The organism is Cupriavidus necator A5-1, from assembly GCF_000744095.1.
Classification (GTDB): domain Bacteria; phylum Pseudomonadota; class Gammaproteobacteria; order Burkholderiales; family Burkholderiaceae; genus Cupriavidus; species Cupriavidus necator_A.
Genome location: NZ_JQLI01000008.1, coordinates 54,821 through 110,959, shown reverse-complemented (window position 1 = coordinate 110,959; position 56,139 = coordinate 54,821). Strand labels below are relative to the sequence as shown.

The following is a 56,139-nucleotide window of genomic DNA, read 5'->3' as shown; positions in this document are numbered from 1 at the left end:
CGGCTGCGCAAGGTCAGTTCGGCCCCGAGCATCGTCTGCTTCAGTTCCCGATAGCTGGTTTGTCGGGTAAAGGACTGGCGCGGTGCTCGGCTTGTCCGGCCCGTTTCCAGCCCCTCCCCATAAGAACTGCTCGTGAGGTTTTCCCTCAAGCAGCTCACCCAGTGAGATTCATCGCAAGGGTTATGAGTCCTATCGGTGTGGCGACCACTTTCACGCGAACCCCTCCGCGCCCGACAGCGGGCGCGTCTTCCAGTCCCAGAACAGTCCCAGGACTCCGTAGAGGTACTCGTTACTCCATCGTCGCCACCCGATGCTCGTCTTCTGGCGTCGCTTGCGCCGCGTTAGCAGGGTTCGAACCTTCATTTCCAGATAGTCGCGCACCTCGCTGAAGGCGCGACTGGCGTTGCCGACCCGGAAGTAGTTGACCCATCCCGCCACCGCAGCGTTGAGTTTCGCGACCAGCTTCACGGCCGGGGTCGAGCCTCCATGCCGGATGATGTCGCGGATCCTCGCCTTGATGGCTTGGCGAGCCTTCTTCTTGGGGGTCATCAGGACGAAGTACCCGTTCCCCGCTCGTTTGCGCACGCGACGCAGGTCGAATCCCAGAAACCCAAAGGCGTCCTCCTTCAATGTATCCACCACAATGGTTTTCTCCGTGTTCAACTCGACGCCTAGCGGCACGAGTTGTTCCCGCAAACGCTGCAGGGCACGTTCAGCCCAGCCGCGTTTGGTGTGGTGGCCACTGACGGTGATGACAATGTCGTCAGCAAACCGGTGATAGTTCACTGCCTCGTAAGGGCCCTGTGCCGTCTTGCGTCGAATCTCATCGAACATCCAGTCAATCTCATTCAAGTAGATGTTCGCAGCGAGTGGGCTAAATGGGCCACCTTGCGGTACCCCAACTTTGCCCGCTGCTTTGATAACCTGCTTGACCAAGTGCATGACCTGAGGATCCTGAATGCGCTTCGCGATCTTGCCCAACAGGGTTGAATGTTGAATTGTGTCAAAGTAGCGCGACAAATCCACATCAACCACCGTCGACATGCGCCGCAGCACACTGCGTCTGACTTCCGCCAGCGCGCGGTGTGGGGACCGCTTCGGTCGGAACCCGTAGGAGTTCGGGCAGAAGTCCGCCTCGAATACCGCTTCGAGGATCAGTTTCAGCGCCCCCTGCACCACGCGGTCGCGGATGCAAGGAACCTGGAGAACGCGGACCTTGCCATTGCTCTTCGGGATCTCTACCCTGCGGTTCGGCTTGGGTTCATACCTGCCTGTTTTGAGGTCTGCCTGAATCTCCGCAAGGAATACAGTACGTCCCGATGCCTCGATGTCTTCAAAACTCAGATCATCGATTCCCGGCGCACCGCCGTTCCTCTTGGCGATACGGTAGGCCTCGTCGAGGGTTTCACTCTTCGCAATATGTACGAAGAGCCCCCAGAAGCGATGAGTCTTGTCAGACTTCGCCTTGCGATATATCCGCCTTCTCAGTTCCTGCAGACTGCCGGATGCCTTTGTCATTTCATCCCTGCCTCACCTTGTTGGGCGGAGTACTCACCGGTCCGGGCCCTTCCCTCCGGGCGCGTTTTGCTGCACGCCCATCGACAGTACTACGACCCGATCCGTCACCCTGGCACCTATGCCCGCATTTCCCACTCGCGGTTATAGCGGACATCTCCTCGACGGGATTTCTCCGCCGGGTGCCGAGGGCTTCTCCAGTTTCCACGTTATCCTTCACACCATGTCGCCGCTGATACCCCGCCGGTGAGAGTTGCCGCATCGGACTCGTTTCGGACAACTCTTGCTGCTTTCGCGCGTTATCGACCGTCTCAGCCACCGGGTTTTCGTGTGACGAGGCTACATCTGCGTTCACTGCACGTTGCAACCTGGTGCGTTGCATACACTCCTTTCTGAGCATACTGTCGGAGGGCTCCGTCATCTTGCTTTCGCGCCATGACGCCTCCCAAGCTACGAGGCTTGAGTCTTTTGCCTCGGTCGGACTTACACCGACTGGATAACGTGTCCTTATCTGGACACACGTCGGGTAAAGGACTGGCGCGGTGCTCGGCTTGTCCGGCCCGTTTCCAGCCCCTCCCCATAAGAACTGCTCGTGAGGTTTTCCCTCAAGCAGCTCACCCAGTGAGATTCATCGCAAGGGTTATGAGTCCTATCGGTGTGGCGACCACTTTCACGCGAACCCCTCCGCGCCCGACAGCGGGCGCGTCTTCCAGTCCCAGAACAGTCCCAGGACTCCGTAGAGGTACTCGTTACTCCATCGTCGCCACCCGATGCTCGTCTTCTGGCGTCGCTTGCGCCGCGTTAGCAGGGTTCGAACCTTCATTTCCAGATAGTCGCGCACCTCGCTGAAGGCGCGACTGGCGTTGCCGACCCGGAAGTAGTTGACCCATCCCGCCACCGCAGCGTTGAGTTTCGCGACCAGCTTCACGGCCGGGGTCGAGCCTCCATGCCGGATGATGTCGCGGATCCTCGCCTTGATGGCTTGGCGAGCCTTCTTCTTGGGGGTCATCAGGACGAAGTACCCGTTCCCCGCTCGTTTGCGCACGCGACGCAGGTCGAATCCCAGAAACCCAAAGGCGTCCTCCTTCAATGTATCCACCACAATGGTTTTCTCCGTGTTCAACTCGACGCCTAGCGGCACGAGTTGTTCCCGCAAACGCTGCAGGGCACGTTCAGCCCAGCCGCGTTTGGTGTGGTGGCCACTGACGGTGATGACAATGTCGTCAGCAAACCGGTGATAGTTCACTGCCTCGTAAGGGCCCTGTGCCGTCTTGCGTCGAATCTCATCGAACATCCAGTCAATCTCATTCAAGTAGATGTTCGCAGCGAGTGGGCTAAATGGGCCACCTTGCGGTACCCCAACTTTGCCCGCTGCTTTGATAACCTGCTTGACCAAGTGCATGACCTGAGGATCCTGAATGCGCTTCGCGATCTTGCCCAACAGGGTTGAATGTTGAATTGTGTCAAAGTAGCGCGACAAATCCACATCAACCACCGTCGACATGCGCCGCAGCACACTGCGTCTGACTTCCGCCAGCGCGCGGTGTGGGGACCGCTTCGGTCGGAACCCGTAGGAGTTCGGGCAGAAGTCCGCCTCGAATACCGCTTCGAGGATCAGTTTCAGCGCCCCCTGCACCACGCGGTCGCGGATGCAAGGAACCTGGAGAACGCGGACCTTGCCATTGCTCTTCGGGATCTCTACCCTGCGGTTCGGCTTGGGTTCATACCTGCCTGTTTTGAGGTCTGCCTGAATCTCCGCAAGGAATACAGTACGTCCCGATGCCTCGATGTCTTCAAAACTCAGATCATCGATTCCCGGCGCACCGCCGTTCCTCTTGGCGATACGGTAGGCCTCGTCGAGGGTTTCACTCTTCGCAATATGTACGAAGAGCCCCCAGAAGCGATGAGTCTTGTCAGACTTCGCCTTGCGATATATCCGCCTTCTCAGTTCCTGCAGACTGCCGGATGCCTTTGTCATTTCATCCCTGCCTCACCTTGTTGGGCGGAGTACTCACCGGTCCGGGCCCTTCCCTCCGGGCGCGTTTTGCTGCACGCCCATCGACAGTACTACGACCCGATCCGTCACCCTGGCACCTATGCCCGCATTTCCCACTCGCGGTTATAGCGGACATCTCCTCGACGGGATTTCTCCGCCGGGTGCCGAGGGCTTCTCCAGTTTCCACGTTATCCTTCACACCATGTCGCCGCTGATACCCCGCCGGTGAGAGTTGCCGCATCGGACTCGTTTCGGACAACTCTTGCTGCTTTCGCGCGTTATCGACCGTCTCAGCCACCGGGTTTTCGTGTGACGAGGCTACATCTGCGTTCACTGCACGTTGCAACCTGGTGCGTTGCATACACTCCTTTCTGAGCATACTGTCGGAGGGCTCCGTCATCTTGCTTTCGCGCCATGACGCCTCCCAAGCTACGAGGCTTGAGTCTTTTGCCTCGGTCGGACTTACACCGACTGGATAACGTGTCCTTATCTGGACACACCGATTTCCCAACGGCGCTGGTAGCACGCAATGATGTCGGCTGCCTTGAAGCGCCGACGGTCCGTCAACGAGGTCAACAGGATGCGATCTGAGTCCTTGTTCCGGATCGCGCGCGCGGTCCAGGTCTCTGGCAAGGCTGGATTCTTACGCCGCGCTTGAGGCGAGACCTTCATCTGGACGATGCCATCGTCCTCGCTGCCTGAGAGTCGCTCCCACTGCAGATTCTTCTTGGCCGGTATCAGGAAGTGGCGCTCGCTGCCGCCCATGCGCAAGCCCCACAGGATCTCTGCGGCCAGGAAGCCCTTGTCAAAGATCGTCAGCGAATCATCCGGGACCCGCTCAATGAGCGTCTTGGCATAGAGCATCTCATTGCACCCATAACGGCCAAAGGCGATATCGGCAACAAGATGGGTGGGCACGGCCGTGAGCGAGACACCGCGGACTTGTGGATAGCTGGCGACCTTGCCGCTGGCATAGCTCTGGGCGCCAAAGTGGAGGCGATTCTCAGGACTATCCGCGGTGCGGAAGGTGGTCCCATCCATGGCGTAAAGCGCCAAGCCCTTCCATTTGTAGTGCGCAGCATCCTGAGCCACCCACGCGCGTGCGGTCTGCTCGAACAGCCACAACAGAGGCTTGTCTCCAAGCCGCTCGCGGGCTTGGGCGATCCCGCTCTTGCTGACACAGGCGTTGGCATCGTTGGGCAGTGCCAGGTCCAGCGTCTCCAGCACATCGGGAATCGATTGGTGCCGATAGAGCGCCAGTGCAATGACCAGCCAGACCACCTGTTCTGCGGGCAGTCGACGCCGACGAATGGACGCGGTCCCCGAGGCTGCCAACGCCTGCTCAATCCAAGCTATCGGCAGATGCTCGCTGAGCCGGGCAAAACTGGCCGGTTCACTAAGCTCAAGGGTGGCGTGGACTTGTTCCGATAGCATCGAAACGGCAAGTTAACAGCTCGACACCTTGTTTACAACCCCTGCAATGAAAAATGCCGTTCAGACTTAACTGAACGGCATTACCGCGGATGCGGGCATTTCTGTTTGCGGCTCGCTGGCTTACTTGGCGGCGTTGGCCATGTAGTCCGAGGCGGCGATCACGTCGGCGTCCGGGCCGGCATAGCCGCCCTTGGGCGGCATCACGCCCTTGCCCTTGAGCGCAAAGTTGTGGACCGCGTCCATGCCTTCCTTCAGGCGCGGCGCCCAGGCGGCCTTGTCGCCGAACTTGGGCGCACCGGCCACGCCGGCGGCGTGGCACGCGGCGCAGACCTGGTCGTAGACCTTCTTGCCGACTTCCGCCGAAGCGGCGGCAGGTGCGGCGGCCGGGGCAGCAGCGGCCGCCGGAGCCACGGCGGCAGGCGCGGCCGGAGCAGCCGGAGCAGCCGGGGCCGGCGCAGCGGCGGCAGCCGGCGCGGCAGCTGCCTCGGGGGCGGGGGCCGCGGCCGTCGTCGGTGCGGCGGCGGCCGGGGCGGGCGGCTCGGGGAACTTGGCGCCGCCGGCGTCGGCCATGTAGACCACGGCGCGGGCCAGTTCGTAGTCGGTGTAGTCGTCCGGGGTGCTGCCGGCGCGCGGCGGCATCGCGCCCTTGCCGTTGAGCAGCGACTTCATCAGGCCGTCAAAGCCCTGGCCGATGCGCGCGCTCCAGTCCGCAGCGGTGCCGTACTTGGGCGCACCCGCCGCGCCAGTGGCGTGGCAAGCGGCGCAGATTTCCTTGTAGACCTGTTCACCGGTCTTGAACACGCGCGGCGCGTTCGGATCCTTGATTTCCAGCAGCGCGACCGGCTTGATGCGGTCGTTGATGGCTTCTGCAGTGGTGCCCGCACCGGCACTTTCGGTCGAGCCGTGTCCGACAAAGTTGACCAGCAGGATGATCACGATGATCGGCACCAGGAAAGCCGCGATCACAACTGCGATCAGCTGCTTCGGCGTCTTGATGGGAGACTCGTGTTCGGGGTGTTCGTTGTGGACGTCGCTCATACAGAACTCTCAGTTTTGCAGGAAACCTTCTGGCCGCTCACGCTCGGCTTGCTTTTTCTGGCCCGATCCCGGCCATTTGCATGACCACTATCTGGCCCCCATCCGGACCGCCCGTGCTGCCCTGCGGCCTTTGCCTGACTTGGGTCTGTTGCTATTTGCGTGCTTCGGACTGTCCCCCGGACCGGGCCCCGATTGTCACCGACAACAGGCCGCGCAACCTTGACCTTGATCGACTGGCCTCATGGATTGCGCAGCGGGCACGATTTGACGCAAATAGTTGGCGATTATAGCGCCAAAGCCCCCTTGCCAGTGCCCAAAAGCGGCGGTTGCGAGACGTTGCACGACGCCCCTGGCGGGACCGCATGGACGGCATCGGGCAAAAGCGGTATCCTATGCGACTTTCCTGCGGCGGCATTCGCCGACCGCAACCGCTGTACCCGCAAAACCGGTTGCAAAACCGTCCTGTGCGCCCGTAGCTCAATGGATAGAGTACTGCCCTCCGAAGGCAGGGGTTGCTGGTTCGATCCCAGCCGGGCGCGCCAAGATTTCCTTCCGATACATGATGTGATGGCGGCCCTGGCCATCGGGCGACCGCCCGTTCAGGCGGCGCTCCGGTCTACCCGGCGACACCCGTCTTCCATAGCGCTATCGCCGTGACGTTCAAGACCACAGTCCCCCAGAAGGTCACCTGGAATTCCGGCTTCCGGTTCTTGTGCCGAAGCAGGTGCTGGGCGGCAAGCGCGCCCGGCCAGCCGCCGCATAGCGCCAGCAGGTGCAGCTGGGCCTCAGGGATGCGCCACGCGTTGCGAGCCGCGCGAGCCTTGTCAATCGCGTAGGCAAGAAACGCGAAGATGCTGGCGAGGACGCTGACGATACCGGCCTGCCGCGGGAGATAACCCGTGAGGGCGCATCCGACGATGACCACCAGGGCTGCCAGGCCGAGCAGGGCTGGCAGCAAGCTTGCCTCTGCGTTTTGCCTGGGCGCGCCCGCGATGACAACGTCAAGCGCCTGCATCCGGCCATCCTTGCCGAGGGCCAGTTCGAAGCTGACGCGATCGCCTGGCTTGGGCGTCACGGCGCGAGTCTGCAGCGCCGTGATGTGGAAAAAAATATCTTTTGAGTCCGCGTGGACGTCGATAAAGCCAAAGCCCTTCTGGGCATGCCACGACTTGACCCGGCCCGCTTTTCTCATGTTCTTGACGTGTTCTGGTACGAGGCGTCAAGTGTAGGCGAAGACCCCGGTTGCGCGGCAAGTGCGCGCCGCGGGCAAGGCGAGCCCGCGGATGCCAGCAGGCGCTTGCTATGATGCCGCCATGACCGACGACCTCGTCATTCCCCACCACGAGTACCTGATCACGGCGATCCGCGCGCAAGGTGCGGGCGGCCAGAACATCAACAAGGTGTCCAATGCCGTCCACCTGCGCTACGACGTGCGTGCCTCCTCGCTGGCGCCCGACCACAAGGAGCGCCTGCTGGCGCTGAACGACCACCGCATCACGCGCGACGGCGTGGTGGTGATCAAGGCCCAGCAGTTCCGCAGCCTCGACCTGAACCGCGACGAGGCGGTGCGGCGGCTGCACGAGCTGGTGCGCAGCGTGGCCACGCCGCCGCGCGCGCGCCGGGCCACGCGGCCCACGCGGGCATCGCGCCAGCGCCGGCTGGAATCCAAGAGCCAGCGCAGCCAGGTCAAAGCGCTGCGCGGCCGGGTGCTCGACTAACACCCGCTTCGGTCCCCCTTCAGGTCCCGCTCCTGCATGCCGCAGGGGCGAGCTCGTTGCTTGCGCCGGGTTTCAGCGTGCAGACTGCAGCGCGGCAATTCGCTGCTCGATTGGCGGATGGGTCGAGAACAGCGCCAGCCAGGACTTGCCGCCGGCGATCCCCATTGCCTGCATGTTTTGCGGCAGGCCGTCCGGCTCTAGGCCGCCGAGGCGGCGCAGCGCCGATACCATCGGCGCGGGCGATCCCATCATGCCGGCCGCGCCGGCGTCGGCGCGGAATTCGCGGCGACGCGAGAACCAGGCCACGATGATGCTGGCCAGGATGCCGAACACGATTTCACAGACGATCACCGTGACCATGTAGCCGATCCCCGGCCCGCTCGATTCCTCGTCGTTCTTGCGCAGCATCGAGTCGACGAAGTAGCCGACCACGCGCGCCAGGAAGATCACGAAGGTATTGACCACGCCCTGGATCAGCGTGAGCGTGACCATGTCGCCATTGGCCACGTGCGCGACCTCGTGCGCCAGCACCGCTTCCACTTCATCGTGCGACATCGACTGCAGCAGGCCGGTGGACACCGCCACCAGCGAGCTGTTCTTAGTGGCGCCGGTGGCGAAGGCATTGGGTTCGCCCTCGTAGATGGCCAGTTCCGGCATGGGCAGGCCAGCGCGCTGGGCCAGCTTCTCGACGGTCTGCACCAGCCACAGCTCGGTGCTGGTGCTGGGGTGGGTGATGACCTGCGCGCCGGTGGACCATTTGGCGATGGTCTTGGACATCAGCAGCGAGATAAAGGCGCCGCCGAAACCCATCAGCGCCGCGAAGGCGAGCAGGGTGCCCAGGTTCAGGCCGTTGGCGGTCAGGAACCGGTTCACGCCCAGGACGCTGGCGGTGATGCTGAGGACGAGCATGACGGCGAGGTTGGTCGCCAGGAAAAGCAATACGCGTTTCATGAGTATGTGGTGGAACAGTAAGGCGGTAGGACGCGGACAAGCCGCACGCGCGCGCCGCACGCGGGGCGCGGCACACAGGAAGGGGCGAGCGCGGCCCGGGGGGCCGCGCGAGTGGATTCAGGCGCGCGGCGGACGCGGCAGCAGAGGGAGGTCGGGTTCGGGCAGCAAGGCGCCGGCATAGCGCGGCGGCCCGGCGCGGCCGGACCAGGCCGCAAGACGCAATGGAGGCGCCGGCAGCAGTTGCTCGGCGAGGTCGGCACCGGGCTGCAGCTGCGGCTCGGCGGTTTCGGAAGAGGGGGACGGCTGGCCCGTGGCGGCGGCGTCGGCAGGGTCCGTGCCGCTGTCATCGACGGCGGCTGGCGCAGTCAGCGCATCGCCGGGAGACGCCACCGCGTGCGCGACCGCGGCTGCCCAGCCCGGAAGGGGCAGGCAGACCAGCATCAGGACCAGCAGGAGGAGCCGGAGGGAGCGCACGCGAGGACGGCTTGTCTGTAAGTGTCCACGGAATTCTACAGGATGCGGGTTGGCGACGGCGCCCTGCATGCGGGCTAGCCCATCATGCGCAACCGGTTGCCTGCGGCACTTGGCCAATGGCCGCAGAGCGCGGCCGGCGTGGCCAATGCGCCACCGCTGCAAAGGGGGGCGGCCTGTCCTACACTATCGTCAACCCTGTAGCGGTTACAGGGATTTTGCACAAGGACTCCGGCATGCGCATCGGCGAACTCTCCCGTACCAGCGGCTGCGATGTCGAGACCATCCGCTACTACGAACGCGAAGGACTGCTCGACGTGCCCCGGCGCGAGCCCAACGGCTACCGCCGCTATGACGACGGCCACCTGGTCCAGCTCAACTTCGTGCGCCATTGCCGCTCGCTCGGCATGAGCCTGTCGGACGTGCGCCGGCTGCGCGAGTTCGAGCGCAACCCGTCGCAGGACTGTGACGACATCAACACGCTGCTGGACCGCCAGATCGCGCAAATTCACGCCCAGCGTGTGGCGCTGGAGGCGCTCGAAAGACAGCTGCGCGCGCTGCGCGAGACCTGCCACCGCCACCATCACCAGCCCGCCAGCGAATGCGGCATCCTGCAGAACCTGCAGCAGGCCGCCGCCGGCGCCGCGTGCGAATGCCATCCGGACGCGCACGACCACCAGGGCCATGCCGCCAACGGGTGAGGCAGGCGCGCGCGTCGCTGTGCTACGATGGCTGTACCCGTGACCGCACCACACCGGTGCACGAACCACGACGGCAGTGCACGTAGTAAGCAATGACTTACGGCGCTTGCTAACCCAGCAACAGACTCTGCCGTCGACCCAACCCCTGATGATTTCTCGCGTGACCGTGCCTGATCGCCTGATGCCGCTGAACGACGTGCCTGCCCGCTTGCCGCGGACGGGTCGTCCGCGCGCGGCCGGGATCGCCATGGCCACCGCCCTGCCTCAGCGCGCGCCGCGCGCGATGTCTCCCCGCCGGATCAGCGCACCGCCTGATTCCGCCCGGTTCCCAGCCTGATCGTCTCCCACCGCGGGGCCCGGGCCGAACCGGGCCCGAGCCAGCGTTTCCGTTGTTGCCGGCGCTCGCCCACGGGCCAGCGCCGGATCCGTTGATGTCTGCGCTGCTGCGCAAAGCCAAGACCTGACCGCGCCCCCCCGCCTGAACGCAGGCCGCCGGGCCGCGCCAACCCTGACTGCCGGAGGAACCTGCCATGACGGCCAACCAAGCCACCCCGACCAACCCGACCCTTTACCTGACCGAGCTCGACGTCACCCGCCTGGAGCGCATCGCCAGCCGCGCCGGCTCGGCGCAGCTCGAAGAATTGCTGGACGACCTGCTGGCACGCGCCACCATCGTCGCGCCGGACGAGATCCCGACCGACGTGGTCACCATGAACTCGCGCCTGGCGTGCACGCTGCCGGGCGAGCAGGCGCCGCGCAACTGGACGCTGGTGTATCCGGACGCCGCAGACTTCGATGCCGGCCGGCTCTCGGTGCTGTCGCCGGTGGGCCACGCGTTGCTGGGCGCGCGTGCCGGGCAGACCGTCAGCTACCGGCTGCCGGACGGCCGGGAGCAGCAGGTCACGATCGACGAAATCGCTTTCCAGCCCGAAGCGAGCGGCCAGTACACCCTCTGAGCCCGCGCCCCGTGCGTGCAGCCGGCGCCACGCGCCGGCCGTCGGCGGCGCATACCGTTGGCGGTCCGTGGACACCATTCATCCGCAAGCCCGTCGTTTCACGACTCGCAACGCACCATTCGTCGCAGCGGTATTTCTGCTTGCTGGGACTGTGACTAATCTTCAATCCGTGCTCGCATCACAACATAGATTGCAGAGCGGCCGGAGTGTTAGCCGGTCACATACCAAGAAAAGACGAAATCAGTTGAAGGAGTCCCAAAATGATCGCCAGACGTATCCTTGGCGGCGCGCTCGTGTTCGCGGCTGTCGCCGCGTCCGCTGCGGCGTTGGCTGCCCCCGCTGCCAGCAAGGTTGGCAAATTTGATGTGTATGCCGACGCGCTGCGCGCAGGCAAGTACGACGTGTACACGGACGGCGCCAAGCAAGGCAAGTTCGATACGTACACCGATGGCGCCCGTACCGGCCGCTTCGACTCGTTCTCGGAAGGCTCGCGCAGTGGTGGCAAGTTCGACACCTTTAGCGAAGGCACGCATACCTTCAGTGGCGAGATCTCGAAGCAAGGCAAGTTCGATACCTTCAGTGAAGGTACGCACACCTTCAGCGGCGATATCGCCGACCGCGCGCTGGACAACTCGCGCACCGGTGACGGTTCGCTGTACGGCTATCGCGTCTGATCTTCACGGGTCTTCTCCAGGACCCCGGGCGGCCACTGCGGTGGCCGCAAGTTTTCTCTCCCGCCTGCCCGGCCGACCTCCTCCTCCTTCTCTCTTCGCCTGGCAGGCGATTTTTCCTTCCTGACCGATCCCCGGCAACTGCCGTGCGCGCCTGAGCATCATGCCGATGGCGTTTGCGTGGCCTCGCTGCCATCCGCCGCCGACTTCGTTTGCTGCAAGCGTGGCAGGCTGCGCGCGATTGCCGCGTAGAGCAGCGGCACCGCCAGTGTCCCCAGCACCGTCGTACCCAGCATGCCACCGAGCACGCCGGTACCGACCGCCTGCTGCGCACCCGCGCCCGGGCCGGTGCTGATCGCCAGCGGCACTACGCCCAGCACGAACGCCAGCGAGGTCATCACCACCGGCCGCAGCCGCTGGCGCGCGGCGCGCGTGGCGGCTTCCACCGTGCCCATCGTCCCGCCGCGGCGCAGTTACTCGGCATATTCAACGATCAGGATCGCGTTCTTGGCGGCCAGCCCCATGATGACCACCACGCCCACCTTGAAGTAGACATCGTTGGGCATGCCGCGCAGGAAGATCGCGGCCGCTGCGCCCATCAGCCCGGTCGGCACGATGACGATCACCGCCAGCGGCAGCGTCCAGCTTTCATACAGCGCCACCAGGCACAGGAAGATAAACAGCAGCGACAGCGCAAACAGCCACGGCGCCTGCGTGCCGGTCTGTTGCTGCTCGAAGGCGCGGCCGGTCCAGCGCATGTCGTATTCCGGACCGAGTCCGCGCACCAGTTCCGTCAGCCGTTGCATCGCCGCACCGGTAGTGTGGCCGGGTGCGACCTCGGCATTGATGCGCACCGAGCTGAAGCCGTCGAAACGTTCCAGCGTGACTTCGCCACGGCCCCATTCGAGCGAGGCGAACGCCGCCAGCGACACCATCGCGCCCTGCGCGTTACGCACATGCACGCGCGCAAGCTGGTCCGGGTGCATGCGGAAAACGGTGCGTCGGCCTGAAGGATGACGCGCCGCACGCGGCCTTCGCGCGCGACCTCGTCGATATAGCGCGAGCCCAGCGTGGCCGACAGCGTGTGGTGGATGGTCTCGGCATCGACGCCGAAAGTCTCGGCCTTGCGGTAGTCGATCTTCAGGTCCAGCGCCGGTACCGGCTGGCCGGTGGTGGCGCGCACCTCGCCCAGCACCGGATCCTGTTTCGCATGCTCGATCAGCTTGTCGCGCGCGGCAAAGAGCGCCTCGCGTCCCACCGGCTGGCGCGCCACCAGGCGCATGTCGAGGCCGCCGATGCTGCCCAGCTCGGGCAGCGCCGAACTGTTGTAGGCATAGAGCTGCGCCGCGGCCGGGCCACGTTTCCAGTCCCGCCGACAGCCGCGCCAGCACCGCCTGCGCGTTGTCCTTGCGGCCGCGCGTCTTCCAGTCGGTCAGGCCGATAAACAGGCTGGCGCGCAGCTCGCCGCTGCCGCCGCTGGACCAGCCCAGCACCGCGAAGCTCGATCGCACCGGATAGCGCTCCTGCTGCAGCCATTGCTCCAATTCGGCCACCAGCCGGCGCGTATCGGCTTGCGTGCCGCCGGCCGGCAGTTCAACGTCGACCACGATCTCGCCGGTATCTTCCTCCGGGAGTAAACCGCTCGGCATCTTCCACAGCGCATAGCCGCAGGCGAGCGTCAGCGCCAGGTACACCGCCAGCCAGCGCAGCCGCTTGCGCTGCAGCGCCTGCACCCAGCCGGCATAGCGTGCGGTGAATGCGGCAAAGCGGGCATCGAACCAGGCCAGCGGCCCGCGCGCCGGCGCTGCGCTGTGGCGCAGCAGGCTGGCGCACATCGCTGGCGCGAGCGTCAGCGCAAAGAACAGCGAGAATGCGATCGACACCGCCAGCGTCACCGCGAAATGCCGGTAGATCACGCCCACCGCGCTGCCGAAGAACGCCCACGGCACGAACACCGCGCACAGCACCAGCGTCACCGCCACCAGCGCGCCGGAGACTTCGCGCATCGAGCGGGCCGCGGCCTGCATCGCGCCCACGCCGTCGGTGCGCATGATGCGTTCGGCGTTCTCGACCACGACGATGGCATCGTCCACAAGAATGCCGATCGCCAGCACCACGGCGAACAGCGTGATCACGTTGAGCGACAGTCCGAGCGCATACAGGCACGCGACCGTGCCCAGCAGCGACACCGGCACCACGATGCCGGGCATCAGCGTGGCGCGCAGGTTGCCCAGGAACAGGTACAGGATCAGGAACACCAGCACCGTGGCTTCCGCCAGCGTCAGCAGTACGCGCGAGATCGAGGCCTGCACGAAGGTGGCGCCGTCGTACGAGATCTCGTAGCGCACGTCGCCCGGGAAGCCGCGGCTGGCTTCATCCAGCGCGGCGCGCACGGTGCGCGAGGCCTGCAGCACGTTGGCACCGTCGGCCAGCTTCAGGCCGATCGACGCGGCGTTGCGGGTGTTCAGCGTAGAGCCGTAGCGATAGTCGCTGGCGGCCAGTTCGACCCGCGCCACGTCGCGCAGCAGCACGGCCGAGCCATCGGTGGCCGCGCGCACGACGATGCGCCCGAACGCCTGCGCATCGCTCATCGGCGCGGGCGGACGCACGATCGCCTGGAACGGCTGCCCCGGCACCGCGGGCGCCGCGCCGAGCTGGCCCGGCGTCACGTTGCCATTGCGCGCGCGGATCGCGGCTTCCACATCGGCCGTGGTCAGGTTGAAGGCGTGCAGCTTGTCCGGGTCGAACCAGATACGCAGCGCATACTCGGCGCCATAGGGTTCGGCCTTGCCGATGCCGGGCAGGCGGCGCAGCAGCGGCAGCACCGAGCCCGCAGCAAAGTCGCCCAACGCGGTTTCGTCGAGTTGCCCGCTGTCCGACACCAGCGACACGTACATGAAGGCGCTGCTGCTGGCCTGGTCGACATAGACGCCGCCGCGGCGTACTGCCTCGGGCAACAGCGGCTCGGCCTGCGCCACGCGGTTGCGCACGTTGACCTGTGCCAGCTGCGGATCGGTGCCCTGGCGAAAGCCCAGCGTCACGGTGGCGGTGCCACCCTCGCAGCTGGAATCGAGATAGAGCAGGCCGCATCTGCTGCTCCAGCACTGCGGTGACGCGGTCTTCCACGGTGCGCGCGGACGCGCCCGGGTAATCGGCGTAGATGATCACCGTGGGCGGCGCCACCGCCGGGTACTGGGCGATGGGAATGCGGTTCAGGGCCACCAGGCCCGCCACCACGGTCAGGATGGCCAGCACCCAGGCAAACGCCGGGCGCTACAGGAAGAATGACGCCATGTCATGTCAGCGCTGGCACGGGCGCACGGCAGGCACATGATTCGGCCGTGGCTCCGGTGCGGTTGGAACGGAACGGCTTTGGTGGAGACGCCGCAAGCTGCGGCAAGCGGCTGCAACAGGCGCCGCGGCAAGCTGCGCGGCGATGGCACTGGTGATGTTGGCAGCGCCGGGTGTCGCTTTGCCGATTTGGTCAGGGAGCGCGTGGCCCGTCGACCGGGGCCGGCGTGTGTCGCGGCGCGTGCATGGGCCTTGCGGGAAGCGCCCGGCGCTGCGGCACGAAAGATCGATAAGGATCGGTGCCGGCGTCTGGCCGTCGTACTGCGGCCTTGGCGGCGATTATAGACAGGGAACGGGGCCCGGACAACGCGAACGTCACATTGCCGGTACCGCTCCGGCGTCGGGGGTAGGGCCGGAGCTCAGAGATCGCGCGAGGCGAAGGTATCGCACTTGCGGATATCGCCCGACTCGATGCCGCGGCGCAGCCAGCGCACGCGCTGCTCGCTGGAGCCGTGGGTGAAGGCCTCGGGCACGACATAGCCTTGCGAACGGCGCTGCAGCCGGTCGTCGCCGATGGCGGCGGCGGCCTTCAGGCCTTCCTCGATATCGCCCGGTTCCAGCAACTGCTGGTTGGCGCGCTGCGCGGTGGCGGCCCACACGCCCGCCAGGCAGTCGGCCTGCAGCTCCATGCGTACCGACAGCTGGTTGGCCTGCGCCTCGCCCATGCGGCGGCGCGCGGCGTCGACCTTGTCCGAAACACCCAGCAGGTTCTGCACATGGTGGCCGATCTCGTGCGCGATCACATACGCCTGGGCAAAGTCGCCACTGGCGCCGAAGCGCTGGCGCAGCTCGTCATAGAACGCCAGGTCGATATAGACCTTCTGGTCGCCGGGGCAGTAGAACGGGCCCATTGCCGACTGGCCTGTGCCGCATGCGGTCGGCGTCGCGCCGGCAAACAGCACCAGTGTCGGCGGCGCGTAGCGGCGGTTCAGCTCGGTCTCGAAGATGTGTTGCCAGGTGCGCTCGGTATTGCCCAGCACCTTGCGCGTGAAGACCGTCATCTGGTCCGTCGCCGGCGGGCGGTTGACCTGCTGTTGCTGCGGCGCGCCGGACCCCTGCAGCACCGAAGCGCCCTGCATGATCAGCATCGGGTCGATGCCAAAGAAGTACGACGCGGCCAGTGCAACGATGACGGTGCCGATGCCGATCGTCTTCCCGCCGACACCGCCGAATCCGCCGCGGCGGTCTTCAACGTGTTGGCTTTCGGCTTCGTCATCTAAGCGCATGGGGGCTCCGGGAAAATAGGGGTTCTGGCAAGGGTGCAGGTGGCAACCAGTATAGCAATCGGGGGTAGCGGATGCCGCTGAGCGCGACCGTTGCGTTCCGGACAGTGGCGGGGACGGTCTTCGTTAGCGCACTTTCGCTTTATGCGCCGCCACGGCGGCAGCGCATAAAAAACACCACCTGCTCGCCCTGGAGTCGGGCAACGCAAGTGGTGTGCGGCAAAACAAAGAAACCGGGCTCGCGCCCGGTTCCGTCACTGCCTGAAGGTCCCGGGACGGGAACGCTATCGGTTTGCTCAGGCCACGGCGGCCTCGCGTGCGGTGGGTGTGGTGGCCACGGCGCTCGCGCCGACCTCCGCCACGCGCAGCAGGTTGGTGGTCCCGCCCTGACCGAACGGCATGCCCGCGGCAATGGTGATCTGGTCACCCGGTGCGGCATAGCCTTCCACCAGCGCCGCGCGCGTGGCGGCTTCAACCATTTCATCGACGCTCTGCACATCCGGGCTCACGGTGGAGTGGATGCCCCAGGCAATCGCCAGCCGGCGCGCGATCTCCAGGTTCGGCGTGATGCTGACGATCGGCGCGCACGGCCGCTCGCGCGCAGCACGCAGCGAGGTCGCGCCCGACGAGGTGTAGGTCACCGTCGCGGCCGCGCCAATGATCTGCGTGACCTCGCGCAGCGCCGCGCAGATCGCATCCTGGCGCGTGTTCAGCGGGGTCTCGTGCTGGGCGTCGAGCAGGTTGCGGTACAGCGGGTCGCGTTCCACCTCGGTGACGATGCGGTTCATCATCGACACCGCCGGCACCGGGTAGCGGCCGTTGGCGGACTCGGCCGACAGCATCACGGCATCGGCGCCTTCATAGATCGCGCTGGCCACGTCCGATGCTTCGGCGCGCGTCGGCACCGGCGAGTCGATCATCGATTCCAGCATCTGCGTGGCGATCACCACGGGTTTGCCGAGCTGGCGGCACACGCGCAGGATGCGCTTCTGCACACCGGGCACGCGCTCGGGCGGCAGTTCCACGCCGAGGTCGCCGCGCGCCACCATCACCGAATCCGAGACCCGCACGATCTCTTCGAGCTGCTGCAGCGCGGCCGGCTTCTCGATCTTGGAGAGGATGCCGGCACGGGTGCCGACGATCTCGCGCGCTTCGACGATATCGGACGGGCGCTGCACGAACGACAGGCCGATCCAGTCCGCGCCCAGCGACAGCGCGAAGTCCAGGTCCTTGCGGTCCTTCTCGGTCAGCGCGGGGATGGGGATCACGGCGTCGGGCACGTTCACGCCCTTGCGGTCGGACAGCGTGCCGTTGTTGACCACGCGCGTGGTGATGCTGCCGGTGGACACGGCCTCGACCGACAGGCGCACCTTGCCGTCGTCGATCAGCAGCGACTGGCCGGGTTGCGCGGCCTGGAACAACTCGGGATGCGGCAGGTAGACGCGCGTGCCGTCGCCCGGCGTGGGATCGCTGTCGAGCACGAACACATCGCCCGCGCGCACCGCGACCTTGCCGGCGGCGAAGGTGCCGATGCGCAGCTTGGGGCCCTGCAGGTCGGCCAGCACGCCAATGGGGCGGCCGGTCTCGGCCTCGACCTGGCGCACGGCGTCGTAGCGCGCGCGATGGTCTTCGTGCGTGCCGTGGCTGAAGTTGAGCCGGAACACGTCCGCGCCGGCCTCGAACAGTGCGCGGATCACCGCGATGTCGGTGCTGGCGGGGCCGAGCGTGGCAACGATCTTCGCTTTGCGCTGGCGTCTCATGATGTCTCCTCTTCCATTCTCGGGCGGCGCGCCACATGGCGCGCCAGATGATGCTGTTCGGGTGAACGACTGGTTCGGTACGGCTTTGCTGCGGTGCTGCGGACGGCTTACACGATCAGGATGGCGCGGAAGTCGTTCACGTTGGTACGGGTCGGTCCGGTAACGATCAGGTCGTCCAGGCCGGCAAAGAAGCCGTAGCCGTCGTTGTTGTCCAGGTGCGCGCGCGCCGACAGCCCGCGCGCGACGGCACGGGTCAGCGTGTCGGGCGACAGCAAGGCGCCGGCGTTGTCCTCGGAGCCGTCGATGCCATCGGTATCGCAGGCGATCGCATGCACGCCGGCCAGGCCGTCGAGCGCCACCGCCAGCGACAGCAGGAACTCGGCGTTGCGCCCGCCGCGGCCCTTGCCGCGCACCGTCACCGTGGTCTCGCCACCGGAGAGCAGCACGCACGGCTTGCTGAAGGGCTGGCCGCGCTGCGCGACCTGGCGCGCGATCGCAGCGTGGACTTCGGCCACCTCGCGTGCTTCGCCTTCGATGCAGTCAGACAGGATGTGGGCTTCATAGCCGAGTTCGCGCGCACGCGCGGCGGCGGCTTCGAGCGATTGCTGCGCGGTGGCCAGCGTCGCGTTGCGGTGGCCTTCGAAACGGGCGTCGCCGGGCTTGGGCGTTTCGCCCGCGCCGCTTTCCAGATGCGCGCGCACGTTGGCCGGCACGTCGATGCCGTACTTGGCGATGACGGCCAGCGCATCGGCGCAGGTGGTCGCGTCGGGCAGCGTCGGGCCGCTCGCGATCAGCGTGGGATCATCGCCGGGGATATCGGAAATCAAGAGCGTCTCGACGCGGGCCGGCGCGCAGTGCAGCGCCAGGCGGCCGCCCTTGAGCGCGGACAGGTGCTTGCGCACGCAGTTCATCTCGCCGATGCTCGCGCCACTCTTGAGCAGTGCCTTGTTGACCGCCTGCTTGTCGGCCAGCGAGAGGCCGGGTGCGGGTGCGGCCAGCAGCGCGGAGCCGCCGCCGGAAATCAGGCACAGCACCAGGTCATCAGCGGTCAGGCCCTGCACCAGTTCCACCATGCGCTGCGCAGCGCGCGCGCCGGCCTCATCGGGAACGGGGTGCGCGGCTTCCACGACTTCGATGCGCTTGCAGTCGGCACCATGGCCGTAGCGCGTCACCACCAGTCCGGACAGCTCGCCTTGCCAGTTCGCCTCGACCGCTTGCGCCATCGCGGCGGCGGCCTTGCCGGCGCCGATCACCACCGTGCGCCCCTTGGGCGGCACGGGCAGGTGCGGCGGCAGGCAATGGCTGGCGCTGACCGCGGCGACGGCGGTATCGAACAGGTCGCGCAGCAGCGCGCGGGGATTGAGCTGCCCGGGATGGGCTGCCGTGCGCTGGGGCGACAGCAGGGCGGCTTGGGGTTCGGTGACGAGCATGTGGGGTCCTGGTACTGACGGGGTACTGACAGCGAAAGCGTGTCGTCCCCGCGGGGCGGGGACGACGATGGTGCTGCTTACTTGGCGATCTGGTGGTTCGACATGATTTCGATCGCGCGGCACAGTGCCGAGTGGTCCTGCTTGCCCAGGCCGTTCGCGGAACAAGTATTGAACAGTTCCTGCGCGGTGGCGGTGTTGGGCAGCGCCACGCCCAGCGCCTTGGCGCCCTGCAGCGCCAGGTTCAGGTCCTTCTGGTGCAGTTCGATGCGAAAGCCCGGGTCGAAGGTGCGCTTGACCATGCGCTCGCCGTGCACTTCCAGGATGCGCGAGGCCGCGAAGCCACCCATTAGCGCCTGGCGCACCTTGGCCGGATCGGCGCCCGCCTTGGAGGCAAACAGCAGCGCTTCGGACACGGCCTGGATGTTCAGCGCGACGATAATCTGGTTGGCCACCTTGGTGGTCTGGCCGTCGCCGTTGCCGCCCACCAGGGTGACGTTCTTGCCCATCAGGTCGAACAGCGGCTTGACCTGGTCGAAGGCTTCCTGCGGGCCGCCGACCATGATGGTCAGCGAAGCGGCCTTGGCGCCCACTTCACCGCCCGACACCGGTGCGTCCAGGTACGAGGCGCCCAGCTTGTTGATGCGTGCGGCGAAGTCCTTGGTCGCGATCGGCGAGATCGAGCTCATGTCGACCACGATCTTGCTGTAGCTGGCTTCCTTGCCGGCGGTCTTCAGCGCGGCGGCAACGCCCTTGTCGGCAAACAGCACGGCTTCCACGTGCGGGGTGTCCGGCACCATGATGACGATGATGTCGGCACGCTTGGCGACTTCCTCGGCGCTAGTGCAGACGGTCACGCCTGCATCGACCAGCGCTTGCGGGGCCGGGTTGACGTCGTGGACGAACAGCGTGTGGCCGGCGGCGCGCAGGTGGCCCGCCATCGGTGCGCCCATGATGCCCAGGCCGATGAAGCCGACGTTGCGTTGGTTTGCCATGTGATGTCTCCTCAAGTTAGAAAAAGCGAAATCGAAGCCAGCGGTGTTGGGTGCTCCCAAGCCGCCCGAGCTGGCCTAAGCAAGGTGTTCCCCCTCTCCCCTCAGGGGGAGAGGGTTGGGGTGAGGGGTGGGCTAGCTAGGAGCCACATCAAGCGGGGCCTTCGGTTTTAACTCGCAGGCCTCAGCCTTTGACGCTCCTGCCCTCTCCCCCGCCCCTCTCCCGCAAGCGGGAGAGGGGAGCAAACAAGCAGCATTTGAAAGGCGACGGGCAGTTACTGCACGCCGTGCGCGGCGCGCCAGCCCAGCCCTTCTTCGGTGGTGGTCTTCGGCTTGTACTCGCACCCGATCCAGCCGGTGTACCCAATCTCGTCCAGGAACTTGAACAGGTACTGGTAGTTCAGCTCGCCCGTGCCCGGCTCGTTGCGGCCCGGGTTGTCGGCCAGCTGCACGTGCTTGATCTTCGGCAGGTTGGCCTTGATGGTGTTGGCGATTTCGCCTTCCATGCGCTGCATGTGATAGATGTCGTACTGCACGTACAGGTTGGGCGCGTTGACCTGGTTGATCAGGTCGACGGCCTGCTGCGTGCGCGACAGGAAGAAGCCGGGGATGTCGAAGGTATTGATCGGCTCGACCAGCAGGTCGATATGCTCCGCGGCCAGTGCGCTGGCGGCGAAGCGCAGGTTTTCCACCAGCGTTTCCTGCGCCTGTTCGCGCTTGACGTTCTGCGGCAGGATGCCGACCAGGCAGTTGAGCTGGCGCACGCCCAGCACCTTGGCGTACTTGATGGCCTCGCCCACGCCGTCCTGGAATTCGCCCACGCGATCCGGATGGCAGGCAATACCGCGCTCGCCCGCGTCCCACTTGCCCGCGGGCAGGTTGTGCAGCACCAGGTCCAGCTGGAAACGATTCAGGCGGTCAGCAATCTGGTCCGCATGGAATGCGTAAGGGAACAGGAATTCCACGCCGCGGAAGCCCGCGCGCGCGGCGGCTTCGAAGCGGTCGAGAAAGCCCACTTCGTTGAACAGCATGGTGAGGTTGGCCGCAAGTTTCGTCATTTGTCATCTCCTGTGACTTGGTTTTTGTTCGTCGTTCCCGCGCTGGCGGGAACCCAGTGACTTTGAAAGGCGCTGGATCCCCGCGTGCGCGGGGATGACGTGCTGGTCCTGCAGGGGGCGGGAAGCGTCTTACGCCGTTTCCACTTCTTCGGTCAGGATCGCCTCGTCGGCTTCCTCGATGTCTTCGATGGGTTCGAACTCGTTGATGTTGTCGATCTCGGTGCCCATCGCGATATTGGTCACGCGCTCCAGGATCACCTCGACCACCACCGGCACCGAGAACTCCGCCATCAGGTCGCGCGCCTCGGCAAAGGCCGGGGCGATGTCTTCCGGCTTGAACACGCGGATCGCCTTGCAGCCCAGGCCTTCGACCACCTTGACGTGGTCGACGCCGTAGCCGTTCAGTTCAGGCGAGTTGACGTTGTCGAAGGCCAGCTGCACGCAGTAGTCCATCTCGAAGTTGCGCTGCGCCTGGCGGATCAGGCCGAGGTAGGAGTTGTTCACCACCACGTGGATATACGGCACCTTGAATTGCGCGGCCACGGCCAGTTCTTCGATCATGAACTGGAAGTCGTAGTCGCCCGAGATCGCCACCACGTCCGAATCCGGCGAAGCGGTCTTCACGCCGATCGCGGCCGGGATGGTCCAGCCCAGCGGGCCGGCCTGGCCGCAGTTGATCCAGTGGCGCGGCTGGTTGACCGACAAGAACTGCGCAGCAGCGATCTGCGACAGGCCGATGGTGCTGACATAACGCACGTCGCGCGGGAAGTACTGGTTCATCTCGCGATACACGCGCTGCGGCTTGACCGGCACGTTATCGAAGTCGCTCTTGCGCTGCATGGTGCGGCGGCGCTTCTGCACATCGGCGACCCACGACTTGCGGCACGGCAGGCGGCCGGCCATCTTCATTTCGCGGGCGACTTCGACGAACAGTTCCAGCGCGGCCTTGGCGTCGGACACGATGCCCAGGTCCGGGCCGAACACGCGGCCGATCTGGGTGGGCTCAATATCGACATGCACGAACTTGCGGCCCTTGGTGTAGACGTCGACGCTGCCGGTGTGGCGGTTGGCCCAGCGGTTGCCGATGCCCATCACGAAGTCTGAAGCCAGCAGCGTGGCGTTGCCATAGCGGTGCGAGGTCTGCAGGCCGACCATGCCGGCTTGCAGCGGGTGGTCGTCGGCCAGCACGCCCCAGCCCATCAGCGTCGGCACCACCGGCACGTTGACCAGCTCGGCGAACTCGACCAGCAGCTCGGACGCGTCAGCGTTGATCACGCCGCCGCCGCACACGATCAGCGGGCGCTCGGCCGCGTTGAGCATGGCGATGGCCTTCTCGATCTGGGCGCGCGAGGCGGCCGGCTTGTACGGCTGCAGCGACTGGTAGGTGTCGGGATCGAATTCGATCTCGGCGACCTGCACGTCGAATGGCAGGTCGATCAGCACCGGGCCCGGACGGCCGGAGCGCATGATGTGGAACGCCTGCTGGAACACTTGGGGCACCAGCGCCGGCTCGCGCACGGTGACGGCCCACTTGGTCACGGGCTTGGCGATCGACTCGATGTCGACGGCCTGGAAGTCTTCCTTGTACAGGCGCGCACGCGGGGCCTGGCCGGTGATGCAAAGGATGGGGATCGAATCCGCCCAGGCCGAGTACAGACCGGTGATCATGTCGGTGCCGGCAGGGCCCGAGGTGCCGACGCAGACGCCGATATTGCCCGGCTCGGCACGGGTGTAGCCCTCGGCCATGTGCGAGGCGCCTTCGACGTGGCGGGCCAGCACGTGGTTGATGTTGCCCGACTTGCGCATCGCCGAGTAGAACGGGTTGATCGCCGCGCCGGGCACGCCGAACGCCGTGGTCACGCCTTCCTTCTCCAGAACCGCGATGGCCGCGTCGATTGCTCTCATCTTTGCCATGATCTTGTCTCCAATGGTGGTGGGATTCGCATTGGAGTCGATCCTATTCCCCCAACCGGGGTGGGATAAACAGAAGGACGATCAGTTGATTCGATACCCTGTGTATGGAATATGGCCATGGAAGCCTGATGGGATGGTCGCCAGTGCCACGCCGGCGTATGCAATTGGGTATGTGGTGTGATGAACCGGCCACGCAGCGCAATGGTGAGTACGCCCGGGCCCGCGCCACGTGGCGTCTATCCGGCACGTGCGCAAGCGGCGAAAATGGCAGCATTCCCTCGCCGCGCCCCGACCATGTATTCCAGGCTACCGCCGTCCTACGAACTGCTTGAAGCCCTTGAGGCGCGCACCGCCGCGGCGCCCGCGCCGGCCGGCGGCCTCGCGCGCGCGCTGTGGCTCGGCTTTATCGCCGCGCTGGTGGCGACCCTGCTCTGCGGCGGTGCGCTTGCGGTCTGGCGGCTGTGGCTGAAGCACCCGGTGCCACTGTGGTCGCTGCGCACTTTCGAGGCGCTGCTGGCGCTGGCGGCCGCCTGCTACGTGGCTACGGGGCTGGCGCGTACCGGCACGGTGCTGGCCAGGCTGCGCAACCCGCTGCGCTGGCAGGCGGCAGAGATGGACCGCCAGCGCGCGGCCGAAGACGCGCTGCTGCGGCAGCTCGCGCGCATACCGCCGGCGCAGCTGGAAGCGCGGCAGCGGCGCGTGGCCTTGCAGCTGCGGCTATGGGAGGGGGCGGCGCGCACCGTGGGGCTGCTGCTGGCACTGGCGCCTGCCGCCGTGGTGCTGGCCAGCGCCTGGCGCACGCTGCCGCGTCCGGAGCAGACCGTGCCGATGCTGCTGTGGGGCTATGGGGTGATGCTGGTCACCGGCGGTGCCAGCTACCTGTACCTGCATGTGCAATGCAGCCGGCCGTTGCGGCGGCTGGCTTACGTGCTGGGCGAGGCCGCGCAAATGAATGCCGCGCTGGACGCGCGCCGGGCGCAACGCGCCGGCGCGGCGCCGCAGCAGGCGTGATCGGGCGTGATCAGGCCGTAAGGTAGGTCTGCACCAGCCGCACCCAGGCCGCCGCGCCCAGCGGCAGCACCGCGTCGTTGAAGTCGTAGCCGGGGTTGTGCACCATGCAGCCGCCGAACTCGCCTTCGCCGTTGCCCAGGATCAGGTAGCAGCCGGGCACCGCGTTCAGCATCCACGCAAAGTCCTCGCTGCCGTTGAGTCCCTTCGGCGCCTGCGTGACCACGTTGCCGGCGCCGACCAGCTCGGTGCAGACGCGCTGCGCCAGCAGCGTCTCGGCCTCGGCGTTGACCATCGGCGGCGTGAGCTGGCGGTAGTCGATCTCCGCTTCCACGCCATGCGCCTGCGCGGTCAGCGCGACGATCTCGCGGATGCGCTGCTCGACCAGCGCGCGCGTCTCGGGCCGCGCGGCACGCACGTTGAGCCCCAGGGTCACGGTTTCAGGGATCACGTTGTGCGTGGCGCCGCCGCGGATAAAGCCGACCGACACCACCGCGGTATCGTCCGGCGCGACATTGCGCGCCACCACCGTCTGCAGCGCGGTGACGATGGCCGCCGCCGCCGCGATCGGGTCGCGCGCGCGGTGCGGCATTGCGCCGTGCCCGCCAACGCCGCGCACGGTCACGTCGGCCACGTCCGACGACAGGCTCACCGGTCCCGGCAGCACGCGGAAGGAACCCGCGGGCACGCCCGGCATGTTGTGCAGCGCGAAGATCGCATCGCACGGAAAGCGCTCGAACAACCCGTCCTCGATCATCGCGCGCGCGCCGCACAGGTTCTCTTCGTCGGGCTGGAAGATCAGGTTGAGCGTGCCGTCAAAGTCAGGCTTGTCGGCGATCGCCTTGGCCGCGGCCAGCAGGATCGCGGTATGGCCGTCGTGGCCGCATGCGTGCATCTTGCCGGGCACGCGGCTGGCGTAGGGCAGGCCGGTGGCCTCGACGACGGGCAGCGCATCCATGTCGGCGCGGATGCCGAGGCGGCGCGTGCCGCTGCCGCGCTTTAGTTGCCCCACCACGCCGCTCCTGCCGATGCCGGTGTGCACCTCGTATCCCCATTCGGCCAGCAGCGTTGCCACCAGCTTGCTGGTCGCGCCCACTTCGAAGCCCAGCTCCGGCTGCGCGTGGATCTGGCGACGGATGCCGACGAAGGTGTCGGCGTCGATGCCGATGGCGGGCAGCAGGTGCGGCAGGTACTGGAACGGCTTGAGCGTCGGTGCGCGGGTCATGGGTCGGTTCTCCGGAATGGTTGGATTCAGTGGGCGCGGGTTTCGCGGATGCGCAATACGGCCAGCAGCGTGATCACGCCGCAGACCAGCATGTAGAAGGCGGGCGACATCGGGTTGCCGGTGCGCGCCAGCATCCACGTCACGATGAACTGCGACGAGCCGCCGAACACGGTCACGCCCACGCTGTAGATCACCGACAGGCCGCTGGCACGCACGCCGGCGGGCAGCATCTCCAGCATCATCAGGAACATCGGCGTGGTGCCGAGGTTGACCAGCGCGGTCAGCAAAGCCGACACGCACAGCACCAGCGGCACGCTCGGGTAGGCATTGATCAGCCAGAAAGCCGGGTACACCGCAAGCATGCTGAGTACCAGCGAGGCCACCACCAGCGGCTTGCGCGCGGTGAGCCGGTCAGCCAGGCGGCCGGCAAACAGCGATACCGCCGTCAGCGTCAGCCCGGTGACGCAGCCCGACAGGAACGACAGCGACGCCGGCATATGCAGCACGCGGATCATGTAGGTGGGCATGAAGAACACCACCAGGTACATGGTGGCGGTGCCCGCGGTGGTCGCCAGGATGCCCTTGAGCACGGTGGCCCAGTGATTGCGGAACAGCTCGCCGAGCGGGCTGGGCGCGTGGGCATCGGCCTGGTGGGTTTCATCGAGATGCGCGCGGATATACAGCCCCACCGGCGCGATCAGCAGGCCCACCAGGAAGGGCAGGCGCCAGCCCCAGCTTTCCAGTGAGGCGGTGGGCAGCACGGCATACAACGTGGCGCCGGTCAGCGCGCCCAGCAGCGCCGAGATGCCCTGGCTGCCGAGTTGCCAGCTTACGCGCCAGCCGCGGCCTTTGACGCCGCCGGCCTCCATCAGCATCGCGGTGGAGGCACCGATCTCGCCGCCGAGCGAAAAGCCCTGCAGCAGCCGGCCGGCCAGGATCATCAGCGAGCCGAAGATGCCGGCCGACGCATACGGCGGCGCCAGCGCGATGCACAGCGTGCCCGCCACCATCAGGCCGATAGTCAGCGTCATCGCCGCCTTGCGTCCGCGCCGGTCGGCGTAGCTGCCGATCACCACGCCGCCGAGCGGGCGCATCACGAAGCCGATGCCGAACGTGGCCACCGCCAGCAGCAGCGAACCATAGGGGCTGTCGGACGGGAAGAACAGCTTGCCGATCAGCAGCGAGAAGAAGCTGTAGACGGTGAAGTCGAACATCTCCAGCGCATTGCCCAGCGAGCACGCCGCGATCAGGCGGAACTGGCTTTGCTTGCGGGGAGCGCTGGCGGCAGCGGTGGTAGCGGGCGCGGCCGCGACGCTGGCGGGCGTCGCGAGAGTGGCGTCGTTCATGCAAGGTCTCCACGAATTGGTGGGGGGCTGCACGCACGGCGGACCGGTGTTGTCGTGGCCCGGTGAGCAGGATTGGCTTCGCGCGGCAGTCAGGTTGGCAACCTGTGGCGCTGAGTATTCAGGCAAACGGGCCGGGACAAAAAATCATATATTTTCATCCTGATAACCAGATCGAATCACCGTCATAACCGGTGCTGTCCCGGTATCGGGAAAACTACTGAAGGGGGCCGGCAAAGCCTTGACGGGCGCGGGTCGGCCACGGAAGTGCGCGGCGCAGCGCCTCGGCGCGTGGCGCCCTTGGCTGGGGCACGCCGCCCCGCGCCGGGGCATTGGGCACGGCAACCTGGCACAGGAAGCAAGAACGATGAAGCTGCATCAACTGCGGGTCCTGCTGGCCGTGGCCGAGCACGGCAGCATCCACGAGGCGGCGCGCGCGCTGCATATCTCGCAGCCGGCGCTGTCCAAGGCGATCGCCGAGCTGGAGCGCGAGCTGGGCGTCACGCTGCTGTCGCGCTCGGTGCGCGGCGTCAGCCTGACCGCATATGGGCTGGCGCTGGTCAAGCGCGCCAGCGTGGTCGAGCAGGAGCTGCGGCATGCGCTGGAAGACATCGAATCGATCCGCGGCCATGCCGAGGCCGAGCTGAACATCGGCTTCACCGCGGTGGCGTCGAGCGGTCCGCTGCCCGCGGCCATGGCGGCATTCCGGCAACGCTTCCCGAACGTGACGTTGCGCGCCTTTGAGCTGCGGCCGCAGCAGATCCAGGAAGGCCTGCGTGAAGGACGGCTGGACCTGGGGCTGATTTCGACCAACAGCGGTCCGGGCTCGGCCTCGCTGCAATGGGAGCCGCTGTTCTCGGTCGGCATGAAGCTGGCGGTGCGCGCCGGGCACCCGCTGCGGCGCACGCGCCGGTTGCGGCCGCTGCAGGACGCCGACTGGCTGGTGCTGGACCCGATCGACGATGCCGGCAGCCCACTGGCCAGCCTGATGCGGCTGCACCGGATGGAAATGCCGCGCCGGGTGGTGCAGAGCGCGTCCAACCTGCTCGGCCTGCAGCTGGCCACGCGAACCGACCTGATCAGCATGTGGTCGGACTTTGTCTTCCATGGCACCGGCGGCCCGCTGCAGCTGGCCAGCGACCAGCTGGTGCCGCTGCCGATCCAGGACGAGCTGCCGGATTTCCGCGTGTTCCTGGTCTATCGCTCGGTCGACCTGATGACGCACGTGTGCGCCGAATTCAGCCGCGAAGTGCGGCATTGTGCTCACGAGCGCAGTGACGCGCCCCCGGCCATGCGTCGCGCCCGATCCGCTTCATAAGCGCCGCCGGGGTGCCATGGCGGCGCCGATGCCGCACAATGGCGCCCGGGAGACAAATACCAGATGGACAAACTCAAGCAAATCGAAGCCTTTATCGCCGTGGTGGAGCACGGCAGCATGGCGGCCGCGGCGCTCACGCAGAACGTGACGCCGGTGATGATCGGCCGTCGCATCAACGCGCTGGAAGCGCGCATCGGCGTCAAGCTGCTGCACCGCTCCACGCGCCGCATCGCCGTGACCGAGCAGGGCGCGGTCTTCATGGAGCAGTGCAAGCAGGCGCTGGCCGACCTGGACCGCGCCGAGATGCTGATCGCCGAAGGCAAGCACAAGGCCACCGGCCACCTGATCGTGTCGGCGCCGGCCGCGTTCGGCCGCAAGCACGTGGCGCCGCACGCGCCGGCCTTCCTCGCCGCCAATCCGGAAGTGCAGATCTCCTTCAACCTGACCGACCGCGTGGTCGACCTGGTCCGCGAAGGCTATGACGTGGGCATCCGCATCGGCGGTGCGATCGATCCGAACTTTGTCGCGATCAAGCTCGCGTCCAACAAGCGCGTGGTGTGCGGCACGCCGGCGTACTTCGCCAAGTACGGCGTGCCGCAGACGCTGGACGACCTGGAGCACCACAACTGCCTGGCGTTCAACCTGCAGGGCGGCCAGCAACGCGGCTGGTACTTCAGCCAGAACGGCAAGACCGTGACGGTGCGCGTCAACGGCAACCTCGACTGCAACGACGGCGAGCTGCTGCACCGCTGGACCGGCGAGGGCCTGGGGCTGGGCTGGCGTTCGACCTGGGAGATCCTGCCGCAACTCGAGAGCGGTGAGCTGATCACCGTGCTCGACGAATACGCGCTGCCCGCTTACGACATCCTGGCCGTGTACCCGCAGCAGCGTCCGGTGCCGGCCAAGATCCGTTTCTTTATCGAGCACCTGAAGGCGCAGTTCGCGCGGCCCGGCTACTGGATGGCGGCCGGGAACGGGGACTGACGGGCGGCCGACGATGATGACAGCCTGGCTCGCCGACCTCGTCGTCGTGGTGCACGGGCTGTTTGTCCTGTTCGTGGTGGCGGGCGGCCTGCTGGCGTTGCGCTGGCCGCGCGTGGCGTGGCTGCACCTGCCCGCGGCGGTGTGGGGCGTGCTGATCGAATGGTCCGGCTGGATCTGCCCGCTGACGCCGCTGGAAAACACGCTGCGGCATGCCGCAGGGCAGGCCGGCTACAGCGGCGGCTTTGTCGAGCGCTACCTGCTACCGCTGATCTATCCGGCAGGGCTCACCCCGGCGGTCCAGCTATGGCTGGGCCTGGTGGTGCTGGTGGTCAACGTGGCGATCTACGCGCTGTGGTGGCGCCGCCGGCGGGCCGTGCGGCGTCATCACTGAGCGTTGCGTTTCAGCGCGCGGAATCGAAGCGCGGCGCGCGTTTTTCCATATTGGCGAGCACCGCCTCGCGCTGGTTGGGAGAGCCGATCAACCGGTCCTGTTCGTCCGACTCGGACTGCAGGATCTGAGCGTTGTCGCCGCGCTCCACCACCGCCATCAGCCGCTTGGCGGCGCGGATCGCGTCGGGGCTCTTCAGCGCGACCTGGCGCGCGGCTTCCAGCGCGGCGGCACGCGGGTCGTCCGCGACGTAGGTGCCCAGGCCAAGCGCGCAGGCTTCGGTACCGCTCAGCACGCGCGCACTGTAGATCAACTCGCGCAGCACGTCAGGGCGGACCAGCCCGCGCGTCAGCACCATGCCGGCCATGTCGGGCACCAGGCCCCACTTCATTTCCATCACCGACAGCTTGGTGTCGGGCGCGACGTACCGCACATCCGCGCCCAGCGCTACCTGCAACCCGCCGCCGAAGGCAACGCCGTGCAACGCGGCGAACACCGGGACCGGCAACTCGCGCCACACCATGCAGGCGTATTGCGGGCGATTGGAAATGCCGTGGGTGCGCTTGCCAAGGCGGCCGGCGCCGATGCTGTCGTTATGCGCTTCCCCGCCGCCGGCCGACACCATGCCTGCCATGCGGCCCATGTCGAGGCCTGCGCAGAAGGCGCGGCCTTCGCCAGACAGCACCACCGCTCGCAGGTCCGGCGTGCGGGCCAGCTGCTCGCCGGTTTCGATCAGGGCGTCGAACATCGCCTGGTCGAGCGCGTTCATCTTGTCGGGGCGGTTCAGGCGGACGTCGGCGACGCCGCCTTCGAGCGTCACGAGGATTCGTTCGTTGCTGCTGGCGCTCATGCGCGGGCTCCTTGGATACGGGTTTGGGGTTATGCCGTGTGCGCGGTGTCAGCGGTCGGCAGTACATAGTCGCGATAGGTCTCGCGCAGCTTCACCTTCAGCAGCTTGCCGGTGGCGGTATGGGGCAGTGCATCGACGAACACGACGTCGTCGGGCACCCACCAGCGCACCATCTTGCCGGCAACGTAGTCCAGCAGCTCGGCCGCGCTGACGTCGTGGCCGGCGCGCTTTACTGCCACCAGCAGCGGGCGCTCCTGCCATTTGGGATGCGGCACGCCGATCACCGCGGCTTCGGCTACGGCGGGGTGGCCCATGGTGGCGTTCTCGACGTCGATCGAGGAAATCCATTCGCCGCCGGACTTAATCACGTCCTTGGCGCGGTCCACCAGCTGCACGTAGCCGTCAGGGTCGATGTTGGCAACGTCGCCGGTATCGAACCAGCCGTTGTCATCGAGCGCATTCTGTCCGGCCTTGAAATAGCCCGACGCGATCCACGGCCCGCGTACCTTGAGCCGGCCGAAGGCCTTGCCGTCGTGCGGCAGCGCGTTGCCGGCATCGTCCTCGATGCGCAGGTCCACGCCCCACAGCGCGCGGCCCTGCTTGAGCTGCACCTTCAGGCGCGCTGCATCGTCCAGGCCGGCATACTGCGGCAGCAGCGTGTTGATGACACCGATCGGGCTGGTCTCGGTCATGCCCCAGCCCTGCATCAGCCGTGCGCCGAATTGCTTGTCGAAGCGCTCGATCATCGCCGCGGGCGCGGCCGAGCCGCCGACGCCGGCGACCTTGAGCGCCAGCTGTGAAGGATCGATCTCGGGATGCGCATCGAGGTACTTGAACAGCATCAGCCAGACCGTCGGCACGGCGGTGGAGTAGGTCACGCGTTCGTCGCGCAGCAGCCGGTAGACGCTTTCGCCGTCGAGGTGCTGCGCCGGCAGGACCATCTTGGCGCCGTTCATCGCGCAGGCGTAGGGCAAGCCCCACGCGTTGGCGTGGAACAGCGGCACGATCATCAGGACGCTGCTGTCGGGGCCGACGCCGAAGGTATCCGCCGCGCTCGCCTTCAGGCTGTGCAGTACGGTGGAGCGGTGCGAATAGAGCACGCCCTTGGGATTGCCCGTGGTGCCGGAGGTGTAGCAGAGCGAAGACGCGGTGCGTTCGTCGAACTGCGGCCAGTCGTAGGTATCGCTCGCCGCATCGAGCAGGTCTTCGTAGCACAGCGCGTCAGGCACGCCGGCCGCCACCACCGCCGGCATCTGTGCACGGCTGGTCAGCGCGACATAGTGCTGCACGCTGGTGAGCTGCGGCGCAAGCTGCGCTACCAGCGGCGCGAAGGTGGTGTCGAAGCACAGCACGCGGTCTTCGGCGTGGTTGATGATGTAGGCGATCTGCTCGGGAAACAGGCGCGGATTGACGGTATGCAGCACCTCGCCGGAGCCCGATACGCCGAAGTACAACTCAAGGTGCCGGTGCGTGTTCCACGCCAGTGTGCCGACGCGATCGCCCGGCTGCACGCCGAGCGCGGCCAGTGCATTGGCGACGCGTTTCGCGCGCCGGTGCACGGCCTCGTAGTTGCTGCGCACAGTGTCGTCTTCCACCGTGCGCGAGACGATTTCCTGTCTCGGGTGGTACGCCGCGGCGTATTCGATCAGCGAAGAAATCAACAACGGACGGTCCTGCATGAGGCCAAGCATGATGCGTCTCCAGGTGCTGTTTCCCTTGCCTCGGGGACGGCTGTCCCCGGGGGTGCTGCAAACGGCAAATGCGCTGGCGCTCAGCGGCCCTTGAACTGGGGCTTGCGCTTCTCGACGAAAGCGGCCACGCCCTCGCGGCAGTCTTCGCTGCGGCTGGCGCGCGACTGCAGCGTGGCCTCCACCTCCAGTTGCGCGGCCAGGTCGTTGTCGAAGCTCTGGTTGAGCGCTTCCTTGATCAGGCCGTAGGCCATCGTCGGCATGGTGGCCAGGTGCCGCGCCAGCTTGCTGGCCTCGTCCTGCAGCGCGTCGTCGTCATAGAGCTTCCACACCAGGCCGATGCGATGCGCTTCCTCGGCGTCGACTTTCTCGGCCAGGATCGCCAGCGCGCGGGCGCGCATCTCGCCGGCGTAGCGCGGCAGGAAATAGGTGCTGCCGGCATCGGGAATCAGGCCGATCTTGGAAAAGGCCTGCAGGAAGCTGGCCGAGCGGCCCGCCAGCACGACGTCGCCCGCCAGCGCCAGGCTCATGCCGGCACCGGCGGCCACGCCGTTGACCGCCGTGATCACCGGCTTGGGCATCTGGCGCAAAGCCAGGATGATCGGGTGGTAGCGCTCGCGCAGCAGCGCGCCCGAATCGGCCAGGCCGTTGCCGCCGCTCTGGCGCGCGGCCAGGTCGGCACCGGCGCAGAAGCCGCGGCCGGCGCCGGTCAGCAGCACGGCACGCACCTCGGCATCGGCGGCGGCGCGTTCCACGCCTTCGCGCAGTGCGCCCATCAGCTCGGCGTTCATCGCGTTGAGCACGTCGGGGCGGTTCAGGGTCAGCGTGGCCACGCCTTCGCTGGCGTGGTAGAGCACGGGTGCCGTCATGGGTGTTCTCCTTGTTTGTTGGTTCGCGTGACTGGCGGCGTTACTGGTGGCGCTATTGTGGCTTCTTCAGCGCGTCCGCGGAGGCGTCGCCAAGCTTGCTGCCGCCGTCGCAGTCGAGGATGGTGCCGGTGACGTAGCGCGCGTTGTCGCTGCTCAGGTACATCGCCGCGTCGGCGATATCGTCCTTGGTGCCGTAGTCGCGCAGTGCCAGGCGCGCCTTGTAGCGGGCCTCGACCTCGGGCGTCGGCGCCAGCCGCGCCATGCCTTCGGTATCGGCGATCGGGCCGGGCGAGATGCCGTTGACGCGCACGCCGGCCGGGCCCCATTCCATCGCCAGGCACTTGATCAGCATATTGATGCCGGCCTTGGCCGCGCAGGCGTGGGCCTGGAACATCATCGCGTTGACCGCCTGCGGCGCGGTGATGGCGATCAGCGACGAACTCGGCTTGTTGAGGTGGTCGAAGCTGGCACGGAATACGTTGAAGGTGCCGAGCAGGTCGATATCGACCACGGTCTTGAAGGCATTGGCCGACATGCCGACCACCGGCGCGAGGAAGTTGCCCGCCGCGCCCGAGATCACCACGTCGATCGGGCCCAGTTCGTCCCGGGCGCGGGCGAAGGCCGCTTCCACGGCGGCGTAGTCGCGCACGTCGGCGGCCATGCCGATGGCGGTGCCGCCGGCCGCGGTGATGGTATCGGCCGCGGCCTGGATACGCTCGGCGGTGCGGCTGATCAGCGCGAGCTTCGCGCCGGCGCGCGCGAAGCCGTGCGCGATGCCGAGGTTGATGCCGGAAGAAGCGCCGGCGACGAATACGTTCTTGCCGGCGAAGGCGTCTGCGCGGAAGGCACTGGGCATGGAAAGTCCTCTCGATCGATGGTCAGGGCGATGCGTGCCGCGATCCGGCAGGGCAGGATCGTGGCGGGGTGGGGCGGGAAGCGAGTGAGGGTGCTAGCGCCGGCGGCGTGGCGGCCGGGCGGGCGGGCGTTGCGCAGTGGCGCATGACGGGTCTCCATTTTTGCGTTCTGATTACGTCCGCGCGGATGCCCCGGCGGCGCTGGCCTCTGGCTCGGGCCTCCGGCATCCTAACCCGAAGCGGGGGTTCGTTCACGCGCGCCGTCTGCAATGCCAGGCCGCCGCCGGCGCAATAGTGCGGGCGCGGCGGTGGCACCGCCAGCGCGGCCGCAGTCGCCGCAAAGCGCTGGCTGGAAAGGGAAAACGGGATGCCAGGGAGGGGAAGGACACAGGCCCCGGCGGTGCGCCGTTCAGCGCCACGAAAGCCAGTCCTCAGAAAAAAGAAAGCCCGCACACCATTGCAGCGTGCGGGCGGCCTCCCGGCGATGAGGCGCGGAAGGCGGAGTGCTCATGAAGTGCGCCCCCGCGTCTTCATGGCGAGGACAAGTGTGCGCGCGGAGGGCGCGCGCTGCTTTGACTCACGTCAAGCGCGAGTCAGGCGCCTCGGAATCGATCAGGCCAGCAGTGCCGCCACCAGGTCCTTGCCCCGCGCCACCGGCGGGGTTTGCTCGAAATGCAGCGCGCCCTCGACATGGCTGAGGTGCTCCACCATCAGCGCGACGGCCCGCTCGACATCGCCGGCACGGGCGGCCTCGATGAACTCGCGATGCTCGTCCGACGAGCACGCCGCGTCGCGGCGCGACTGGTACAGCATGGTGATCACCGCGCTGCGCGTCGACAGCTCGCGCATCATTTCGGTCAGCACGCCGTTGCCGACCACCTCGGCCAACACGATATGGAAGTCGCCCAGCAGCCGGGTGCGCACCTGCGCGTCGTTGCCAGTCAGCGCCTTGCGTTCGGACGCCAGGTGCTTGTCGATGCGCTTGTAGTCGGCCGGGGTCGCCTTGGCGACGAACTCGCGCGCCAGCGCCGCCTCCAGGATGCGGCGCACCGCGAAGACCTCGCGCGCTTCTTCCGCGCTGGGCTTGGCCACGAAGGCCCCCTTGTCCGGCACCATCTGGATGACCTTGTCCTTGGACAGCATCAGCAGCGCCGCGCGCACCTTGGTGCGGCTGACGCGATAGACGCTGGCCAGGGCCTCCTCGCGCAGCTTGGTGCCGGGCGGCAGGCGGTGCGAGACGATCGCCGCGACAATGTCTTCGGCGATCGCTTCAGCGGTCATGTCAGGATCGATATGCTCGGGCATGGCAGCGCACTTGCGCAGAGGCTGCGCGGTAGGGGAGATGCCGTGATTCTAGCGCCCCACGACGGTCCCGGGCACGGCGGCGGGCGAACCGGCACCGGCGCCGTCTTCCGCCATCGCGGCAAGGCCCGCATCCAGGTCGGTCGCCTCGATTTTGCCATCGAGCACGCCATGCGCCCGTGCGCGGTCGATATCCTTCTCCCAGGCCGCCACCACCACGGTCGCCACGCAGTTGCCGATCAGGTTGCCCAGTGCACGCGCGATACCGATAAACCAGTCCACCGACAGCACCAGCACCAGCCCGATCGCCGGAATCGCCGGATGTGCCGACAGCGTCGCCGCCAGGATCACGATGGCCGAGCCCGGGATGCCGTGCGCACCCTTGGAGGTGACCAGCGCCACCGCCAGGATGCCGAGCAGGTCGCCCAGCGCCAGCGGCGTGTTGGTGGCCTGGGCGATGAACACCGCGGCCAGCGTCAGGTAGATCGAGAACGCATCCAGATTGAACGAGTAGCCGGTCGGGATCACCAGGCCCACCACCGACTTCTTGATGCCCATGAACTCCAGCTTCTTCATCACCTGCGGCAGCACGCTGTCGGACGAGGCGGTGCCCAGCACCACCAGCAGCTCCGCGCGCAGGTAGCGGATCAGCTTGATCACCGAGAAGCCGCACACGCGCATGATCGTGCCCAGCACCACCAGCACGAAGATGGTCACCGCGCCGTAGAACAGGAACACCAGGAAACCCAGCTGCTTGAGCGAGCCGATGCCGTACTTGCCCACGGTAAAGGCCACTGCGCCCAGCACGCCCAGCGGCGCGAGCTTGATGATGAAGCCCATCATCTTGAACAGCGTATGCGAGAAGGTGTCGATCAGCTTGACCAGCGGCCGGCCCGGCTCACCCACCAGCGACAGCGCGCAGCCGAACAGAATCGATACCACCAGCACCTGCAGCACGTCGCCATTGGCAAAGGCGCCGAACACGGTATTGGGGATCAGCTTGAGCAGGAAATCGACGGTGCCCTGGTCCTTCACCTTGGTGGCGTTGTCGATATAACCGGCGATGGCCGACGCGTCGAGCGAACGCGGATCGACATTCATGCCGACGCCCGGCTGGAACACATAAGCCAGCAAGATGCCCAGCGCCAGCGCGATGGTGGTGACGATCTCGAAATACACCACCGCCTTGATGCCGACGCGGCCGACCTTCTTCAGTTCGCCGGCGCCGCAGATGCCGGCCACCACCACGCAGAACACGATGGGCCCGATCAGCATCTTGATCAGCTTGATAAAGGCGTCGCCGAGCGGCTTGAGCTTGGCGGCGAACTCAGGAAAAACCAGGCCGAGTGCGGTGCCGATCACCAGGGCGATCAGCACCTGGCCGAACAGCGAGCGGGTAAAGCGGGTGTGCAGGCGAGGGGTGCCCGGGCGGGGCTGCGAGGGAACTGCATGCTGCATGGTTGTCTCCGTGCCGGGCCGGTCCCGCACTTGTCCATTGGCTTGTGCAAGCTGGCCCATCTGATCCAGGAATCACCGGCTGCCCCCGTACTGCTCTGCTGGCTGGTGGGCTGCCGGCCTTACGTTCCGGGCGGGCCTCCGGATCGGAAGCTCGCCACCTCGCGGACAGCCCCCCTGTTGGGGCGGTATCCACGCAATCAGCTGTCCGAACCGGATTGTCCGCAGCGAATTGTCTGAACGTGGAACCGAATATAGTGCATATCATTTTTGTATGCAATTTTTGAATTCACTGTGCTAACATGAATCGCACAGAATAGAGCTTCGGCACGGGCGCCATGCCCGCGCCGGCTGGCCCCGGCAGACGCCGGAAGGTTCGGCCGGATCACCCCGCCGCGGCAATCACGCACTTCCAGCAGGAGACAACGCATGGCAGCAAATCCGTCGCCGTCCACACCCGCAGAGGTAGGCACGCGCATCATGGGCTGGGCCGACGCCCTGGCCGTCCACACCGAGCAGCCCGGCATGCTCACCCGTACCTACCTGACCGAGGCCCACCACGGCGCCGCGGCGCAGCTGACCGAATGGATGCAGCAGGCCGGCATGACCGTGCGGCGCGATGCCGCCGGCAACGTGATCGGCCGCTATGAGGGCACTTCGCCGGACGCACCCGCACTCTTGACCGGTTCGCACTTCGACACCGTGCGCGACGGCGGCCGCTATGACGGCAACCTCGGCGTGATCCTGCCGACCGCCTGCGTGGCCGAGTGGAACCGCCAGGGCAAGCGCTTCCCGTTCGCCATCGAGGTCGTCGGCTTTGCCGAGGAAGAGGGTGTGCGTTTCAAGGCCACGCTGCTCGGCAGCCGCGCCATCGCCGGCACCTTCGACAACAACGTGCTCGACAACGTCGACGATGCCGGCAAGACCATGCGTGAAGTGATGCGCGAGGCCGGTTTCGACGCCGATGCATTGCCGGCGGCCAGGCATGACCCCGCCAACGTGCTGGCCTTCGTCGAAGTGCATATCGAGCAGGGCCCGGTGCTGCTCAACGAAAACCTGCCGGTCGGCGTGGTGACGGCCATCTCCGGCGCCACCCGCTTTATCGTCGAGCTCGAAGGCCTGGCCGGCCACGCCGGCACGGTGCCGATGGACATGCGCCGCGATGCCGCCATGGCCGGTGCCGAGATCGGCCTCTTCATCGAGAAGCGCTGCGGCGGCAAGCCCGGCCTGGTCGGCACGGTCGGCCAGTTCAACGTGCCCAACGGCGCCACCAACGTGGTGCCCGGCCACGCGGTATTCTCCATCGACATCCGCTCGGGCATCGACGCCGAGCGCGAGGCCGCCGTCAACGACGTGCTGGCCGAGATCGAGCGTGTATGCGCGCGCCGCAACGTGCGCGCGCAAGTGCGCAAGACCCACGAGGCGAAGAGCGTGCCGTGCGCCCCGTGGCTGCAAGAGCAATGGGCCGCCGCGATTGCCCGCCAGGGCGTGCCGGTGCGCCACCTGCCGTCGGGCGCCGGCCACGACGCCATGGCCATTGCCGCCATCGCCGACGTCGCCATGCTGTTCGTGCGCTGCGGCAACGGCGGCATCAGCCACCATCCCACCGAAACCATGACCGCCGAGGATGCAGCCGTGTCCGCGCGCGTGTTCAGCGATTTCGTCGAAAACTTCCGGCTGCCCCAGTAAGCGCGCACACCCGGAACCCCACCCGAACCCTCCTGAGTAGTTACGAGAACAAGTCATGACCGCACGAGACAATATGAACCCCATCGAAACCACGCTGACCCAGTTCATCGACCAGCACCGCCCGGAGCAGGAAGCCTTCCTGGCCAAGCTGGTCAAGGTGCCCTCGGACAACCCCGCCGGTGACTGCGACGCCCACGGCAAGCGCGCCAAGGAACTGCTGGAGGGCCTGGGCTTTACGGTGGAAGCGCACAAGGTGCCCGACGCGCAGGTGAAGGCGGCCGGCATGATCAGCGCCACCAACCTGATCGTACGCAAGCAGTTCGGCACGGGCGGCCCGACCATCGCCATGAACGCCCACGGCGACGTGGTGCCCCCGGGCCTGGGCTGGACCAAGGACCCGTACGGCGGCGAGATCGCCGACAGCGAACACGGCCCGGTCATGTACGGCCGCGGCGTGGCGGTGTCCAAGTCGGATTTCGCCACCTACACCTACGCCGTGCTGGCGCTGATGGAAGCCGAGAAGCAGGGCGCAAAGATCAACGGCGCGGTCGAACTGCAGTTCACCTATGACGAGGAAACCGGCGGCGATATCGGTCCCAAGTTCCTGCTCGACAACAACCTGAGCAAGGCCGACTACGCGATCTCGGCCGGCTTCTCGTACGGCATCACCTCGTCGCACAATGGCTGTCTGCACGTGGAAGTGACGGTCAAGGGCAAGCAGGGCCACGCCGCCATGCCGCACACCGGCGTGGATGCGATTGAAGCCGCCACCCACATCCTGCAGGCCATCTACGGCTTGCGCTCCGAACTGGCCACGCGCAAGTCCAAGGTACCGGGCATCGACACCGCCACGCTGAACGTCGGCCTGATCAAGGGCGGCATCAACACCAACGTGGTGCCGGACCTGGTGACCTTCCGCGTCGACCGCCGCATGATCCCCGAGGAAATCGGCTTCGACGCCGAAGGCGAGATCCGCACCGTGGTGGAGAAGGCCGCCAAGGAGCGCCCGGGCATCGAGGTCAAGGTCGAGCGCATCATCCTGGCCGAGCCGCTGTCGGAACTGCCGGGCGTGGAAAAGCTGATCGGTGCGCTGAAGAGCCGTGCCGAGTCGGTGTTCGGCGTGGAGATCCCGGTGCAGGGCGTGCCGCTGTACACGGACGCCCGTCACTACACCAAGCGAGGCATCCCGACTGTGCTGTATGGTGCCGGTCCGCGCACGCTGATGGAGGCGCGTGGCCACAACTCGGATGAGAACCTGCGGTTGAACGACCTGAACCGGGCGACCAAGGTGGTGGCGCTGGCGTTGTCGGATTTGATGAAGTAAAGCGCCTGATGGAGCAGGGCGAGCTGCCGTCGGCGGCCAGGCCCTGAAGCAGCGAGAAAACGCGCCACGGACAAATCCGTGGCGTCTTTTGTTTGGGCCACCTGTCCGACTACCGCGAACGATCGGCTGGCGGCGGCCAGCATCGCGAAGTGTGTACCAGGGCAAGGATCAGAACAGTGTTCCCCTCGATCTCGTAGATCAGGCGATAGTGCTTGTGCACCACGAGCTCGCGAGTCCCTTGTACGCTGCCAGCCACTGCCCTCACTGGAAAGGCGCACAAACGGTCCGCGGCCTGGGCGAACCGTTCGTCCAGGCGCTCCGCGGCCTCGAGGTCATCCTGGGCGATCAAATCGAAGATAACCGTACGATCGTGGCGAGCCAGCGCTGTCCAGACAGCCCTCAAGCGCGACGTCGAGCCCCGGCGCGCCAGGCCGCGAACTCGGCTTCGACTTTTTCGCCGGGAATGCCACCCACTTCGCGCATCGACGCGCGGGCGGTCTCCACTTTGCTGCGCAGGAACGCTTCGTACTCTTGCGTCCGGTGGGCGCGATCGAAGTATTCGCGCACAAGGTTCTCAATGATTTCTGAGACCGGACGGCCTCATCACGCACTTGCGCATCCAGCGCGACGGTGAATGTGGATTCTTCCGACACAAGCATTTCCAAGGTCCTTGTAGTGACGAAGTATAGGCATTGTCGATACCAGGACACCCGGGGCCAATAAGATGAGTCCCTGAGGCCGATTCTGCCTACTCCGGCAGCGTATTCGCCCCCGCCCCCAGCACCCGCTGCATCAGCACGGTATCGATCCACTGCCCATGCTTGAACCCCACCGCCTCCAGCCGGCCGACGGTGCGAAAGCCCATCCGTTCATGCAAGGCCAGCGAGCCGGCGCCCTCGCCGCCGGCGGTGCAGGCGATCACGGCGACCATCTGGCGCCACGGCCCGGTCTCGCAGCGCGCGATCAGTTCAGCGAGCAGCGCCTGGCCCAGGCCTTCGCCGACGCGGCGGTGGTCGATATAGATCGAGTCCTCGATGGCAAAACGGTAGGCGCTGCGGGTGCGGTACGACGACGCATAGGCGTAGCCCACCACCTCACCGTTGCGTTCGGCGACCAGGTAGGGCAGGCCCTTGCGCTGCACCTCGGCAAAGCGCAGCTGCATGTTATCGAGCGTGGGCGGCACCTCTTCGAACGAAGCGCGGCCATGCAGCACATGGTGCGCGTAGATGGCGTGGATGGCGGGAACGTCGGCGGGCGTGGCGTTGCGCAGCGAGAACGGTTTGCGCGCGGTGGTGCGGTCTGCGGGGCTGGTGGAAGCAGTGGCGGAGGTCATCGGAAAAGGCAGGCTCGGCTGGCCGGATGCAAGGACTTGGGGCAACGCAGGATGCGTGCCGGACACATGATCGTACCTACCCCTGCGCGATCGCCGGTGTCTTGTATATAGTGCGGTTTGATTTGCACCGCGTTAGTGCCCACGCCCCAGGCCGGGGCACGATAATGACCAGAACGGACAAGAAAGGACAAGAAAGGACCTGCCATGATCACCATCTACCACAACCCACGCTGCTCCAAGTCGCGCGAGACGTTGGCCCTGGTCGAAGCCGCCGCCCAAAGGCTGGGCGAACCGGTGGAAATCGTGGAGTACCTGAAGCACCCGCCGTCGCTGTCGACGCTGCGCCAGCTCCACACCATGCTGGGCGTGCCGGTGCGCGAGATGCTGCGCGACAACGAAGCGCCGTACGCCGAACTGGGCCTGGACGACCCCGGCCTGACCGACGCCGAACTGCTTGCCGCCGTGGCCGACAACCCGATCCTGCTGCAGCGCCCGGTGGTGGTGCGCAACCGCCGCGCCGCGATCGGCCGGCCGCCCGAGAACGTGACCCAGCTGCTGGCCTGAACCTTGTCAGGTGCGGTCCAGAATAAAACCGGCCCCCACGGACTGTGGGGGCCGGCCGGTCTGCGAGACAAACAGCTTCAGGCGGGTCGTCTAATGAACACCCAGCCAGTGCATGGCCTCCTGACCGAAAGCGATGGCCGCCAGCACGACCAGCAGCACCACTAGCGTCACCGTACTGACGTACAGCGTTGCCTTGGCGACTTCGGCGTCCTCATCCGAGGTGTGTCGATGGGTAATGGGCGTGGCGCCGCGCGTGGCATGCGGCCAGTGGATCCGGCCGGCCAGGTCCCTCAAGTGCAGGTCGGTAGGAAAACGCATGATCGACACCTCCTCGGCAGGCGCCGCGCGGACCGGGCAACATGGGTCAGACGGTATATGGCGGGGTTGCGCGATAGCGCCGGATAGTCTGTTGGCTCGTTTCGCCCGGTGCGCCATATCCACTTCTAATATAGGCGGGATGAGGTCGGATGCGAGCGGCAGTCTGCAAAGGACGTGCCGCCATGGCTGCTGCGGCGCAGCAGCAGGGTCAGGACTGCGCTGGCGGAGGTGAGGGCTCGCTTGCCTCGTCGGCACTGCCGGGTGCCGGGGCCGCCAGCGCGGCCTCCCGTTCGCGCAATGTCGCCAGCATGTTGCAGAACAGCGCGCCTTGCTCCAGCGCATCGTCCAGCGCCACGTGGGTATGCGGCAGCGGGTCCAGCCATCCGGCCGGGAAGGCTGCCTTGACGGTTCTGCGGTAGGGCCGCCCGGTCAGCGCGAAGCCCAGCGTCTTGATGTCCAGCGCCGCCCAGCCAAAGGGCGAACGCCCGGCAAAACGCATCATGTACCAGAACATCCAGGTGAAATCGAAGCCGGCCGGGAAGGCCACGAAGACCGGCTTGCCGGGCAGGCATTCGACCCATTCCACGTAGCGCACCATCGCGTCCTCGGGGCGCTGCAGGTCGCGCCGGCAGGCGCTCCAGGCTTCGGGCTGGGTTTGCCACCACTGCATCTGCACCGGGTGGCCGGCGGCGCCGGGGAGCGTTTCCAGGTTGGCCGAGAAGGTGCCGACCACGGTCTTGTCCGCCAGCATCGCTGCCGAGGCAAAAGACAGCATCGAATGCGGGCCGGGGATCGGGCCGTCTGCCTCCACGTCGGTGCTGACGTAGATCTCCGGGCGGGTGTCGGGCGCCTGTCGCTTGGCCATGGCGTCAGCCCACGTCGATCAGATGGTCAGCCACGTAGGGGTTATTGCGACGCTCTTCGCCGAAGGTCGAGACCGGGCCGTGGCCGGGGATGAAGGTCACGTCATCGCCCAGCGGCCACAGCCGCGTGCGGATCGAGCGGATCAGGTCGGCGTGGTTGCCGCGCGGGAAGTCGGTGCGGCCGATCGAGCCCGCGAACAGCACGTCGCCCACCACCGCCAGCCGGTTGGCGCGCGAGAAGAACACCACGTGGCCGGGCGTGTGGCCGGGACAGTGGTAGACCTCCAGGGTTTCGTTGCCGAACTGCACGGTGTCGCCGTTCTCCAGCCAGCGGTCGGGCTCGAAGGCCTCGGCCTGGCCGAAACCGAAGCGGCGCGTCTGCTCGGGCAGCTGCTCGATCCAGAAGCGTTCCTCCTGCTGTGGGCCCTCGATCGGGATGCCGAGCTCGCGCGACAGTGCCGCGGCGCCGGCGCAGTGGTCGACATGACCGTGCGTCAGGAAGATCTTTTCCAGCGTGACGCCTTGCTCCCTGACCGCCTCGCGGATGCGTTCCAGGTTGCCGCCGGGATCACAGACGGCGGCACGATTGGTGCTTTCATCGATCAGCAGCGAGCAGTTTTGCTGGAAAGGCGTGACGGGGATAAGCAGGACTTTCATGGATGTGTTCTTGTGATCCTTGCGCCTTCTGAGGAGCGCGCTGGATTGGCCCGCGCGCACGACGGACCAGTGCCATGCATTGTAGCGCCGGGCGGTCGCGACACCGCCGCGCCGTCGCCAATGTGATCTATCGGTTCCGCGTCTGCCGGGGCCGGCGATCGGCCGCAATCCCTTGCCACACGGGGGATTCCGGGCAGATAACACCCGTTGGTGCGAAATCGAACAGATTTCGTAACAAAATGAAAGCCATAGTCCATAAAACTCGATGTTAGACTCGCGCCCATGCTAAGGATCTCCGCCCTCACCAAGCGCTGGCAACGGCTGGCCAAGCTCGGGACATGCACCGCATGTGCCCTGGTGCTGGCCGCTTGTGCCACGCCCCCCGAGGGCGACGACGCGGCCAGCGCCGGCACCTCCGGCGCGGTGCCCACGCGCGCGGCAAAGAACGCCGGCAAGACCGATCGCGCCGACGCCGGCAAGTCCGCACGCAACTCCGACAACGGCAGCTGGAACCTGTTCGGCTACGACCCGGACGAAGGCCGCAGCGGCAGTTCGCTGGACGGCCTGCGTGCCGACATCGGCACCTTCGAGCAGCGCGGCGTTGCGTCGTGGTACGGCAAGGGCTTCCACGGCCGCAAGACCGCCAACGGCGAGCGCTTCGACATGCGCGCGATGACCGCCGCCCACCCGTCGCTGCCGCTCGACAGCTGGGTGCTGGTGCGCAACCTGCGCAACAACAAGGTGGCGGTGCTGCGCATCAATGACCGCGGCCCGTACCACGGCAACCGCGTACTGGACGTATCCTTCGGCGCCGCGCGCCGGCTGGGCTTTGTCGAGCGCGGCGCCACCCAGGTGGAAATCCGCCGCCTGACGCGCACCGAAGTCGCCGCGCTGGGCCCGCAGACGGATGCCGGCGGCACTGAAGCCGGCGATGGCAGCGGCGACGACGACGTGTCCGTGCCGGAACTGGCCAACTCGCTGGCGCCCGCCAAGGTGCGCAAGTCGACCAAGGCCAGCGGCAAGACGGTCAAGCACAAGCGCCGCTGACGACGCCAGCGCCGATGCATGCCACCGCGCGCTGACACCTCTCCGTTACTTTCCTCTCTCGCAGTCCGGGATCATACCCGGGCCGCTTCAATCCTCGGCGTCGCCGGAGCGTTGCGCCAGCGCCAGCTGGTAGAGCGCATCGGTGCCCGCGCCCGTGATCGCCGCCGCCAGCTTGGCGGCGCGCTTGGCCGGCAACTCAGCCAGCAGCAACCCCAGCACGCGCTGCGCTTCGGCATCCGGCTGTCCGTGGACGGCAGCGGCGGCGCCTGCGCCTTCCACGACCAGAACGAACTCCCCCTTGGCCCGGTTCGGGTCGGCCGCCAGCCAGGCCGGCGCCTGCGCCACGGGCAGCACGGCAATGTCCTCGAACAGCTTGGTCAGTTCGCGCCCGACCAGCAGGCGGCGCTCGCCCGGCAGGCCGGCGGCCAGCGCGGCCAGCGTGTCGGCGATCCGGTGCGGTGCCTCGTAGCAGACCCAGGCGTGGTCCAGCGCCGCCAGCCGGGCGATGGTTGCGGCGCGTGCCTTGGGCTTGCTCGGCAGGAAGCCGACAAAGGTGAAGCGGCCCTCGCCGGCGTCGAGCATCTCGCCGGCCACCGACAATGCGGCGACCGCGGCGCTGGGGCCGGGCAGCGGCACCACCGGGTGGCCGGCGGCGCGCACCGCCTCGACCAGGCGTGCGCCGGGATCGGAGATGCCGGGCGTGCCCGCATCGGAGACATAGGCGATGCGCTCGCCTGCAGCCAGGCGTGCCACGATTCGGCCCGCGGCTTCGCGCTCGTTGTGCTCGTGCACGGCCACCAGCGACCGCTGCAGGCCGACGCGCGACAGCAGCTGGCCGGTATTGCGGGTGTCTTCGCAGGCCACGGCGTCGGCCAGGCCGAGCACGTGCAGGGCCCGCAGCGACAGGTCCGCGACGTTGCCGATGGGCGTGGCCACGACATACAGCGTGCCGCCCGGGTACGACTGGCTGGCCGCCAGCGAGATCCAGTCACTCATTGAGAACTTCCGTTGATGCAACCATTCAAATCCACCACGCAGGCGCGCGGGGCGCGGGCCGAAGACCGGGCGCTGGCACACCTGCGGCGCCAGGGCCTGGAGCCCGTGGTTCGCAATTATCGCTGCAAAGGCGGCGAGATCGACCTGGTGATGCGCGCGCCGGACGGCACGCTGGTGTTCGTGGAGGTACGCCAGCGCAGCGGCAGGGGCTTTGGCGGGGCTGCTGGCGGCGGCGCACTACCTGGCGACGCTGGCGCAGGCGCCGCCGTGCCGCTTCGACGTGGTGGCGCTGGAACCGGGCCGGCTGGACTGGCTGCAGGACGCCTTTGACCTGGATGCCGCCGGGGCTGGTTCATAATGCGCGCTATCGTGACCGCACGATAGCCGGCGCCTCCGCGCCGCATCGGCAATGAGAAAGGCCACAGAGCCATGAGTATCGACAGTATCCAGCAACAATTCCTAGACAGCGCCGAGACCAAGCGACAGGCCGCGGCGGTGATGGCCCCCTATATCGACGCCGCCGTGGAACGCATGGTCGGTGCGCTGACCAGCGGCAACAAGATCCTGGCCTGCGGCAACGGCGGCTCCGCGGCCGATGCGCAGCACTTCGCGGCCGAACTGGTCGGGCGCTTCGAGCGCGAACGGCCGGGCTTGGCGGCGATCGCGCTGACCACCGACAGCTCGATCCTGACCGCGATCGGCAACGACTATGACTTCAGCAAGGTGTTTTCCAAGCAGGTCGAGGCCCTCGGCCTGCCCGGCGACATCCTGCTGGCGATCTCCACCTCGGGCAACTCGGCCAACGTGATCGCCGCCATCGAGGCCGCGCGCCAGCGCGAGATGGCCGTGATCGCGCTGACCGGCAAGGGCGGCGGTGTCATCGGCGGCCTGCTCGACGAGTTCGATATCCACCTGTGCGTGCCCAGCGAGCGCACCGCGCGCATCCAGGAAGTGCACCTGCTGACCCTGCACTGCCTGTGCGACGGCATCGACGCGGCATTGCTCGGGGAAGCCTGATCCCGCTCATCCGCACATCCGCCCATTCCCAACATCCAGCCATAGCAAGGACCGCATGACGACTCTGCCCACTACGCATGACTCCCGGAACGGCGCCGGCGCGCGCCATCCTGCCCGCACCCCGCGCCTGGCGCGCGCCGCGCTGGCCGCGGCCGCCGTGCTGGTTTCGGCCACGCAGCTCACCGGCTGCTTCCCGGTGATCGCCGGCGCCATGGGGACCGGCGTGGCCATGGCCACCGACCGCCGGCCGGCCGCCACCCAGACCGTGGACCGCGGCCTGCAGCTCGAGGCCGAGAACACCATCAACTCGCGCTACAGCGGCCAGGCACGCGTCAACGTGACCGTGTTCAACCGCAAGGTGCTGTTGACTGGCGAGGCCAGCAACGACAACGTCAGGCAGCAGGTCGAGCAGTATGTGCGCGGCCTGCCCAATGCGCGCGTGGTGATCAATGAGCTGGAGGTCGTCAGCTCGCCGGGCTTCATGACCCAGAGCCAAGACGCCTACCTGACCAGCAAGGTCAAGACGCTGCTGATGACCGCGGAAGGCGTGCCGTCGAACTCGATCAAGATCACCACCGAGAAGAGCGTGGTCTACCTGCTGGGCGTGGTCACCACCGCCGAGGGCGACCGTGCTACTGACGTGGCGCGCAATGCCTCGGGCGTGACCAAGGTGGTCAAGGCCTTCGACTACGTCAACGATACTGAGCGCGCGCGCCTGGACGCGGCCTCGACCGCGCAGAACCCGTCGCTTGACAGCAGTGCCGGCAATATCGGCACGCCGGCGCCGGTGCAGTCGGTGCCGGGCGTCGGCGGTCCGGTCGACGCGCCAGCGGGCACCGACGCGGCGGCCACGGCCAGCCCGGTCACCGCGCCGGTGGCCTCGCCGGTGACGCTTCCGCCGGGGCGCAACCTGCCTTGAGCACCAGGGCCGCTTCCGGCCCGGTCTGCACGGCGCCCGCTCATGCGGGCGCCGCTCGTCCTTCTGCGGTTTCGCCGCACACCATCCCCGCCCGATGTGATACGGTTGCCACGCCGGCTGCCCCCAAGCGGATGCCTGCGCCGGCCCCCCACGGAGCGAGACCAATGACAACAATTCCCTGGCCCGCTGTGTTCGCGCGGCTGGCGCTGCTGGCATCGGCGCTGTGCGGCGTCCAGCCGGCGCTGGCTGCCGATGCTGCCGCTGCTGTCCCGTCCACCGAAGCCGCGCTGCGCGCCCGCAGCCAGGCCGCCGCCTGCACCGGCTGCCATGGCCCTGCCGGGCGCGCGCCGGCCGGCAGCCCGATCCCGTCGCTGGCGGGCCGCCCGGCGGCCGACCTGGTGGCGCAGATGCTGGCGTTCAGGGCCGGCACCCGGCCAGCCACGGTGATGCACCAGATCGCCAAGGGTTACGACGACGAGCAGATCGCCACCATCGCGGCGTGGTTCGCCGCGGTGCGCTGAAGGGGACCGCCAATGCAAAGACGAAGCTTCCTGGGCGCCGCGGGCGCCGCCGTACTGGGTTCGGTCGGCATTGGTGCGGCCCAGGCGGCCCGGGCTGCCGCGCCGGCAAAAGTAGTCGTGGTCGGCGGCGGCTATGGCGGCGCGACCGCGGCGCGCTACCTGCGCGAGTGGAGCGGCCATGCCATCGAGGTGACGCTGGTCGAGCCCAATCGGGCCTTCATTTCCTGCCCGCTGTCGAACCTGGTGATCGGCGGCAGCCGTCAACTGGCCGACCTCACGCTGCCGTACGACGCGCTGGTGCGCCGCCATGGCGTGAAGCTGGTGCGCGACACCGCCGTCGCCATCGATCCGGCCAGGCGCACCGTGCGGCTCGCTGGCGGCACCACGCTGCCGTATGACCGCCTGCTGCTGTCGCCCGGCGTCGACATGATGAGCGATGCGCTGCCCGGGCTGAAGCAGCCCGGCGGCGACCAGGTGCTGCACGCCTGGAAGGCCGGCCCGCAGACCGTGGCGCTGCGCCGCCAGCTCGAGGCCATGCCCGACGGCGGCATCTACGCCATCACCGTCCCGCTGGCGCCGTACCGCTGCCCGCCGGGCCCGTACGAGCGCGCCTGCCAGGTGGCGCATTATTTCAGGCAGCACAAGCCGCGCAGCAAGGTGCTGATCCTCGACGCGAACCCGGACATCACCTCCAAAGCGGGGTTGTTCCGGCAGGTGTGGGCCTCGCAGTACAAGGGCATGGTCGAGTACCGGCCGCAGTACAACACGGTCGATGTCGATCCCGCCACGCGCACGCTCAAGTTCGAGGTGCAGGACGACGAGCGGGCGGATGTGCTCAACGTGCTGCCGCCGCAGCGCGCCGGCGCGATCGCGGTGTCGGCTGGGCTGGCGACGGCAAACGACAAGTGGTGCGAGGTGGATTTCGTCAGCTTCGAGTCGCGCGCGGCGGCCAATATCCACGTGATCGGCGATGCCATCCAGATCGCGCCGCTGATGCCCAAGTCCGGCCATATGGCCAACCAGCACGGCAAGGTGGCCGCCGCCGCCATGGTGGCGCTGCTGTCAGGCCGCGCACCGGACCCGCAGCCGCTCTACAACAACACCTGCTACAGCTTCACCTCGGATCGCGAGGCCGTGCATGTGGCCAGCGTGCACCGCTACGACGCCGCGCAGAGGACCATGTTGACGGTGCCGGGCTCAGGTGGGCTGTCGGAGGCGCCTAACACCCTGGAAGGCGACTACGCGCTCGCCTGGGCCAAAAGCATCTGGGCGGAGATGCTGGGCTAGCAGCGCCGTCGGGGCGGTCCGGCAACGCCAGCCGTCCCGCGAGGGGCGCAAGAACTTGCCAGGCGCCTGACGCACCCGGCTGCTACCCTACGGGCTTCGTTCGATTCAGCGACAAGCCCCCGCGCCGCCCCCATGCAAGCCAGAGACCGCCTCCTCGCCCTCGCCATCGTCTGCGTCTGGGGCGTCAACTTCGTCGTGATCAAGGTCGGGCTGGCGGGCGTGCCGCCGATGCTGCTGGGTGCGCTGCGCTTCCTGCTGGTGGCTTTTCCGGCGATCTTCTTCGTGCCACGGCCGCGCGTGCCGTGGCGCCTCCTGCTCGCTTACGGCGTGAGCATCAGCCTGGGCCAGTTCGCCTTCCTCTTCTACGCGATGGCGGGTGGCATGCCGGCCGGGCTGGCCTCGCTGGTGCTGCAGTCGCAGGCCTTCTTCACGCTGGCGATCGCCGCGCTGTGGCTGGGCGAGCCGGTGCGCTGGCACAACATCGCCGGCATGGCGGTCGCGGCGGCCGGGCTGGCATTGATCGGTTCCGGCGCCGCCGCCAGTGCCGGCGGCATGAGCGTGGCCGGCTTCCTGCTGACGCTGTGCGCGGCGTTCTGCTGGGCCAGCGGCAATATCGTCAGCAAGAAGATCGGGCCGGTGGACCTGCTGGGGCTGGTGATCTGGGGCGCGCTGATCCCGATCGTGCCGTTTGCGCTGCTGTCTCTGTGGGTGGAAGGGCCGGCGCGCATCGTGCAGAGCGTCACGCACGTGTCCGGCATGGCCGTGTTCGCCGTGCTGTACCTGGCCTTTGCCGCGACCGTGTTCGGCTACACCATGTGGGGCCGGCTGCTGACGCGCTACCCGGCCAGCCAGGTGGCGCCGCTGACGCTGCTGGTGCCGGTGGTGGGGCTGGTGTCGGCCCGCGTGCTGCTGGGCGAGGACCTGTCTGGTGCGCAATGGGCGGGGGCGGCGGTGGTCATGGCGGGGCTGCTGCTCAACGTGTTCGGCCAGCGTCTGTGGGCGGGCAAGGCGCTGGTGCGGCGCTGAGCCGGCCCGGCAACGCTGGCAAACCATGATTGGCGCGGCAGATCCGCGGCCGGCAAAATCATGCTGTTCCGCATCAATGGGTAAACACTATATGCGCATTCACGCATATACGAATATATTGGACGGCATGGAAGAGCTGGATCGCGTATTCGAGAAGGTATCGGGCTACTTCAGCCTGTTGGCGGAGCCAACGCGGCTGAAGATCCTGCACGCCTTGTGCGATGGCGAGAAGCCGGTCAGCACGGTGGTCGAGACGGTGGGTTCGTCGCAGACCAACGTGTCGCGGCATCTCAACGCGATGTACCGCTCGGGCGTGCTGTCGCGCCGCAAGGAGGCGAACCTGGTGTTCTACGCCATTGCGGACGAAAGCGTGATCGAGCTGTGCCGCACGGTATGCGTGCAGGTGGCGAGCCGGCTGGAGGACAACGCCTTGCCCTCCAACGCGGTCGATCGCTTCATGACGCAGCCGGCCCCCGAGCCGGCGCCGCGTCGGCGTCGCACGGCAAGCTGAACGCGCGCATTCCGGCTCTTCCGGCCAATCGCTGGCAGCTGCGCCACGGCACGGCTGACCAATGGCTGACCAATAACAGGCGGCCGCCGACGGACCAGGGCGAGCCAGCCGGAGGAGACGGCATTGCAGGAACGGAACCGGCCCGGGCGCATCGTGCCCGCGCCCGAGCACTTCGTCAGCGCATCGCTGCAGCAGGATATCGGCCGGCACGGCCTGGACGCGCCGCGGCGCGATTTCCTGCGCAAGAGCTTCCTCGGCGCGGCGGCCGGCGTTGCCGCCGCCACGGCGGGCCGGCGCGCGCTGGCCGCCGATGGCGATCCCGCCATCCTGCAGCCGCAGCCGTGGGCCAACTCGCTCGGCCAGCCGGTCGCGGCACGGCCGTACGGCCAGCCGTCCGTGCATGAGCAGAACCTGGTGCGGCGCGAGTCGCCGGGCCTGACACGCGTTTCCGCCGCCTCGGTCGCGTTTGCGCCGCTGCAGGGCTTCTTCGGCATCATCACCCCCAATGGCCTGCACTTCGAGCGCCACCACCAGGGCTGGCACGACATCGACCCGGCCCGCCACCGCCTGATGATCAACGGCCTGGTGCGCGCGCCGCGTGTCTACACCATGGACGACCTGATGCGCCTGCCGGCGGTGTCGCGCATGCATTTCATCGAATGCGGCGCCAATACCGGCATGGAGTGGGGCAACGTGGCCGTGCCCACGGTGCAGTACACCCACGGCATGCTGTCGTGCTGCGAGTTCACCGGCGTGCCGCTGCGGGTGCTGCTCGACGATGCCGGCGCCGACCTGCGCCGCGGCCGCTACCTGCTGGCCGAAGGCGGCGACGGCTCGTCGATGACGCGCACCATCCCGATGGCGCTGGCCGACGAGATCATCGTCGCCTGGGGCATGAACGGCGAGATGCTGCGCCCCGAGAACGGCTACCCGCTGCGACTGGTGGTGCCGGGCGTGCAGGGCGTGTCGTGGGTCAAGTGGCTGCGCCGGCTGGAGCTGGGCGACCAGCCGTGGAACGCCAAGGACGAGACCATCCACTACGTGGACATGATGCCGGACGGCAGGCTGCGCCAGTACACCTCGATCCAGGAGTGCAAGTCGGTCATCACCACGCCTTCCGGCGGGCAGCAGCTGGTGGGCAAGGGTTTCTACAACATCAGCGGGCTGGCCTGGTCCGGGCGAGGCAGCATCAGGCGTGTCGATGTCTCGACCGACGGCGGGCGCAACTGGCGCACCGCACGGCTGGAATCGCCGGTGCTGTCCAAATGCCTGACGCGCTTCAACCTCGACTGGGTCTGGGACGGCGCCCCGGCCATCCTGCAAAGCCGTGCCATCGACGAGACCGGCTACGTGCAGCCCAGGCTGGCGCAACTGCGCGCGGTGCGCGGCAGCCGCTCGATCTATCACAACAACGCCATCCAGAGCTGGCAGGTGGCGGCAGGCGGCGAGGTGTCCAATGTCCATGTGGGCTGAACGCCGGACCCTTGCCGCGCTGATGCTGTCGGCTGCCTTTGCCGCCCCGGCGTGGGCGGGAACGGCCGACGCCCGTGCGGCTCTTGGCCGCACCGCCACTGCGGCGGAGGTGGCCGCATGGGATATCGACGTGCGCCCGGATTTCAAGGGTCTGCCCAAGGGCAGCGGCACGGTGGCGCAGGGGCAGAAGGTCTGGGACGACAAGTGCGCGTCCTGCCACGGCGACTTCGGCGAATCCAACGAGGTCTTCACGCCCCTCGTGGGCGGCACCACCGCGCAGGACATCAAGCGCGGCCGCGTCACCGCCATGACCGGCAACCAGCCCTACCGCACCACGCTGATGAAGGTCAGCACCGTCAGCACGCTGTGGGACTACATCCACCGCGCCATGCCCTGGAACGCACCCAAGAGCCTGGGCGCCGACGAGGTCTACGCGGTTACCGCCTACCTGCTCAACCTGGGCGAGATCGTTCCGGCCGACTTCACGCTGTCGGACGCCAACATCGCTGCGGTCCAGCGGCGCATGCCCAACCGCGACGGCATGACCACCGACCACGGCCTGTGGCCGGGGCGCGGGCGGCCGGACACGCGCAACATCGCCTGCATGAAGGATTGTGCGGACCAGGTGGCGATCGCCTCGTCGATGCCGGACTACGCCCGCGATGCCCATGGCGACCTGGCGCGACAGCAGCGCACCTTCGGACCGGTGCGCGGCATGGCGGCGCGGGGCGCGGTGCCGGCAAGTGGCGCGCCCGACGCATCGGCGCCGGCAGCGCCCGGCGCGCGCCTGGCCAGCCAATACCAGTGCGTTGCCTGCCATGCGATGGACAAGAAGCTGGTGGGACCGTCGTTCGCCGACATCGCCGGCAAGTACAAGGGCCAGGACGCCCATGGCGCGCTGGCGCGCAAGGTCAAGGCGGGCGGGCAGGGCGCCTGGGGCAGCGTGCCGATGCCGCCGCAGCCGCAGATCCCGGATTCGGACGTGCAGGCAATGGTGGGCTGGATTCTTGAGGCAAAATAGCGGACTGGCCGCCGCAGTGCCCCCAGGCGGCGGCCAGTGTGTGCCGCGAGGCAGTTGCAGTACCCGCTTCGCGGCCTTTGCCGTCCCCACGGCTTTACAGAGTTTGGAGAGCTTAACAATGAAGCAGTTTGTCATCGCAGCGCTGATGCTCGGCGCCGCCGCATCGGCCCACGCGGTCGAGGCCGCCAAGGCACAGGAGATCGCCAACAAGAACGCCTGCATGGGTTGCCACCAGGTCGACAAGAAGCTGGTCGGTCCTTCCTACAAGGAAGTGGCAGCCAAGTACAAGGGCGACAAGAACGCCCTGGCGACCCTGACCAAGAAGGTCAAGGGCGGTGGTTCGGGCGTGTGGGGTCCGGTGCCGATGCCGGCCAATGCCGCGGTCAGCGATGCTGACATCAAGACCGTGGTCGAGTGGGTGCTGGCAGGCGCCCCCGCCAAGTAAGCCTTACCGCCCAGGCGGGTAGTCCGCCGATGCAGCAGGCCGGACGGCGCAAGCCGCACGACCTGAACAGACCAGTGGCCGGCAATGTACCGGCCGCATGCAAGAACACCAGAAAGAACACCAGAAAGAACACCAGAAGTACAGCCGAAGCGGTCATTTGACGGACTGGAACGGAGTAGCCGGAGAGCAACAATGAATTCAAAACGACGAGAAGTGCTGCGGGTCACCGCTGTCCTGTCGCTGATGGCCGCCACCGGCCTGATTAGCGAAGCGCAGGCGGCCGAGTGGAACAAGAACGCCTTTGACGGCAAGAGCGTTGCCGACGTGATCAAGGCACTCGGCGGCAGCGGCACCGAGAAAAGCACCGCCATCACCTTCACCGCCCCCGATATCGCCGAGAACGGCGCCGTGGTCCCGGTGGCCGTGACCAGCACCATCCCGGATACCGAGCAGATCGCGATCCTGGTCGAGAAGAACCCCAACACGCTGGCCGCCGACTTCATCATCCCGGCCGGCACCGAGCCGTTCGTCTCCACGCGCGTGAAGATGGGCCAGACCTCGGTCGTGTACGCCGCGGTCAAGGCCGGCGGCAAGTGGTACGTGGCATCGAAGGAAATCAAGGTCACGCTGGGCGGCTGCGGCGGCTGACGCCGCCGCAGCCATCCTCCGACCCGAGATTTCCCGCCAAACTGCAACAGGAGAACCACATGGCAGACCCGATGCGCGTACGCGCCACCGAAAACGGCGGCGTGGTAGACGTCAAGATCCTCATGAAGCACGACATGGAAACCGGCCAGCGCAAGGACGCGTCCGGCAAGCTCGTGCCGGCCTGGCATATCCAGACCGTGACCGCCCAGTGCAAGGGCAAGGAAGTGTTCCGCGCCCAGTTCGGCCCGGCGGTGTCGAAGGACCCGTTCCTGAACTTCAAGTTCAAGGGCGGCGCCAAGGGTGACAAGGTCACCGTGATCTGGACCGACAACCGCGGCGACAAGCGTACCGACGAAGCGACCATCGCCTGATCGTCGCGGGCCAGGCGCCGATCGCGCCGGCCCCGGCAGGGCCCGCCGTCCTCTGCTAAGGTTCGGGTCGGATGCCGGGACGGGCCGCGCGACGGGCGCTGCGGCCAGGACAGACCCGGCCGGAAGGAACACTATGCGGCGAGCATTTATTCGAGCATCGGCGGCGCTGGCCGCCATCGGCCTGTCGGCCAAGGCCGCGGCCCAGGCTGCGCCGGCTGCAGGCAAGGGCGGGCGCATCAAGGTGGTGTACCAGCTGTCGGAAGGCATCGACCAGGCGGTGCGCGCCATGGGCAACCTGCGCAACCACCTGAACGGTGCGCCGGGGACCAAGATCGTGGTGGTCGCGTTCGGCTACGGCGTCGATTTCCTGGTCGAAGGCGCCAAGGATGCGCGCGGCAATACCTTTGACGGCCCGGTGGGCGCGCTGGCCTCGGCCGGCGTGGAGTTCCGCGTGTGCCGCAACACGCTGACCGCACGCAAGATCCAGGAATCGAGCCTGTTGATGGAAGCCAAGGTGGTACAGGCCGGCGTGGTGGAAATCGCCCGCCTGCAGGCCGAGGAAGGCTACGCCTATATCAAGCCCTGAGCCGGGCCGGCGCAGCTGACGGCAACACAAGAGAAAACGGCCCGCCACGGCGAGGCCGCGAGGAGAAGCCCCATGAACACCATCCGAAGCCTGGGCCGGCGCGCCGCGCTGGCCGCGGCCGCCACCGCCGCTGTGGCCGGTGCTGCCGCCGTGCACGCGCAGGGCAGCACCGCCGACGAAATCGCCAAGTACCGCCAGATGCTGGCCGAAGGCAATCCCGCCGAGCTATGGGAAGCCGCCGGCGAAGAGCTGTGGAAAAAGCCCGCCGGCCCGAAGAACGTCTCGCTCGAACAGTGCGACCTGGGCAAGGGCCCGGGCGTGACCAAGGGCGCCTATTCCGAGCTGCCGCGCTACTTCAAGGACGCCGACAAGGTGATGGACCTGGAGCAGCGGCTGGCGTACTGCCGCGTGACGCTGCAAGGGCTCACGAAGGAAGAGGCAACGAAGAACCCGTTTTCGGCTTCGGGCAAGCCGTCCGAGATCGAACGGCTGGTGGCCTACCTGACCGGCGAGTCGCGCGGCGTGAAGATGAACGTGCAGCTCAACCATCCGGAAGAGAAGCGCACCTACGCGCTCGGGCAGAAGATGTTCTTCTACCGCGGCGGCGCCTATGACTTTGCCTGCGCCACTTGCCACGCGGTGGACGGCCAGCGCATCCGCCTGCAGGACCTGCCCAACCTGCTGACCGAGAAGGGCGCGCAGGCGGCCTACACCACCTGGCCCGCCTACCGCGTTTCGCAGGGCGAGGTCCGCTCGATGCAGCACCGCCTGTACGATTGCCTGCGCCAGCAGCGCTTTCCCGAACCCGCCTATGGCTCGGACGTGATCACCGCGCTGACCATGTTCCTGGCGAAGAACGCCAATGGCGGGACCTATGATGGCCCGGCGATGAAGCGCTGACCGGTACGGGAGAGACAACATGCAACGACAGAACAAGGCGCTGGCCATCGCGGCCCTGGCCACCCTGCTGGCAACGGGCGCTCATGCCCAGGACACCGCCAAGGCGCGTCCCGCCAAGGACAAGCCCGCCGCCGTCAGCAACGCCGACATGAAGCACCTGATC

General features: G+C 67.1%; 53 protein-coding genes, 1 tRNA gene and 4 pseudogenes (2 of these 58 only partly in view). 28 read left to right on the top strand and 30 right to left on the bottom strand.

From position 1 onward, the window contains the following. The 5 genes and pseudogenes from K307_RS24785 to K307_RS24765 form a co-directional block, all read right to left on the bottom strand. Nucleotides 1-62 (bottom strand): annotated as a pseudogene (locus K307_RS24785) (transposase); its annotated part reaches 322 nt to the left of the window's first position; the annotation flags it as partial. Between the two features lie 148 nt (nt 63-210). Further along, nucleotides 211-1,518, bottom strand: a complete 1,308-nt coding sequence (ltrA, locus tag K307_RS24780; RefSeq protein ID WP_042876603.1) for a group II intron reverse transcriptase/maturase — start codon at nt 1,516-1,518, stop codon at nt 211-213. Nucleotides 1,519-2,185: 667 nt separating this feature from the next. Beyond that, complete coding sequence (gene ltrA / locus K307_RS24775; RefSeq protein WP_042876603.1) at nt 2,186-3,493, bottom strand: group II intron reverse transcriptase/maturase; 1,308 nt, start codon at nt 3,491-3,493, stop codon at nt 2,186-2,188. Between the two features lie 510 nt (nt 3,494-4,003). Continuing rightward, nucleotides 4,004-4,945 (bottom strand): annotated as a pseudogene (locus K307_RS24770) (IS4 family transposase); the annotation flags it as partial. A gap of 120 nt (nt 4,946-5,065) precedes the next feature. Beyond that, complete coding sequence (locus K307_RS24765) at nt 5,066-5,983, bottom strand: c-type cytochrome (protein ID WP_042883526.1); 918 nt, start codon at nt 5,981-5,983, stop codon at nt 5,066-5,068. Nucleotides 5,984-6,449: 466 nt separating this feature from the next. Between K307_RS24765 and K307_RS24760 the strand changes: the two genes are divergently transcribed. Continuing rightward, nucleotides 6,450-6,525: transfer RNA gene (locus tag K307_RS24760), tRNA-Arg, on the top strand. A 74-nt stretch (nt 6,526-6,599) separates the two neighbouring features. On the opposite strand, the gene K307_RS24755 is transcribed toward K307_RS24760, so the two are convergent. Then, nucleotides 6,600-7,175 (bottom strand): DUF1294 domain-containing protein, encoded by a 576-nt coding sequence (locus K307_RS24755; protein WP_042883525.1) that lies wholly within the window; start codon nt 7,173-7,175, stop codon nt 6,600-6,602. 121 nt (nt 7,176-7,296) lie between these two features. On the opposite strand from K307_RS24755, the gene arfB reads away from it, so the two are divergent. Next, complete coding sequence (gene arfB / locus K307_RS24750; RefSeq protein WP_042887378.1) at nt 7,297-7,701, top strand: alternative ribosome rescue aminoacyl-tRNA hydrolase ArfB; 405 nt, start codon at nt 7,297-7,299, stop codon at nt 7,699-7,701. 72 nt (nt 7,702-7,773) lie between these two features. Here arfB and htpX read toward each other — a convergent pair whose 3' ends face one another. Together htpX and K307_RS24740 are read right to left on the bottom strand one after the other, a co-directional pair. Then, nucleotides 7,774-8,652 (bottom strand): protease HtpX, encoded by an 879-nt coding sequence (gene htpX / locus K307_RS24745; protein ID WP_042883524.1) that lies wholly within the window; start codon nt 8,650-8,652, stop codon nt 7,774-7,776. Nucleotides 8,653-8,769: 117 nt separating this feature from the next. Beyond that, the gene (locus K307_RS24740; RefSeq protein ID WP_329955925.1) at nt 8,770-9,195 is read right to left on the bottom strand and encodes a hypothetical protein; all 426 of its coding nucleotides are present in this window, start codon (nt 9,193-9,195) and stop codon (nt 8,770-8,772) included. Between the two features lie 164 nt (nt 9,196-9,359). Here K307_RS24740 and K307_RS24735 point away from each other — a divergent pair, with 164 nt between their 5' ends. The 3 genes from K307_RS24735 (at nt 9,360) to K307_RS24725 (ending at nt 11,454) form a co-directional block, all read left to right on the top strand. Continuing rightward, a complete protein-coding gene (locus K307_RS24735; protein ID WP_042883523.1) occupies nt 9,360-9,824 on the top strand; it encodes a Cd(II)/Pb(II)-responsive transcriptional regulator in 465 nt (154 codons plus the stop codon). Nucleotides 9,825-10,354: 530 nt separating this feature from the next. Further along, nucleotides 10,355-10,780 carry a nucleoside diphosphate kinase regulator gene (rnk, locus tag K307_RS24730; RefSeq protein ID WP_051975172.1) on the top strand — a complete coding sequence of 142 codons (426 nt, stop codon included), beginning with the start codon at nt 10,355-10,357 and terminating at the stop codon, nt 10,778-10,780. A gap of 260 nt (nt 10,781-11,040) precedes the next feature. Beyond that, nucleotides 11,041-11,454, top strand: coding sequence for a hypothetical protein (locus tag K307_RS24725; protein ID WP_042883522.1), 414 nt, complete (start codon nt 11,041-11,043; stop codon nt 11,452-11,454). A gap of 158 nt (nt 11,455-11,612) precedes the next feature. Here K307_RS24725 and K307_RS50680 read toward each other — a convergent pair. The 7 genes and pseudogenes from K307_RS50680 to gcl all read right to left on the bottom strand — a co-directional run bounded on the left by K307_RS50680 (nt 11,613) and on the right by gcl (nt 23,176). After that, nucleotides 11,613-14,706, bottom strand: a pseudogene (locus K307_RS50680) (efflux RND transporter permease subunit). A 455-nt stretch (nt 14,707-15,161) separates the two neighbouring features. Further along, nucleotides 15,162-16,028: a neutral zinc metallopeptidase gene (locus K307_RS24715; protein ID WP_042883521.1), complete on the bottom strand. Its 867-nt coding sequence runs from the start codon at nt 16,026-16,028 to the stop codon at nt 15,162-15,164. Nucleotides 16,029-16,321: 293 nt separating this feature from the next. Continuing rightward, complete coding sequence (gene pyk / locus K307_RS24710; RefSeq protein WP_042883520.1) at nt 16,322-17,785, bottom strand: pyruvate kinase; 1,464 nt, start codon at nt 17,783-17,785, stop codon at nt 16,322-16,324. A 107-nt stretch (nt 17,786-17,892) separates the two neighbouring features. Then, nucleotides 17,893-19,215 (bottom strand): glycerate kinase type-2 family protein, encoded by a 1,323-nt coding sequence (locus K307_RS24705; RefSeq protein WP_042883519.1) that lies wholly within the window; start codon nt 19,213-19,215, stop codon nt 17,893-17,895. 77 nt (nt 19,216-19,292) lie between these two features. Next, nucleotides 19,293-20,207: a 2-hydroxy-3-oxopropionate reductase gene (glxR, locus tag K307_RS24700; RefSeq protein ID WP_042883518.1), complete on the bottom strand. Its 915-nt coding sequence runs from the start codon at nt 20,205-20,207 to the stop codon at nt 19,293-19,295. 272 nt (nt 20,208-20,479) lie between these two features. After that, nucleotides 20,480-21,262, bottom strand: a complete 783-nt coding sequence (hyi, locus tag K307_RS24695) for a hydroxypyruvate isomerase (protein WP_042883517.1) — start codon at nt 21,260-21,262, stop codon at nt 20,480-20,482. Between the two features lie 129 nt (nt 21,263-21,391). Beyond that, nucleotides 21,392-23,176 (bottom strand): glyoxylate carboligase, encoded by a 1,785-nt coding sequence (gcl, locus tag K307_RS24690; RefSeq protein WP_042883516.1) that lies wholly within the window; start codon nt 23,174-23,176, stop codon nt 21,392-21,394. 264 nt (nt 23,177-23,440) lie between these two features. On the opposite strand from gcl, the gene K307_RS24685 reads away from it, so the two are divergent. After that, nucleotides 23,441-24,187 (top strand): hypothetical protein, encoded by a 747-nt coding sequence (locus K307_RS24685; protein WP_419187176.1) that lies wholly within the window; start codon nt 23,441-23,443, stop codon nt 24,185-24,187. 10 nt (nt 24,188-24,197) lie between these two features. Here K307_RS24685 and K307_RS24680 read toward each other — a convergent pair whose 3' ends face one another. Together K307_RS24680 and K307_RS24675 are read right to left on the bottom strand one after the other, a co-directional pair. Then, nucleotides 24,198-25,409 (bottom strand): M20 aminoacylase family protein, encoded by a 1,212-nt coding sequence (locus tag K307_RS24680; RefSeq protein WP_042883514.1) that lies wholly within the window; start codon nt 25,407-25,409, stop codon nt 24,198-24,200. Between the two features lie 26 nt (nt 25,410-25,435). After that, nucleotides 25,436-26,755 (bottom strand): MFS transporter, encoded by a 1,320-nt coding sequence (locus K307_RS24675; protein WP_042883513.1) that lies wholly within the window; start codon nt 26,753-26,755, stop codon nt 25,436-25,438. A gap of 364 nt (nt 26,756-27,119) precedes the next feature. Between K307_RS24675 and K307_RS24670 the strand changes: the two genes are divergently transcribed. From K307_RS24670 to K307_RS24660, 3 genes are all read left to right on the top strand, one after another. After that, nucleotides 27,120-28,070: a LysR family transcriptional regulator gene (locus K307_RS24670; RefSeq protein WP_042883512.1), complete on the top strand. Its 951-nt coding sequence runs from the start codon at nt 27,120-27,122 to the stop codon at nt 28,068-28,070. A gap of 63 nt (nt 28,071-28,133) precedes the next feature. Further along, on the top strand, nt 28,134-29,054 hold the full coding sequence (locus tag K307_RS24665; RefSeq protein ID WP_042883511.1) for a LysR family transcriptional regulator: 921 nt from the start codon (nt 28,134-28,136) through the stop codon (nt 29,052-29,054). 13 nt (nt 29,055-29,067) lie between these two features. Continuing rightward, nucleotides 29,068-29,445: a DUF2784 domain-containing protein gene (locus tag K307_RS24660; RefSeq protein WP_042883510.1), complete on the top strand. Its 378-nt coding sequence runs from the start codon at nt 29,068-29,070 to the stop codon at nt 29,443-29,445. A gap of 10 nt (nt 29,446-29,455) precedes the next feature. Here the strand turns inward: K307_RS24660 and K307_RS24655 are convergent, their stop codons facing one another. The 6 genes from K307_RS24655 to K307_RS24630 form a co-directional block, all read right to left on the bottom strand. Then, a complete protein-coding gene (locus tag K307_RS24655) occupies nt 29,456-30,292 on the bottom strand; it encodes a crotonase/enoyl-CoA hydratase family protein (protein ID WP_042883509.1) in 837 nt (278 codons plus the stop codon). 29 nt (nt 30,293-30,321) lie between these two features. Next, nucleotides 30,322-31,983, bottom strand: a complete 1,662-nt coding sequence (locus K307_RS24650; protein WP_042883508.1) for a long-chain-fatty-acid--CoA ligase — start codon at nt 31,981-31,983, stop codon at nt 30,322-30,324. Between the two features lie 80 nt (nt 31,984-32,063). Beyond that, nucleotides 32,064-32,849, bottom strand: a complete 786-nt coding sequence (locus K307_RS24645; RefSeq protein ID WP_042883507.1) for an enoyl-CoA hydratase-related protein — start codon at nt 32,847-32,849, stop codon at nt 32,064-32,066. A gap of 52 nt (nt 32,850-32,901) precedes the next feature. Next, nucleotides 32,902-33,705, bottom strand: a complete 804-nt coding sequence (locus K307_RS24640) for an SDR family oxidoreductase (RefSeq protein WP_042883506.1) — start codon at nt 33,703-33,705, stop codon at nt 32,902-32,904. Nucleotides 33,706-34,315: 610 nt separating this feature from the next. Next, entirely contained in the window at nt 34,316-35,008 is a 693-nt protein-coding gene (locus tag K307_RS24635; protein WP_042883505.1) for a GntR family transcriptional regulator, read from the bottom strand. A gap of 48 nt (nt 35,009-35,056) precedes the next feature. Continuing rightward, nucleotides 35,057-36,463, bottom strand: a complete 1,407-nt coding sequence (locus tag K307_RS24630) for a C4-dicarboxylate transporter DctA (protein WP_042883504.1) — start codon at nt 36,461-36,463, stop codon at nt 35,057-35,059. A gap of 426 nt (nt 36,464-36,889) precedes the next feature. On the opposite strand from K307_RS24630, the gene K307_RS24625 reads away from it, so the two are divergent. Both K307_RS24625 and K307_RS24620 read left to right on the top strand, forming a co-directional pair. Further along, on the top strand, nt 36,890-38,149 hold the full coding sequence (locus K307_RS24625) for an allantoate amidohydrolase (RefSeq protein WP_042883503.1): 1,260 nt from the start codon (nt 36,890-36,892) through the stop codon (nt 38,147-38,149). Nucleotides 38,150-38,204: 55 nt separating this feature from the next. Continuing rightward, nucleotides 38,205-39,473, top strand: coding sequence for a M20/M25/M40 family metallo-hydrolase (locus K307_RS24620; protein ID WP_042883502.1), 1,269 nt, complete (start codon nt 38,205-38,207; stop codon nt 39,471-39,473). A gap of 109 nt (nt 39,474-39,582) precedes the next feature. Here the strand turns inward: K307_RS24620 and K307_RS24615 are convergent, their stop codons facing one another. From K307_RS24615 to K307_RS24605, 3 genes are all read right to left on the bottom strand, one after another. Then, nucleotides 39,583-39,876, bottom strand: coding sequence for a type II toxin-antitoxin system RelE/ParE family toxin (locus tag K307_RS24615; RefSeq protein ID WP_042883501.1), 294 nt, complete (start codon nt 39,874-39,876; stop codon nt 39,583-39,585). Beyond that, nucleotides 39,873-40,040: a hypothetical protein gene (locus K307_RS48040; RefSeq protein ID WP_155301276.1), complete on the bottom strand. Its 168-nt coding sequence runs from the start codon at nt 40,038-40,040 to the stop codon at nt 39,873-39,875. The genes K307_RS24615 and K307_RS48040 overlap by 4 nt, the downstream gene beginning before the upstream one ends. Before the next feature lie 181 nt (nt 40,041-40,221). Further along, nucleotides 40,222-40,806 (bottom strand): GNAT family N-acetyltransferase, encoded by a 585-nt coding sequence (locus tag K307_RS24605; protein ID WP_042883500.1) that lies wholly within the window; start codon nt 40,804-40,806, stop codon nt 40,222-40,224. Between the two features lie 204 nt (nt 40,807-41,010). Here K307_RS24605 and arsC point away from each other — a divergent pair, with 204 nt between their 5' ends. Next, nucleotides 41,011-41,370, top strand: a complete 360-nt coding sequence (arsC, locus tag K307_RS24600; protein WP_042883499.1) for an arsenate reductase (glutaredoxin) — start codon at nt 41,011-41,013, stop codon at nt 41,368-41,370. Nucleotides 41,371-41,460: 90 nt separating this feature from the next. On the opposite strand, the gene K307_RS24595 is transcribed toward arsC, so the two are convergent. The 3 genes from K307_RS24595 to K307_RS24585 all read right to left on the bottom strand — a co-directional run bounded on the left by K307_RS24595 (nt 41,461) and on the right by K307_RS24585 (nt 43,208). Next, complete coding sequence (locus K307_RS24595) at nt 41,461-41,688, bottom strand: hypothetical protein (RefSeq protein ID WP_022536939.1); 228 nt, start codon at nt 41,686-41,688, stop codon at nt 41,461-41,463. Nucleotides 41,689-41,896: 208 nt separating this feature from the next. Next, nucleotides 41,897-42,553, bottom strand: a complete 657-nt coding sequence (locus tag K307_RS24590; RefSeq protein WP_042883498.1) for an exonuclease — start codon at nt 42,551-42,553, stop codon at nt 41,897-41,899. 4 nt (nt 42,554-42,557) lie between these two features. Beyond that, nucleotides 42,558-43,208, bottom strand: coding sequence for an MBL fold metallo-hydrolase (locus K307_RS24585; RefSeq protein WP_042883497.1), 651 nt, complete (start codon nt 43,206-43,208; stop codon nt 42,558-42,560). Between the two features lie 282 nt (nt 43,209-43,490). On the opposite strand from K307_RS24585, the gene K307_RS24580 reads away from it, so the two are divergent. Next, nucleotides 43,491-44,255 (top strand): septal ring lytic transglycosylase RlpA family protein, encoded by a 765-nt coding sequence (locus tag K307_RS24580; RefSeq protein WP_196251618.1) that lies wholly within the window; start codon nt 43,491-43,493, stop codon nt 44,253-44,255. A gap of 87 nt (nt 44,256-44,342) precedes the next feature. Here the strand turns inward: K307_RS24580 and rsmI are convergent, their stop codons facing one another. Continuing rightward, a complete protein-coding gene (rsmI, locus tag K307_RS24575) occupies nt 44,343-45,251 on the bottom strand; it encodes a 16S rRNA (cytidine(1402)-2'-O)-methyltransferase (protein ID WP_042883496.1) in 909 nt (302 codons plus the stop codon). Between the two features lie 15 nt (nt 45,252-45,266). On the opposite strand from rsmI, the pseudogene K307_RS24570 reads away from it, so the two are divergent. From K307_RS24570 to soxX, 15 genes and pseudogenes are all read left to right on the top strand, one after another. Next, nucleotides 45,267-45,609: pseudogene (locus K307_RS24570) on the top strand (YraN family protein). 71 nt (nt 45,610-45,680) lie between these two features. Further along, on the top strand, nt 45,681-46,268 hold the full coding sequence (locus K307_RS24565; RefSeq protein WP_042883495.1) for a phosphoheptose isomerase: 588 nt from the start codon (nt 45,681-45,683) through the stop codon (nt 46,266-46,268). A 55-nt stretch (nt 46,269-46,323) separates the two neighbouring features. Beyond that, on the top strand, nt 46,324-47,187 hold the full coding sequence (locus K307_RS24560) for a BON domain-containing protein (protein ID WP_042883494.1): 864 nt from the start codon (nt 46,324-46,326) through the stop codon (nt 47,185-47,187). 164 nt (nt 47,188-47,351) lie between these two features. Continuing rightward, complete coding sequence (locus K307_RS24555; protein WP_042883493.1) at nt 47,352-47,708, top strand: c-type cytochrome; 357 nt, start codon at nt 47,352-47,354, stop codon at nt 47,706-47,708. A gap of 12 nt (nt 47,709-47,720) precedes the next feature. Then, the gene (locus tag K307_RS24550; protein ID WP_042883492.1) at nt 47,721-48,995 is read left to right on the top strand and encodes an NAD(P)/FAD-dependent oxidoreductase; all 1,275 of its coding nucleotides are present in this window, start codon (nt 47,721-47,723) and stop codon (nt 48,993-48,995) included. A 132-nt stretch (nt 48,996-49,127) separates the two neighbouring features. Further along, on the top strand, nt 49,128-50,021 hold the full coding sequence (locus K307_RS24545; RefSeq protein ID WP_042883491.1) for an EamA family transporter: 894 nt from the start codon (nt 49,128-49,130) through the stop codon (nt 50,019-50,021). 91 nt (nt 50,022-50,112) lie between these two features. Further along, the gene (locus K307_RS24540) at nt 50,113-50,532 is read left to right on the top strand and encodes an ArsR/SmtB family transcription factor (RefSeq protein WP_042883490.1); all 420 of its coding nucleotides are present in this window, start codon (nt 50,113-50,115) and stop codon (nt 50,530-50,532) included. Nucleotides 50,533-50,655: 123 nt separating this feature from the next. After that, nucleotides 50,656-52,005 carry a sulfite dehydrogenase gene (gene soxC, locus K307_RS24535; protein WP_042883488.1) on the top strand — a complete coding sequence of 450 codons (1,350 nt, stop codon included), beginning with the start codon at nt 50,656-50,658 and terminating at the stop codon, nt 52,003-52,005. Then, nucleotides 51,989-53,026: a c-type cytochrome gene (locus K307_RS24530; protein WP_042883487.1), complete on the top strand. Its 1,038-nt coding sequence runs from the start codon at nt 51,989-51,991 to the stop codon at nt 53,024-53,026. Before soxC ends, K307_RS24530 begins: the two co-directional genes overlap by 17 nt. A gap of 118 nt (nt 53,027-53,144) precedes the next feature. Next, nucleotides 53,145-53,471: a c-type cytochrome gene (locus tag K307_RS24525; protein ID WP_042883486.1), complete on the top strand. Its 327-nt coding sequence runs from the start codon at nt 53,145-53,147 to the stop codon at nt 53,469-53,471. A gap of 192 nt (nt 53,472-53,663) precedes the next feature. Then, nucleotides 53,664-54,119, top strand: a complete 456-nt coding sequence (gene soxY / locus K307_RS24520; protein WP_042883485.1) for a thiosulfate oxidation carrier protein SoxY — start codon at nt 53,664-53,666, stop codon at nt 54,117-54,119. Nucleotides 54,120-54,178: 59 nt separating this feature from the next. Next, the gene (gene soxZ / locus K307_RS24515) at nt 54,179-54,490 is read left to right on the top strand and encodes a thiosulfate oxidation carrier complex protein SoxZ (RefSeq protein WP_042883484.1); all 312 of its coding nucleotides are present in this window, start codon (nt 54,179-54,181) and stop codon (nt 54,488-54,490) included. Nucleotides 54,491-54,623: 133 nt separating this feature from the next. After that, on the top strand, nt 54,624-55,076 hold the full coding sequence (locus tag K307_RS24510; protein WP_042883483.1) for a DsrE family protein: 453 nt from the start codon (nt 54,624-54,626) through the stop codon (nt 55,074-55,076). A 72-nt stretch (nt 55,077-55,148) separates the two neighbouring features. Next, on the top strand, nt 55,149-55,976 hold the full coding sequence (gene soxA / locus K307_RS24505; RefSeq protein ID WP_042883482.1) for a sulfur oxidation c-type cytochrome SoxA: 828 nt from the start codon (nt 55,149-55,151) through the stop codon (nt 55,974-55,976). Nucleotides 55,977-55,995: 19 nt separating this feature from the next. Continuing rightward, nucleotides 55,996-56,139, top strand: the 5' portion of a protein-coding gene (gene soxX, locus K307_RS24500; RefSeq protein WP_042883481.1) for a sulfur oxidation c-type cytochrome SoxX. It continues 519 nt past the right edge of the window; 144 of the gene's 663 nt are visible here — the first part of the coding sequence; it begins with the start codon at nt 55,996-55,998; its stop codon lies off the right edge, out of view.

Coding starts and splice junctions, on each gene's coding strand:
- ltrA (WP_042876603.1), bottom strand. CDS start 1,518: ATGACAAAGGCATCCGGCAGTCTGCAGGAACTGAGAAGGCGGATATAT.
- ltrA (WP_042876603.1), bottom strand. CDS start 3,493: ATGACAAAGGCATCCGGCAGTCTGCAGGAACTGAGAAGGCGGATATAT.
- K307_RS24765 (WP_042883526.1), bottom strand. CDS start 5,983: ATGAGCGACGTCCACAACGAACACCCCGAACACGAGTCTCCCATCAAG.
- K307_RS24755 (WP_042883525.1), bottom strand. CDS start 7,175: ATGAGAAAAGCGGGCCGGGTCAAGTCGTGGCATGCCCAGAAGGGCTTT.
- arfB (WP_042887378.1), top strand. CDS start 7,297: ATGACCGACGACCTCGTCATTCCCCACCACGAGTACCTGATCACGGCG.
- htpX (WP_042883524.1), bottom strand. CDS start 8,652: ATGAAACGCGTATTGCTTTTCCTGGCGACCAACCTCGCCGTCATGCTC.
- K307_RS24740 (WP_329955925.1), bottom strand. CDS start 9,195: ATGCAGGGCGCCGTCGCCAACCCGCATCCTGTAGAATTCCGTGGACAC.
- K307_RS24735 (WP_042883523.1), top strand. CDS start 9,360: ATGCGCATCGGCGAACTCTCCCGTACCAGCGGCTGCGATGTCGAGACC.
- rnk (WP_051975172.1), top strand. CDS start 10,355: ATGACGGCCAACCAAGCCACCCCGACCAACCCGACCCTTTACCTGACC.
- K307_RS24725 (WP_042883522.1), top strand. CDS start 11,041: ATGATCGCCAGACGTATCCTTGGCGGCGCGCTCGTGTTCGCGGCTGTC.
- K307_RS24715 (WP_042883521.1), bottom strand. CDS start 16,028: ATGCGCTTAGATGACGAAGCCGAAAGCCAACACGTTGAAGACCGCCGC.
- pyk (WP_042883520.1), bottom strand. CDS start 17,785: ATGAGACGCCAGCGCAAAGCGAAGATCGTTGCCACGCTCGGCCCCGCC.
- K307_RS24705 (WP_042883519.1), bottom strand. CDS start 19,215: ATGCTCGTCACCGAACCCCAAGCCGCCCTGCTGTCGCCCCAGCGCACG.
- glxR (WP_042883518.1), bottom strand. CDS start 20,207: ATGGCAAACCAACGCAACGTCGGCTTCATCGGCCTGGGCATCATGGGC.
- hyi (WP_042883517.1), bottom strand. CDS start 21,262: ATGACGAAACTTGCGGCCAACCTCACCATGCTGTTCAACGAAGTGGGC.
- gcl (WP_042883516.1), bottom strand. CDS start 23,176: ATGGCAAAGATGAGAGCAATCGACGCGGCCATCGCGGTTCTGGAGAAG.
- K307_RS24685 (WP_419187176.1), top strand. CDS start 23,441: ATGGCAGCATTCCCTCGCCGCGCCCCGACCATGTATTCCAGGCTACCG.
- K307_RS24680 (WP_042883514.1), bottom strand. CDS start 25,409: ATGACCCGCGCACCGACGCTCAAGCCGTTCCAGTACCTGCCGCACCTG.
- K307_RS24675 (WP_042883513.1), bottom strand. CDS start 26,755: ATGAACGACGCCACTCTCGCGACGCCCGCCAGCGTCGCGGCCGCGCCC.
- K307_RS24670 (WP_042883512.1), top strand. CDS start 27,120: ATGAAGCTGCATCAACTGCGGGTCCTGCTGGCCGTGGCCGAGCACGGC.
- K307_RS24665 (WP_042883511.1), top strand. CDS start 28,134: ATGGACAAACTCAAGCAAATCGAAGCCTTTATCGCCGTGGTGGAGCAC.
- K307_RS24660 (WP_042883510.1), top strand. CDS start 29,068: ATGATGACAGCCTGGCTCGCCGACCTCGTCGTCGTGGTGCACGGGCTG.
- K307_RS24655 (WP_042883509.1), bottom strand. CDS start 30,292: ATGAGCGCCAGCAGCAACGAACGAATCCTCGTGACGCTCGAAGGCGGC.
- K307_RS24650 (WP_042883508.1), bottom strand. CDS start 31,983: ATGCTTGGCCTCATGCAGGACCGTCCGTTGTTGATTTCTTCGCTGATC.
- K307_RS24645 (WP_042883507.1), bottom strand. CDS start 32,849: ATGACGGCACCCGTGCTCTACCACGCCAGCGAAGGCGTGGCCACGCTG.
- K307_RS24640 (WP_042883506.1), bottom strand. CDS start 33,705: ATGCCCAGTGCCTTCCGCGCAGACGCCTTCGCCGGCAAGAACGTATTC.
- K307_RS24635 (WP_042883505.1), bottom strand. CDS start 35,008: ATGCCCGAGCATATCGATCCTGACATGACCGCTGAAGCGATCGCCGAA.
- K307_RS24630 (WP_042883504.1), bottom strand. CDS start 36,463: ATGCAGCATGCAGTTCCCTCGCAGCCCCGCCCGGGCACCCCTCGCCTG.
- K307_RS24625 (WP_042883503.1), top strand. CDS start 36,890: ATGGCAGCAAATCCGTCGCCGTCCACACCCGCAGAGGTAGGCACGCGC.
- K307_RS24620 (WP_042883502.1), top strand. CDS start 38,205: ATGACCGCACGAGACAATATGAACCCCATCGAAACCACGCTGACCCAG.
- K307_RS24605 (WP_042883500.1), bottom strand. CDS start 40,806: ATGACCTCCGCCACTGCTTCCACCAGCCCCGCAGACCGCACCACCGCG.
- arsC (WP_042883499.1), top strand. CDS start 41,011: ATGATCACCATCTACCACAACCCACGCTGCTCCAAGTCGCGCGAGACG.
- K307_RS24595 (WP_022536939.1), bottom strand. CDS start 41,688: ATGCGTTTTCCTACCGACCTGCACTTGAGGGACCTGGCCGGCCGGATC.
- K307_RS24590 (WP_042883498.1), bottom strand. CDS start 42,553: ATGGCCAAGCGACAGGCGCCCGACACCCGCCCGGAGATCTACGTCAGC.
- K307_RS24585 (WP_042883497.1), bottom strand. CDS start 43,208: ATGAAAGTCCTGCTTATCCCCGTCACGCCTTTCCAGCAAAACTGCTCG.
- K307_RS24580 (WP_196251618.1), top strand. CDS start 43,491: ATGCTAAGGATCTCCGCCCTCACCAAGCGCTGGCAACGGCTGGCCAAG.
- rsmI (WP_042883496.1), bottom strand. CDS start 45,251: ATGAGTGACTGGATCTCGCTGGCGGCCAGCCAGTCGTACCCGGGCGGC.
- K307_RS24565 (WP_042883495.1), top strand. CDS start 45,681: ATGAGTATCGACAGTATCCAGCAACAATTCCTAGACAGCGCCGAGACC.
- K307_RS24560 (WP_042883494.1), top strand. CDS start 46,324: ATGACGACTCTGCCCACTACGCATGACTCCCGGAACGGCGCCGGCGCG.
- K307_RS24555 (WP_042883493.1), top strand. CDS start 47,352: ATGACAACAATTCCCTGGCCCGCTGTGTTCGCGCGGCTGGCGCTGCTG.
- K307_RS24550 (WP_042883492.1), top strand. CDS start 47,721: ATGCAAAGACGAAGCTTCCTGGGCGCCGCGGGCGCCGCCGTACTGGGT.
- K307_RS24545 (WP_042883491.1), top strand. CDS start 49,128: ATGCAAGCCAGAGACCGCCTCCTCGCCCTCGCCATCGTCTGCGTCTGG.
- K307_RS24540 (WP_042883490.1), top strand. CDS start 50,113: ATGCGCATTCACGCATATACGAATATATTGGACGGCATGGAAGAGCTG.
- K307_RS24530 (WP_042883487.1), top strand. CDS start 51,989: ATGTCCATGTGGGCTGAACGCCGGACCCTTGCCGCGCTGATGCTGTCG.
- K307_RS24525 (WP_042883486.1), top strand. CDS start 53,145: ATGAAGCAGTTTGTCATCGCAGCGCTGATGCTCGGCGCCGCCGCATCG.
- soxY (WP_042883485.1), top strand. CDS start 53,664: ATGAATTCAAAACGACGAGAAGTGCTGCGGGTCACCGCTGTCCTGTCG.
- soxZ (WP_042883484.1), top strand. CDS start 54,179: ATGGCAGACCCGATGCGCGTACGCGCCACCGAAAACGGCGGCGTGGTA.
- K307_RS24510 (WP_042883483.1), top strand. CDS start 54,624: ATGCGGCGAGCATTTATTCGAGCATCGGCGGCGCTGGCCGCCATCGGC.
- soxA (WP_042883482.1), top strand. CDS start 55,149: ATGAACACCATCCGAAGCCTGGGCCGGCGCGCCGCGCTGGCCGCGGCC.